The 57,671-nt window shown below is 39.0% G+C and carries 58 protein-coding genes, 1 other RNA gene and 4 pseudogenes (2 of these 63 cut by a window edge); 41 read left to right on the plus strand and 22 right to left on the minus strand.

The genetic code is table 11. From position 1 onward, the window contains the following. A protein-coding gene (gene odhB / locus H7F27_RS10505) for a 2-oxoglutarate dehydrogenase complex dihydrolipoyllysine-residue succinyltransferase (RefSeq protein WP_059293272.1) crosses the window boundary here: on the plus strand, positions 1-756 show its 3' portion. It extends 498 nt beyond the left edge of the window; 756 of the gene's 1,254 nt are visible here — the last part of the coding sequence; its start codon lies off the left edge, out of view; its stop codon occupies positions 754-756. Between the two features lie 57 nt (positions 757-813). Here odhB and H7F27_RS10510 read toward each other — a convergent pair whose 3' ends face one another. After that, positions 814-1,779 (minus strand): bile acid:sodium symporter family transporter, encoded by a 966-nt coding sequence (locus H7F27_RS10510; RefSeq protein ID WP_185848911.1) that lies wholly within the window; start codon positions 1,777-1,779, stop codon positions 814-816. 240 nt (positions 1,780-2,019) lie between these two features. On the opposite strand from H7F27_RS10510, the gene H7F27_RS10515 reads away from it, so the two are divergent. Beyond that, positions 2,020-3,357 (plus strand): sodium-dependent transporter, encoded by a 1,338-nt coding sequence (locus tag H7F27_RS10515; protein ID WP_185848912.1) that lies wholly within the window; start codon positions 2,020-2,022, stop codon positions 3,355-3,357. Between the two features lie 31 nt (positions 3,358-3,388). Here H7F27_RS10515 and H7F27_RS10520 read toward each other — a convergent pair whose 3' ends face one another. From H7F27_RS10520 to dhaS, 3 genes are all read right to left on the minus strand, one after another. After that, entirely contained in the window at positions 3,389-4,234 is an 846-nt protein-coding gene (locus H7F27_RS10520; protein ID WP_185848913.1) for a superoxide dismutase, read from the minus strand. Next, complete coding sequence (locus tag H7F27_RS10525; protein ID WP_185848914.1) at positions 4,224-6,122, minus strand: terpene cyclase/mutase family protein; 1,899 nt, start codon at positions 6,120-6,122, stop codon at positions 4,224-4,226. The genes H7F27_RS10520 and H7F27_RS10525 overlap by 11 nt, the downstream gene beginning before the upstream one ends. 99 nt (positions 6,123-6,221) lie before the next feature. Next, positions 6,222-7,709 carry an aldehyde dehydrogenase DhaS gene (gene dhaS / locus H7F27_RS10530; RefSeq protein WP_095713099.1) on the minus strand — a complete coding sequence of 496 codons (1,488 nt, stop codon included), beginning with the start codon at positions 7,707-7,709 and terminating at the stop codon, positions 6,222-6,224. A 228-nt stretch (positions 7,710-7,937) separates the two neighbouring features. On the opposite strand from dhaS, the gene H7F27_RS10535 reads away from it, so the two are divergent. From H7F27_RS10535 to H7F27_RS20845, 8 genes are all read left to right on the plus strand, one after another. Further along, positions 7,938-8,141, plus strand: coding sequence for a DUF6501 family protein (locus H7F27_RS10535; RefSeq protein WP_024121722.1), 204 nt, complete (start codon positions 7,938-7,940; stop codon positions 8,139-8,141). A gap of 388 nt (positions 8,142-8,529) precedes the next feature. Then, positions 8,530-8,874: a PH domain-containing protein gene (locus H7F27_RS10540; RefSeq protein WP_024121720.1), complete on the plus strand. Its 345-nt coding sequence runs from the start codon at positions 8,530-8,532 to the stop codon at positions 8,872-8,874. 123 nt (positions 8,875-8,997) lie between these two features. Then, positions 8,998-9,489, plus strand: a complete 492-nt coding sequence (locus H7F27_RS10545) for a TraR/DksA family transcriptional regulator (RefSeq protein WP_059293268.1) — start codon at positions 8,998-9,000, stop codon at positions 9,487-9,489. Positions 9,490-9,639: 150 nt separating this feature from the next. Continuing rightward, positions 9,640-10,266, plus strand: a complete 627-nt coding sequence (azoJ, locus tag H7F27_RS10550) for an FMN-dependent NADH-azoreductase AzoJ (protein ID WP_024121718.1) — start codon at positions 9,640-9,642, stop codon at positions 10,264-10,266. A gap of 230 nt (positions 10,267-10,496) precedes the next feature. Then, positions 10,497-10,683: non-coding RNA, 6S RNA (gene ssrS, locus H7F27_RS10555), on the plus strand. A gap of 143 nt (positions 10,684-10,826) precedes the next feature. Then, positions 10,827-12,614, plus strand: a complete 1,788-nt coding sequence (gene recQ, locus H7F27_RS10560; RefSeq protein ID WP_185848915.1) for a DNA helicase RecQ — start codon at positions 10,827-10,829, stop codon at positions 12,612-12,614. 236 nt (positions 12,615-12,850) lie between these two features. Next, positions 12,851-13,714 carry a LysM peptidoglycan-binding and 3D domain-containing protein gene (locus H7F27_RS10565; RefSeq protein ID WP_185848916.1) on the plus strand — a complete coding sequence of 288 codons (864 nt, stop codon included), beginning with the start codon at positions 12,851-12,853 and terminating at the stop codon, positions 13,712-13,714. A 662-nt stretch (positions 13,715-14,376) separates the two neighbouring features. After that, positions 14,377-14,754: a sodium:solute symporter family transporter gene (locus H7F27_RS20845; RefSeq protein ID WP_260627360.1), complete on the plus strand. Its 378-nt coding sequence runs from the start codon at positions 14,377-14,379 to the stop codon at positions 14,752-14,754. Between the two features lie 509 nt (positions 14,755-15,263). Here H7F27_RS20845 and desR read toward each other — a convergent pair. The 5 genes from desR to H7F27_RS10595 all read right to left on the minus strand — a co-directional run bounded on the left by desR (position 15,264) and on the right by H7F27_RS10595 (position 19,869). Then, positions 15,264-15,863 carry a two-component system response regulator DesR gene (gene desR / locus H7F27_RS10575; protein WP_010334571.1) on the minus strand — a complete coding sequence of 200 codons (600 nt, stop codon included), beginning with the start codon at positions 15,861-15,863 and terminating at the stop codon, positions 15,264-15,266. 18 nt (positions 15,864-15,881) lie between these two features. Continuing rightward, positions 15,882-16,994 carry a two-component sensor histidine kinase DesK gene (desK, locus tag H7F27_RS10580; protein ID WP_024121713.1) on the minus strand — a complete coding sequence of 371 codons (1,113 nt, stop codon included), beginning with the start codon at positions 16,992-16,994 and terminating at the stop codon, positions 15,882-15,884. 119 nt (positions 16,995-17,113) lie between these two features. Continuing rightward, positions 17,114-18,172 (minus strand): Delta(5) desaturase DesA, encoded by a 1,059-nt coding sequence (gene desE / locus H7F27_RS10585; RefSeq protein ID WP_095713094.1) that lies wholly within the window; start codon positions 18,170-18,172, stop codon positions 17,114-17,116. Positions 18,173-18,329: 157 nt separating this feature from the next. Further along, positions 18,330-19,307, minus strand: a complete 978-nt coding sequence (locus H7F27_RS10590) for a S66 family peptidase (RefSeq protein WP_101860564.1) — start codon at positions 19,305-19,307, stop codon at positions 18,330-18,332. Positions 19,308-19,371: 64 nt separating this feature from the next. Next, on the minus strand, positions 19,372-19,869 hold the full coding sequence (locus H7F27_RS10595) for a hypothetical protein (protein WP_185848917.1): 498 nt from the start codon (positions 19,867-19,869) through the stop codon (positions 19,372-19,374). Positions 19,870-20,039: 170 nt separating this feature from the next. Here H7F27_RS10595 and H7F27_RS10600 point away from each other — a divergent pair, with 170 nt between their 5' ends. Beyond that, positions 20,040-20,822, plus strand: a complete 783-nt coding sequence (locus H7F27_RS10600; RefSeq protein ID WP_024121709.1) for a VLRF1 family aeRF1-type release factor — start codon at positions 20,040-20,042, stop codon at positions 20,820-20,822. Between the two features lie 137 nt (positions 20,823-20,959). Beyond that, positions 20,960-21,496: a DUF420 domain-containing protein gene (locus tag H7F27_RS10605; RefSeq protein ID WP_003231280.1), complete on the plus strand. Its 537-nt coding sequence runs from the start codon at positions 20,960-20,962 to the stop codon at positions 21,494-21,496. A 92-nt stretch (positions 21,497-21,588) separates the two neighbouring features. On the opposite strand, the gene H7F27_RS10610 is transcribed toward H7F27_RS10605, so the two are convergent. Beyond that, positions 21,589-22,263, minus strand: coding sequence for a lysozyme family protein (locus H7F27_RS10610; protein WP_024121708.1), 675 nt, complete (start codon positions 22,261-22,263; stop codon positions 21,589-21,591). A 191-nt stretch (positions 22,264-22,454) separates the two neighbouring features. Here H7F27_RS10610 and czrA point away from each other — a divergent pair, with 191 nt between their 5' ends. Then, positions 22,455-22,787 (plus strand): Zn(II)-responsive metalloregulatory transcriptional repressor CzrA, encoded by a 333-nt coding sequence (gene czrA, locus H7F27_RS10615; protein WP_024121707.1) that lies wholly within the window; start codon positions 22,455-22,457, stop codon positions 22,785-22,787. 30 nt (positions 22,788-22,817) lie between these two features. Here the strand turns inward: czrA and csk22 are convergent, their stop codons facing one another. Then, complete coding sequence (gene csk22, locus H7F27_RS10620) at positions 22,818-23,360, minus strand: mother cell-specific sporulation protein Csk22 (protein ID WP_095713089.1); 543 nt, start codon at positions 23,358-23,360, stop codon at positions 22,818-22,820. A gap of 206 nt (positions 23,361-23,566) precedes the next feature. Here csk22 and H7F27_RS10625 point away from each other — a divergent pair, with 206 nt between their 5' ends. From H7F27_RS10625 to csaA, 7 genes are all read left to right on the plus strand, one after another. After that, the gene (locus tag H7F27_RS10625) at positions 23,567-24,505 is read left to right on the plus strand and encodes a helix-turn-helix transcriptional regulator (protein ID WP_185848918.1); all 939 of its coding nucleotides are present in this window, start codon (positions 23,567-23,569) and stop codon (positions 24,503-24,505) included. Between the two features lie 53 nt (positions 24,506-24,558). Then, positions 24,559-25,044 carry a GyrI-like domain-containing protein gene (locus tag H7F27_RS10630; RefSeq protein WP_024121704.1) on the plus strand — a complete coding sequence of 162 codons (486 nt, stop codon included), beginning with the start codon at positions 24,559-24,561 and terminating at the stop codon, positions 25,042-25,044. 76 nt (positions 25,045-25,120) lie between these two features. Beyond that, positions 25,121-25,825 (plus strand): MBL fold metallo-hydrolase, encoded by a 705-nt coding sequence (locus H7F27_RS10635; protein ID WP_095713086.1) that lies wholly within the window; start codon positions 25,121-25,123, stop codon positions 25,823-25,825. 2 nt (positions 25,826-25,827) lie between these two features. Next, on the plus strand, positions 25,828-26,403 hold the full coding sequence (locus H7F27_RS10640) for a TetR/AcrR family transcriptional regulator (RefSeq protein WP_095713085.1): 576 nt from the start codon (positions 25,828-25,830) through the stop codon (positions 26,401-26,403). A gap of 78 nt (positions 26,404-26,481) precedes the next feature. Next, positions 26,482-27,234 carry a GNAT family N-acetyltransferase gene (locus H7F27_RS10645; protein ID WP_101860567.1) on the plus strand — a complete coding sequence of 251 codons (753 nt, stop codon included), beginning with the start codon at positions 26,482-26,484 and terminating at the stop codon, positions 27,232-27,234. Then, complete coding sequence (locus H7F27_RS10650) at positions 27,234-27,956, plus strand: helix-turn-helix domain-containing protein (protein ID WP_101860568.1); 723 nt, start codon at positions 27,234-27,236, stop codon at positions 27,954-27,956. Before H7F27_RS10645 ends, H7F27_RS10650 begins: the two co-directional genes overlap by 1 nt. 62 nt (positions 27,957-28,018) lie before the next feature. Continuing rightward, a complete protein-coding gene (gene csaA / locus H7F27_RS10655) occupies positions 28,019-28,351 on the plus strand; it encodes a chaperone CsaA (protein WP_095713082.1) in 333 nt (110 codons plus the stop codon). A 522-nt stretch (positions 28,352-28,873) separates the two neighbouring features. Here csaA and H7F27_RS10660 read toward each other — a convergent pair. Together H7F27_RS10660 and H7F27_RS10665 are read right to left on the minus strand one after the other, a co-directional pair. Then, positions 28,874-29,095, minus strand: coding sequence for a hypothetical protein (locus tag H7F27_RS10660; protein ID WP_180948924.1), 222 nt, complete (start codon positions 29,093-29,095; stop codon positions 28,874-28,876). Next, entirely contained in the window at positions 29,092-29,448 is a 357-nt protein-coding gene (locus tag H7F27_RS10665; protein WP_024121697.1) for a winged helix-turn-helix transcriptional regulator, read from the minus strand. Before H7F27_RS10665 ends, H7F27_RS10660 begins: the two co-directional genes overlap by 4 nt. Before the next feature lie 168 nt (positions 29,449-29,616). Between H7F27_RS10665 and H7F27_RS10670 the strand changes: the two genes are divergently transcribed. From H7F27_RS10670 to H7F27_RS10695, 6 genes and pseudogenes are all read left to right on the plus strand, one after another. Continuing rightward, positions 29,617-30,363 (plus strand): SDR family NAD(P)-dependent oxidoreductase, encoded by a 747-nt coding sequence (locus H7F27_RS10670; RefSeq protein WP_095713079.1) that lies wholly within the window; start codon positions 29,617-29,619, stop codon positions 30,361-30,363. Between the two features lie 59 nt (positions 30,364-30,422). Beyond that, a complete protein-coding gene (locus H7F27_RS10675; protein ID WP_024121695.1) occupies positions 30,423-30,842 on the plus strand; it encodes a hypothetical protein in 420 nt (139 codons plus the stop codon). A 225-nt stretch (positions 30,843-31,067) separates the two neighbouring features. After that, on the plus strand, positions 31,068-31,910 hold the full coding sequence (locus H7F27_RS10680; RefSeq protein WP_260627251.1) for a site-specific integrase: 843 nt from the start codon (positions 31,068-31,070) through the stop codon (positions 31,908-31,910). A gap of 20 nt (positions 31,911-31,930) precedes the next feature. Beyond that, positions 31,931-32,191, plus strand: a complete 261-nt coding sequence (locus H7F27_RS20850) for a tyrosine-type recombinase/integrase (protein WP_251191693.1) — start codon at positions 31,931-31,933, stop codon at positions 32,189-32,191. Between the two features lie 1,252 nt (positions 32,192-33,443). Then, a pseudogene (gene ppsA / locus H7F27_RS10690) lies at positions 33,444-36,048 on the plus strand (phosphoenolpyruvate synthase). 293 nt (positions 36,049-36,341) lie between these two features. Beyond that, positions 36,342-36,688: pseudogene (locus H7F27_RS10695) on the plus strand (UV damage repair protein UvrX); the annotation flags it as partial. Positions 36,689-36,727: 39 nt separating this feature from the next. Here H7F27_RS10695 and H7F27_RS10700 read toward each other — a convergent pair. The 4 genes from H7F27_RS10700 to H7F27_RS10715 all read right to left on the minus strand — a co-directional run bounded on the left by H7F27_RS10700 (position 36,728) and on the right by H7F27_RS10715 (position 38,754). After that, complete coding sequence (locus H7F27_RS10700; protein ID WP_024121692.1) at positions 36,728-36,871, minus strand: hypothetical protein; 144 nt, start codon at positions 36,869-36,871, stop codon at positions 36,728-36,730. Beyond that, complete coding sequence (locus H7F27_RS10705; protein ID WP_024121691.1) at positions 36,861-37,991, minus strand: response regulator aspartate phosphatase; 1,131 nt, start codon at positions 37,989-37,991, stop codon at positions 36,861-36,863. The genes H7F27_RS10700 and H7F27_RS10705 overlap by 11 nt, the downstream gene beginning before the upstream one ends. 133 nt (positions 37,992-38,124) lie before the next feature. After that, positions 38,125-38,169: a hypothetical protein gene (locus H7F27_RS21130; protein ID WP_372588338.1), complete on the minus strand. Its 45-nt coding sequence runs from the start codon at positions 38,167-38,169 to the stop codon at positions 38,125-38,127. 324 nt (positions 38,170-38,493) lie between these two features. Beyond that, a complete protein-coding gene (locus tag H7F27_RS10715; protein WP_081638323.1) occupies positions 38,494-38,754 on the minus strand; it encodes a hypothetical protein in 261 nt (86 codons plus the stop codon). A 747-nt stretch (positions 38,755-39,501) separates the two neighbouring features. Here H7F27_RS10715 and H7F27_RS10725 point away from each other — a divergent pair. The 5 genes and pseudogenes from H7F27_RS10725 (at position 39,502) to H7F27_RS10745 (ending at position 42,283) form a co-directional block, all read left to right on the plus strand. Then, on the plus strand, positions 39,502-39,666 hold the full coding sequence (locus tag H7F27_RS10725) for an AAA family ATPase (protein ID WP_024121689.1): 165 nt from the start codon (positions 39,502-39,504) through the stop codon (positions 39,664-39,666). Between the two features lie 349 nt (positions 39,667-40,015). Next, positions 40,016-40,284, plus strand: a pseudogene (locus H7F27_RS10730) (hypothetical protein). 107 nt (positions 40,285-40,391) lie between these two features. Further along, the gene (locus tag H7F27_RS10735) at positions 40,392-40,799 is read left to right on the plus strand and encodes a UPF0715 family protein (protein ID WP_024121686.1); all 408 of its coding nucleotides are present in this window, start codon (positions 40,392-40,394) and stop codon (positions 40,797-40,799) included. Between the two features lie 82 nt (positions 40,800-40,881). Beyond that, a complete protein-coding gene (locus H7F27_RS10740) occupies positions 40,882-41,415 on the plus strand; it encodes a GNAT family N-acetyltransferase (protein WP_185847878.1) in 534 nt (177 codons plus the stop codon). A 355-nt stretch (positions 41,416-41,770) separates the two neighbouring features. Further along, on the plus strand, positions 41,771-42,283 hold the full coding sequence (locus H7F27_RS10745; protein WP_024121684.1) for a GNAT family N-acetyltransferase: 513 nt from the start codon (positions 41,771-41,773) through the stop codon (positions 42,281-42,283). A 92-nt stretch (positions 42,284-42,375) separates the two neighbouring features. Here H7F27_RS10745 and H7F27_RS20855 read toward each other — a convergent pair whose 3' ends face one another. Both H7F27_RS20855 and H7F27_RS10750 read right to left on the minus strand, forming a co-directional pair. Beyond that, positions 42,376-42,615 carry a hypothetical protein gene (locus H7F27_RS20855; protein ID WP_249746143.1) on the minus strand — a complete coding sequence of 80 codons (240 nt, stop codon included), beginning with the start codon at positions 42,613-42,615 and terminating at the stop codon, positions 42,376-42,378. Between the two features lie 201 nt (positions 42,616-42,816). Beyond that, the gene (locus H7F27_RS10750) at positions 42,817-43,320 is read right to left on the minus strand and encodes a DinB family protein (RefSeq protein WP_024121683.1); all 504 of its coding nucleotides are present in this window, start codon (positions 43,318-43,320) and stop codon (positions 42,817-42,819) included. 450 nt (positions 43,321-43,770) lie between these two features. Here H7F27_RS10750 and H7F27_RS10755 point away from each other — a divergent pair, with 450 nt between their 5' ends. The 3 genes from H7F27_RS10755 (at position 43,771) to H7F27_RS10760 (ending at position 45,700) form a co-directional block, all read left to right on the plus strand. Continuing rightward, entirely contained in the window at positions 43,771-44,391 is a 621-nt protein-coding gene (locus H7F27_RS10755) for a lytic polysaccharide monooxygenase auxiliary activity family 9 protein (RefSeq protein ID WP_024121682.1), read from the plus strand. Between the two features lie 554 nt (positions 44,392-44,945). Continuing rightward, entirely contained in the window at positions 44,946-45,221 is a 276-nt protein-coding gene (locus H7F27_RS21065; protein ID WP_313770539.1) for a hypothetical protein, read from the plus strand. Positions 45,222-45,304: 83 nt separating this feature from the next. Continuing rightward, a complete protein-coding gene (locus H7F27_RS10760) occupies positions 45,305-45,700 on the plus strand; it encodes a UPF0715 family protein (RefSeq protein WP_185847879.1) in 396 nt (131 codons plus the stop codon). Positions 45,701-45,712: 12 nt separating this feature from the next. On the opposite strand, the gene H7F27_RS20860 is transcribed toward H7F27_RS10760, so the two are convergent. Beyond that, complete coding sequence (locus H7F27_RS20860) at positions 45,713-45,943, minus strand: hypothetical protein (RefSeq protein ID WP_260627252.1); 231 nt, start codon at positions 45,941-45,943, stop codon at positions 45,713-45,715. A 549-nt stretch (positions 45,944-46,492) separates the two neighbouring features. Here H7F27_RS20860 and H7F27_RS10765 point away from each other — a divergent pair. The 3 genes from H7F27_RS10765 (at position 46,493) to xynB (ending at position 50,398) form a co-directional block, all read left to right on the plus strand. Further along, complete coding sequence (locus H7F27_RS10765) at positions 46,493-46,774, plus strand: hypothetical protein (protein ID WP_253295275.1); 282 nt, start codon at positions 46,493-46,495, stop codon at positions 46,772-46,774. Between the two features lie 576 nt (positions 46,775-47,350). After that, positions 47,351-48,742, plus strand: coding sequence for an MFS transporter (locus H7F27_RS10770; protein WP_103672498.1), 1,392 nt, complete (start codon positions 47,351-47,353; stop codon positions 48,740-48,742). A 54-nt stretch (positions 48,743-48,796) separates the two neighbouring features. Continuing rightward, complete coding sequence (gene xynB / locus H7F27_RS10775; RefSeq protein WP_185847880.1) at positions 48,797-50,398, plus strand: xylan 1,4-beta-xylosidase; 1,602 nt, start codon at positions 48,797-48,799, stop codon at positions 50,396-50,398. Positions 50,399-50,548: 150 nt separating this feature from the next. On the opposite strand, the gene H7F27_RS10780 is transcribed toward xynB, so the two are convergent. Beyond that, a complete protein-coding gene (locus H7F27_RS10780) occupies positions 50,549-51,703 on the minus strand; it encodes a transcriptional repressor XylR (RefSeq protein WP_101861430.1) in 1,155 nt (384 codons plus the stop codon). Between the two features lie 257 nt (positions 51,704-51,960). Between H7F27_RS10780 and xylA the strand changes: the two genes are divergently transcribed. The 4 genes and pseudogenes from xylA (at position 51,961) to H7F27_RS10800 (ending at position 56,955) form a co-directional block, all read left to right on the plus strand. Next, on the plus strand, positions 51,961-53,298 hold the full coding sequence (gene xylA / locus H7F27_RS10785; RefSeq protein WP_101861431.1) for a xylose isomerase: 1,338 nt from the start codon (positions 51,961-51,963) through the stop codon (positions 53,296-53,298). A gap of 161 nt (positions 53,299-53,459) precedes the next feature. Continuing rightward, positions 53,460-54,959: a xylulokinase gene (gene xylB, locus H7F27_RS10790; protein WP_185847881.1), complete on the plus strand. Its 1,500-nt coding sequence runs from the start codon at positions 53,460-53,462 to the stop codon at positions 54,957-54,959. Between the two features lie 139 nt (positions 54,960-55,098). Continuing rightward, a pseudogene (locus tag H7F27_RS10795) lies at positions 55,099-55,640 on the plus strand (glycoside hydrolase family 11 protein); the annotation flags it as partial. Positions 55,641-55,804: 164 nt separating this feature from the next. Further along, positions 55,805-56,955, plus strand: a protein-coding gene (locus H7F27_RS10800; protein ID WP_127695692.1) for an IS3 family transposase whose coding sequence is annotated in 2 segments (ribosomal slippage) — positions 55,805-56,078 and positions 56,078-56,955 — 1,152 coding nt in all. Because the reading frame shifts where the segments join, the coding sequence is not laid out codon by codon here. A gap of 181 nt (positions 56,956-57,136) precedes the next feature. Here H7F27_RS10800 and H7F27_RS10805 read toward each other — a convergent pair. Then, positions 57,137-57,671 carry the final stretch of a flavin monoamine oxidase family protein gene (locus H7F27_RS10805; protein WP_185847882.1) on the minus strand. 905 nt of this gene lie beyond the right edge of the window, so 535 of the gene's 1,440 nt are visible here — the last part of the coding sequence; the start codon falls outside the window, past its right edge; it ends in the stop codon at positions 57,137-57,139.

Raw genomic sequence — 57,671 nt, forward strand, 5'->3', positions numbered from 1 at the left:
GCTCCTCAGCAAAAACAGCAGCCGCAGGCTCAAAAAACACAGCAAAGCTTTGAAAAGCCTGTTGAAGTGCAAAAAATGTCACGCCGCAGACAGACAATCGCAAAACGTCTAGTCGAAGTACAGCAAACATCTGCGATGCTGACTACATTTAATGAAGTTGACATGACGGCTGTTATGAATCTTAGAAAACGCCGCAAAGACCAATTCTTTGAGCAAAATGAAGTGAAGCTCGGCTTTATGTCTTTCTTTACAAAAGCTGTTGTAGCGGCTTTGAAAAAATATCCGCTCTTGAATGCAGAAATTCAAGGCGATGAGCTGATTGTTAAAAAATTCTATGATATCGGAATCGCTGTCGCAGCTGAGGAAGGACTTGTCGTTCCAGTTGTACGTGATGCAGACCGCCTGACATTTGCAGGCATTGAAAAAGAAATCGGCGAGCTTGCGAAAAAAGCGAGAAGCAATAAATTGACCCTTGGTGAGCTGCAAGGAGGCTCATTTACAATTACAAACGGAGGGACTTTCGGTTCACTCATGTCGACACCGATTTTAAACAGCCCTCAAGTTGGTATCCTGGGTATGCATAAGATTCAGCTGCGCCCTGTCGCAATTGATGAAGAACGTTTCGAAAACCGTCCGATGATGTACATTGCATTATCTTATGATCACCGGATCGTAGATGGTAAAGAAGCAGTTGGATTCCTTGTCACAATTAAAAACTTACTAGAAGATCCTGAACAGCTTTTGTTAGAGGGATAAAACAAAAAAGGTACATCACGGATAAACGTGATGTACCTTTTTATATACAATAGAATGTTAAAGAGTCAGTTCTGTGCTGTTTGAATCTTCTTTTGGATTCTTACCTTTTTTAGACCAATATGTAGCGAGCAGGGAGCCCGAAAGGTTGTGCCATACACTGAAAATCGCGCTCGGAACGGCAGATAGCGGTGAAAAATGTGCCGTGGCAAGTGCTGCGCCAAGCCCTGAGTTTTGCATGCCGACTTCAATTGCAATTGCTTTTTGAGACGCATAATCCATTTTTAACAGCTTTGCACATAGAAATCCCAGTAAATATCCAAACCCGTTGTGCAGGATAACTACTGAAAAAATAAGCAAGCCTGATTGAAGCAGGTTTTCCCGGTTGCCGCTTACAACAGCTGACACAATGGCAACGATACCGATGACTGAAACAAGCGGCAGGGCATGAACGGCTTTTGCGACCTGTTTTTTGAAAAATATTTTGACGACTAGGCCTGCAATGATTGGAATCAATACAGCCTGCAAAATCGAAATAAATAACGAGCCAGGTGAGACAGGCAGCCATTCCTTGGCAAACAGCATAATCAAAACCGGCGTCAAAACCGGTGCCAACAAGGTGGAAATCGTTGTGACAGCAACAGACAGGGCGGTATTGCCTTTTGCTAAAAATGTCATGACATTAGAGGCAGTTCCACCCGGACAGCAGCCAACGAGAATGACGCCTACCGCGATTTCCGAGGGGAGATGCAGGCCATATGCTAAGCCGAAAGCAACAAGCGGCATAATCGTATATTGGGCAATCACTCCGATAATGACGTACAAAGGTTTTCTGATCAGCTCTTTAAAATCATCGGTTTGCAGTGTTAGCCCCATTCCAAACATAATAATGCCAAGCAAAATCGTAATATAAGAACTGATCCAAGAAAATAATGACGGGAAAGCAAATCCGAGCATGGCAAAAACAATGACCCAGATTCCGAAGGTTTGTCCCGCGAAATGACTTATCTTTCTGATGTTTTCCATAAAAACACTCCTCATACACTGATCAAGAACTCCAGCAGAAATCCTTACAGATTTTTTGGTATTCCCCTATTATAATTAATTTTCTGAATAATTCAATATTGATAGATTGACTGTGATCTGATATATTCATGGAGATAGATGATAAATATATTATGTAAACTAATCAAAATATTCTTGACTATATAGGTAGATATTCTTACAATGAACCTTTAAACTGTTTTGGAAAATAGGAGTGATAGGGTGAAGGAAGCTAATCAATGGTCTTCGAAGCTGGGCTTTATTTTAGCTGCGGCTGGATCGGCTATCGGTCTCGGTGCAATATGGAAATTCCCATATGTAGCAGGCACCAGCGGAGGAGGCGCGTTTTTATTTATTTTTATTTTATTTACAATTTTAATCGGACTGCCATTATTGCTTGGTGAATTCATCATAGGCAGAAAAACACAGCAAGATGCCGTCCAATCCTATAAATCTCTTGCTCCAGAGTCTAAGTGGCATTGGATAGGCTATTTGGGCATGGCGACGTGCTTTATTCTGTTATCATTTTACAGCGTCGTCGGCGGATGGATTTTAAATTACATTTTTAAAGGCTTTACCGGCGGTTTATCGCATACGTCAGGATTTGATACGCTGTTTGCGAATACTATTTCAAATCCTTATTTGGCTGTAGGAGGCCAGCTGCTGTTTATGCTGGTCACAATTTTGGTTGTCGCAAAAGGTGTAAGCAGCGGAATTGAAAAAGCAAGCCAAATTTTAATGCCGGCGCTTTTTATATTATTTATCATTTTAATGGTGCGTTCAGTTACACTTCATGGAGCGATAGAAGGTATTAAGTTTTTCCTGACACCTGATATCTCTGCGATTGACGCCAATACGATATTATATGCGATGGGCCAGTCCTTCTTCTTATTAAGTGTCGGTGTATCTGTAATGGTAACGTATAGTGCTTATCTAGAGAAACAAGAAAATCTGGTGCAGTCTGCTGTATCTGTTACGGTTTTGAATGTCCTTGTCGCCATTATGGCGGGCATCGCGATCTTTCCAGCTGTTTTTTCATTCGGTCTCAAACCGGATCAAGGGCCTGTTCTGTTATTTAATGTGCTGCCGACTGTGTTTAATCAAATGCCGTTCGGAATTGTCTTTTTATTAGCATTTTTAATTCTATTTTTATTTGCGGCACTGACCTCTGCGTTTTCAATGCTTGAAATTTTGGTCGCTGTGCTTTCTAAAGGCGATGTGAGTAAAAGAAAACGATTTGCCTGGATCGGCGGGATTGCTATCTTTCTGGTCGGCGTACCGTCTGCGTTATCATACGGGGTTTTAAGTGATGTTACCATTTTTCACATGTCTATTTTTGACGCAGCTGATTTTCTGGTCAGCAATATTTTAATGCCGTTAGGAGCGTTATTGATTTCTTTCTTTGTACCGTTAAAAATACCGAAAGAGGATTTGTTTAACGAGCTGAAAAGCGGCTCAAACCTCAAGCGAAAGTGGTTTGCGGTTTGGCTTCTGCTGATACGTTATCTTTCACCTGTTGCAATCATTATTGTATTTTTACATGTATTAGGTGTTTTTTAAAAAATGAAGCCCCCTGGAAAAGGGGGCTTTTTTAATAGAGTTTCCATACAACTTCTTTTGCCTGTTCAAAACGTTTTTCGGCTTCACGCCAATCGACTACGTTCCACCAATGATCAACATAGCTCCCGCGGTCATTTTTATATTGCAAATAGTAAGCATGTTCCCATACATCAAGCGGCAAAAGAGGGATAACATCCCACTGGCTGAAGTGCTGGTGCTTCTCTGCGGCTAAAATCTCAAGCCGTCCGGAACGAGGGGACCAGACAAGAATGGCCCACCCGACACCCTCCACTTTTTTTGCAGCTTGGGTAAAATGCTCCTTAAAGGCTGAATAGCTTCCAAATGAAAGATCGATCATTTGAAACAATGCTCCAGTAGGACGTCTTTTTCCGTTTGGATGCATAGAAAACCAAAAAAAACTGTGCAAATAATGGCCAGCTCCATGAAATGCCAGCTCTCTTTCCCAATGAGTGATCAAGTCATAGTTCTTTGAAGCTCTGGCATTCTTAAGCTCCAATTCTGCTTTATTCAGTCCGTCAACATAGCTTTGATGATGCTTTGTATGATGAAGCACCATAATATCACGTGAAATATAAGGTTCTAAAGCGGAGTACTTGTACGGAAGCTTTGGGAGAACATGTTTTCCTATAGGAACGAAGGCGCGTCTTTCACCTGTTTCTTCTGATTGTGTAATATCACGATAGAGTGTGGCGGCCTGCTGATACCACTCTTCTTCTGTCGTCTGGTCATCCTCCAGCGCTTCAATCATCTTTTCGATTTGATCCTCAAATTGATCAAGCTGTCCTCGTTTTTGAATCTGATCTTTTAAGGCTTCACACCAATTGAACATCTCGGTTTGATAAGATTCACGTTTCATTTGCTGTCTCCTTTTCAATAGAATTCAAATACTTGCTGACAGCCAGCAAAGGGAACACATAAGGATAACTATGGTACCGAATATAAAATTGCTTTGGCAGCCCGATTCCCACTGGATAAGTCAAGCTTCTACCGTCATGAGAACTGCTGTCCATGAGGTAGTTCATTCCTTTTACAATTGCTGGATGACTGGGTTTTTCATATTGCAATAAAGCATCTAAAGCCCAGGCAGTTTGTATAATGGTTCCTTCTTTAAGCGGCACATAGGTTTTGACCTCAGCGCTTTTGCAGGATTCACCCCAGCTGCCGTCATCATTTTGTACGGTTTTGAGCCACCGGATTGCCTTTTGTATCGAAGGATGTGTTCGAACAACTCCGCAGGCGTGCATACCGGTCAAGGCAGCCCATGTGCCATAAATGTAGCAAACACCCCATCGTCCGTACCAAGATCCATTACGTTCCTGGTTTTCAAAAAGCCAGTTCACAGCACGCTGAATGTGGTGATGTTTTACTGAAAAGTCGGCTTTTTCACCTAAAAAGTGCAGCACACGCCCGGTGAGGTCGGCGGTTGAGGGATCAACAGCCGCATCCTCGGCGGATTCAAGCGGGAGGTGGCGGATAAGAGGGTGGTTCACATTTTTTTCAAAGGCGGAAAACCCTCCATCATTGTTCTGCATCGATAAAAGCCAAGCCACACCTCGCTCCCAAGAAGAAGGAGAGAAGTTGCGGGGAATTGCTTTTAAGACGGCTGCGGTGTCGTCACAATCAGGGTTATTCGTGTTGATATTTGAAAATCCCCAGCCGCCTGGAGATACATTTGGATTTTTGACAGACCAATCTGCTATCTTGGTATGCTGCCGCTTTTGTAAAAAAGAAGCGGCTTTTGTAATTGTACCGTCTGTTTCGGCTACGCCGTTTTGCTGAAGCGCATAGGTGATTAATGCAGTATCCCAAACAGTGGATGTGGAATTTTCTAAATAAGGAATGCCGCCGCATTTAGTCACCAATGCTTTGATGCCATTTATTGCCCTTCGGATGACCGGTGAATGGCGTGACACACCAAGTGACAGAAGGCTGTATACCATAAATATTGTGGCGCTTGCATAACTGTACAGTGTGCCGTCTTCTTCAATCCGGTCAAGCATATACGTTTTAGCTGTGTGTAAGCCCAGCTCCTGAAGAGCAAAGGGTGCACGAAAAATGCGCTTCCAATGAGTCAGAACAGAAGAGAGGTCTCTCTCCTCGAAAGCATCGGAACGGAGCCAAGTCAAAGGATTTTTTGTCATGTGCGGGTCGAGGTGGCGGAGAGATTGAATTTTGCGGTTTTTTAGTGTGAATCGTTGATTGAGTGTTACGGCCATCGGGGCAAAGTGTATACGGGCATATGTGCTGAACTGATAAAAATGAACCGGGAATGTTGGGGGAATTGCTAAAAGCGACAATGGCAAATATAAAGCGGGCCAAGGGTAAAGGCCATTTGCTGCAAGCATCCATTTTGTCATAAAATGAATATTTCTCAAGCCGCCATGTGATGCAATGAATTGTTCAGCTTTTTTCATGTGCGGATCAGTTCGATGGTAGCATCCTGAAGCCAGCATTCCGACATATCCTTGGACGGTAGCTGTTATATTGCCGTCTGTCTCGTCAGGAAAATTGTTAAACGTTCCGTCTGGCTGCTGATTTTCGCGAATGCCGGCTGCAAGCGCCGAAATGAGTTCTTTTTCATTTTCACCTTCATCAAGTGAGGTGAGGAGCAGAATAAAAAAAGAATTCGTCATGATTGGCCCTTCAAAGCAAAATGTCCAAGAACCGTCATCATTTTGCCTATCTTTCAGCTCTGAAATGGTGTTTTGCTGATAGCGCCTCACCTTCTCCTGAAGTGTGCTCATCCCGCTCAACTCCTTCAGAAGATATATATTCACCTGCTTTTGCCGCCATTACTGAAAGAAAAAAACTGCTGGCTGGCAGCAGTTTTTTTGAAAAACCTTTTAGTCCTCAAGATTAATCCATACACTCTTGACTTCTGTGTAGTTATCTAGAGCATAGGAGCCCATTTCTCTTCCGAGTCCGGATTGTTTATAACCGCCGAATGGGGAAGCTGCGTCAAACACATTATAACAGTTTACCCAGATAGTCCCGGCTTGAAGACGATCTGCGATATAATGGGCTTGTTTTACATTCTCGGTCCATAGTCCGGCAGCAAGTCCGTATTCAGAATGGTTAGCTCGTTCAATGACTTCATCCACTGTTTCATATGGTATGGCCGTCAGGACTGGTCCGAAAATTTCTTCTTTAGCGATGGTCATATCGTCTTCCACATTCGCAAACACAGTCGGCGCGACAAAGTATCCTTCTTCATAAGGGCAGCTTCCGCCAGTGACAGCTTTAGCTCCTTCATCTTTCCCTTTTTGAATATAAGAAAGAACGCGTTCATGCTGCTCCTTGCTCACGAGCGGGCCGATTTGGGTATCTTTATGAAGTCCGGCTCCTTGACGGAGTGATTCAGCATAAGACACCATCTCATTGACAACTTCATCATACTGGTCTTTATGAATAAAGACGCGTGAGCCCGCACAGCAGACTTGGCCTTGGTTAAACATGACACCGTTTAAAGCGCCTGGAATGGCTTTTTTCAAATTCGCATCCGGGAGTAGGATATTAGGTGATTTTCCGCCCAGTTCCAGGGTGACCCGCTTAATGCTTTTTGCCGCTGTGCCCATGATTTTCTTTCCGATTTCTGTTGAACCGGTAAAGGCAATTTTATCAACCGCTTCATGGTTGGTAAGTGCTTCTCCCGCATCCTCACCGAATCCCGGAATGATATTGATGACACCGTCGGGGAAACCTGCTTTATCAATTAACTCAGCCAAATAAAGAGCTGAAAGCGGGGTTTGCTCAGCAGGCTTAAGCACAATGGTACAGCCGGTTGCAAGAGCCGCCCCCATTTTCCACATCGCCATAAGGAGCGGGAAATTCCATGGGATGATTTGCCCGACGACGCCGACAGGCTCATGGCGTGTGTAATTAAAATAGGAGCCGGAAACAGGGATTGTCTGCCCTGTTATTTTTGTACACCAGCCTGCGTAATAGCGCATATGCTCAATAGCCAGCGGAATATCTCCATTTGTTGTTTCGTTTATTGGTTTTCCGTTATCAAGGGTTTCAAGCTGGGCAAGCTCAGTTTTATGCTCTTCCATTAAATCTGCCAGCTTATACATCAGTCTGCTTCTCGATGCTGGAGACATTGTTCTCCACTCGCCTTGATCAAAGGCTTTGCGGGCAGCTTTAACGGCTTTGTCCACATCCTCTGCCTGGGCTTCATACAGCGTCATTAAGGTTTCGCCTGTCGCCGGGTTGGGCGTGTCAAAGGTTGCCCCTGAGGCACTCGGAACAAACTTTCCATCAATATAAAGCTTCTTTGTTCCCTGTAAAAATGTCTCCAGCCTTTTACTCACTTGCATCGTTAAAGAACTCATTCGTAACAAACCTCCAGTCATTTTTATGGTCTGTTCTGAGATTCTTGGTGATAGAATGGTTATTGCTTCATTGAAGAGCAGGAATTAGCTGTGATCGTTACTGTGGAAGTAAGCGTATACAAACATTCTATACTAGAAAACAAGGCAAAATCAATGAATAACCGATATTGCAATTTACAAAAGAAAAAAGCTACAATAGGCTTATAGACAAGTAAAGGAGATTTCATCATGATACATAAAAATTGGCTTGAAAAAGAAACCATTAAAAAAGTAAAGTGTGTTCAGACAAACGCAAAAAAATACATTGTAAATCGCGTATTAACTCCAGGGAAAGAATATGAAGTGAAGAATGAAACAGAGGAATTTCTGTTTGTCGTCGATAATACAAATAAAATCGGCGGTTACTATAAAGAATATTTTGAAGAGGTATAATAACCGATTGAATTTCCTGATGGAAGAAGAAACAGAAGATGTCACAATTGAAGATACGGATGGTTATGCAAAGGACCGCAGCTAAGCTGCGGTTCTTCTTTGATTCAAAAAGGAAAAATAAAACAGATACACAACAGAAACGTTAAAAAACTCATTTTTCAAAAAAAATATTTGCGAAAAATGAAACTTTTTTCTCTTTTGGTGCGTACTACATGATGACAACAATTCAAAAGACAAGAAACAAATCAAAAATTTGAAAAATGTAATCTGTTCGTAATGGTTTAAATGTCTTCTATGTCGTATTCTTATATAGGGATAAAGGACTTATTTTATTTAATGTAATCTCGTCATAAGAAAAATAGATAAATGCAGAAAGAGGGGTTCTTCATTGGGTATTTTTTCTGTTAGCAGATCAACTGACGCAAAGAAGCTTGAAGCTTTGCTCGTTGAAGGGGAAAGAATAGAATCGATTTATAAGCTCCGGGTTGACCAAATTTGCTTTACAAACAAACGTATCATTTTCTTTGATAATAAGGTGTTTTCTAAAAAGAAGGTTCGTGTATTTCTTCCATATAAAACGATTGAAAGCTTTGCCATTCAAGAAGCGGGAATGTTTGATCCCGATACTGGACTTTTATTAATGACAAGAAGCAAAACCTTTGAATTAGAATTTGCGAAAGATACCGATTTAAGCGAAGTGCAAGCGGTGCTGACAAAGTATTTATGCAGCTGAATAAAACTGACTGAGGCCAGCCGTCCCAAAGAATGGTTTGGCTTTTTTTTGTGCCATAAAAACGCTTTTTTGGTTTGTCAGTATTCAAAACTGGGAACAGAGAAAAAAAAGGAGAGGATACACATGGCACTGACTAAAGAACAAACTCAGCATCTCTACCATAAATTGCTTGATATGCAAAAAGAATTGTCTGGCGAAAAAAAGAAAACACAATCAATGACTGAAGAAGTAGGAGAGCTGTCTAATGGGGTCGATAACCATATGGCTGACCACGGAACACTTGTAACAGACCGCATGACAGACCAAACGGTAAAAGAAATAGACCGGGAGCTTTTGGAGGAGGTTAATCACGCTTTGCAAAAGATAAAAGACGGAACGTACGGCATTTGTGAAAAAACAGGTCAAGACATTCCATACGAAAGATTGGAAGCTGTTCCGTACGCAAGAATGACAGTGGAAGCCCAAGCTGATATAGAGGATGACTTGGAAACGGATGCTCCGTCATTCGAAAGGGAGTTTCATGAACAGGTCAAAGATCTATCTAATAAAGAAACAATTGATCAAAAAAGCTCTCAAACGTATGAGATTTTAGATCGTGAGCAGGATTCAAACTGAAAATGGCAAGCAAGTACACCGATATGAAGTGTACTTGCTTTTTTTTATGAAAAAATCTCATATTCGAAATAAAGTGATTGACTTTGCATAAAAAAGAAAGTAACATACTATTTGTAAGTTAATATAAAAAGTTTACCGGGAGGAATACAAATGTCTACAGTTTTATTTGTAAAATCAAGTGACCGTACAGCTGAAGAAGGTGTTTCAGTTAAACTATACGAAGCATTTCTAGCTGCATATAAAGAAAACAACCCTAATGATGAAGTGATTGAATTAGATCTTCATAAAGAAAACCTTCCTTACCTTGGAAGAGATATGATTAACGGAACATTTAAAGCAGGTCAAGGTATGGAAATGACTGAGGAAGAGAAAAAACAAGCTGCAACAGCTGACAAATATCTGAACCAATTTGTAAAAGCTGATAAAGTGGTGTTCGCATTCCCGCTTTGGAACTTTACAGTGCCAGCAGTGCTTCATACTTATGTGGATTACCTGTCTCGCGCAGGCGTTACATTCAAATACACACAAGAAGGACCAGTTGGTTTAATGGGCGGCAAAAAAGTTGCACTTCTTAACGCGCGCGGCGGCGTTTATTCAGAAGGGCCAATGGCTTCACTAGAAATGTCATTAAACTTCATGAAAACAGTTCTTGGTTTCTGGGGTGTTCAAGACTTGCACACAGTTGTCATCGAGGGACATAACGCAGCGCCTGATAAAGCACAAGAAATTGTTGAAAAAGGTTTACAAGAAGCGAAAGAGCTTGCTGTTAAATTTTAATGAATGAAGACTCCTATCCGTGAGATAGGAGTTTTTTTGCGTGTACATATTATATAGAAGAAAGTGATGACTTCTTGCCGTTAAAAAGCGCCGTTTTTTATTGTAATATATTTTTTGTTTGTCGAATCATTAGATATATTAGCGAAAAAACAGTTTTACGGACGGAAAAAAGTTTTTCTGAACAATTGATCTACCCCTTGATAAAATATGTCCGATGGTGTACTATATAAAAGAAGCTACTTTGTACGTATTGTTAATTAAGTTTTAACCTTTAAGCTGTAATAGGGAGTTTTATATCGAAGCCGGAATGTCATGCCTCCATTGTAGAGGACGACAGGAACGTTTCTGCAAACACCCACTTTGAGGAGTGGTGGTTTAAAACTTTCTTACTTGCATACGGCAAGATGTAGCGAAAGCCATTTCCTTTATGGAAATGGCTTTTTATTTTATCTGAAAAAGGATTTTTATATCGAAAATTCAATTTCCATCCGAGAAGAAATGCAGGGTTATTTTTTGTGATATGATGGGAGAAATTGAAGGAAAAGCGAGGGTTACACGTTATGTTACATAAAGCCCAATCTCTTTTGTCGCATTATTTCGGCTATGAAAAGCTGCGCAGAGGGCAGGAGGAAGCCATCCGTTCGGTGACAGAAGCGAGACAAAACACGGCCTGCATCATGCCGACGGGCGGGGGGAAATCAATTTGCTATCAAATTCCGGCACTGATGTTTGAAGGAACAACGATTGTCATTTCGCCGTTAATATCATTAATGAAGGATCAGGTTGATGCTCTTGAAGAAGCGGGAATCAGAGCTGCTTACATCAACAGCACGCAAACCAATCAAGAGATATATGAAAGGCTGAACGGGCTGAAAGAAGGAGCTTATAAGCTTTTTTACATTACACCAGAGCGGTTAACGTCAACAGAATTTATTCGTATTTTGCAAAGCATTGACGTTCCTTTAGTAGCAATAGATGAAGCGCACTGTATTTCTCAATGGGGCCATGATTTCAGGCCAAGCTACAGAAACATTGAAATTCTGTTTCGTGAGTTAAATGACAAACCCGTCATTATCGCATTAACGGCAACAGCAACACCTGAGGTGCATGATGATATATGCAGCCAGCTGCATATTCAAAAAGAAAACACGGTGTATACCGGTTTCTCCCGTGATAATCTGACTTTAAAAGTTGCAAAAGGGGAAAACAAAGATCGTTTTATTGAAGAGTATGTAAAAAGAAACAAACATGAAGCAGGCATTATCTATACCGCGACAAGAAAAGAAGCAGATCGGATATATGAGCGATTAAAACGAAATCAGGTCAGCGCAGGGCGGTATCACGGGGGCTTACAGGACGAAGTCAGAAAAGAACAGCAGGAAAGGTTTCTGAACGATGAGATGCAGGTCATGGTTGCCACATCTGCTTTCGGCATGGGCATCGATAAATCAAATATCAGGTTTGTTCTTCATGCACAAATCCCGAAAGATATGGAAAGCTACTATCAGGAGGCGGGACGAGCTGGCCGGGATGGCCTCGACAGTGAATGTGTGCTTTTATTTTCTCCGCAGGATATTATGGTGCAGCGCTTTTTAATCGAGCAATCGGAAAATGAAGAGAAGCAAAAGCAGGACTTGAAAAAACTGCGGCAAATGGTTGACTACTGCCATACGGAAGATTGTCTGCAGCGATTTATTCTGATGTATTTCGGAGAAAAGGAGGCTGAAGCCTGCGGACAGTGCGGAAACTGCACAGATACAAGAACAGCCCATGACGTGACGAGAGAAGCGCAGATGGTCTTATCGTGTATCATTCGCATGAATGAACGTTTTGGGAAGACGATGGTTGCCCAGGTGCTCGCTGGATCAAAAAATAAAAAAGTGCTCGAAAACGGCTTTAGCAGCCTTTCAACATACGGAATATTAAAGCACCAATCAGTTGGTGAAATCAGCGACTTCATTGAATTTCTGATCGCTGACGACTTTATTAGGATGTCAGATGGAACATTTCCGACTCTTTTTGTAAGCGGCAAAGGGAGAAATGTTCTGAGAGGCGAATTATCGGTAGCGAGAAAAGAAGCATTAAAAGCAGAAGCCATTACAGAAAATGACGAGCTGTTTGAACGGCTGCGCACCTTACGCAAGCAAATTGCGGCGGAGCAGGGTGTTCCACCTTTTGTCGTTTTTTCTGATCAGACGCTGAAAGATATGTCAGGAAAACAGCCTGTAAATGATGAGGAACTTTTGTCTATAAAAGGAGTCGGAGAACAAAAAAGAGCAAAATATGGCCGGCTTTTTTTAGAAGAAATACAAGCTTATGTACTGGTGACAGACTCAAAAAAAGCATAAATCAACCTTTTTTTCTTTGAAAAACACATTTTCTTTTCTTTTTTTTGACCCGAACTTAAAAGACTTGAAAAGCCTATTATATCAAGGGTTCAGTAAGACTTTCCAACGGAGAGAAATCCTTCATGTAAAGGAACTGTAATCTAAATCATATCTTTTTGTTATTGATTTGACATTTACATGTGTTACGATATCACCTGTTAGCCGCCAATAAAAAGCTAACAAGGGAGGATTTACTTATGAAGAAGACGATTATGTCCTTTGTAGCAGTTGCAGCACTTTCAACAACTGCATTCGGAGCTCACGCTTCTGCAAAAGAAATCACGGTGCAAAAGGGTGATACGCTCTGGGGGATCTCTCAGAAAAACGGAGTGAACCTAAAGGACCTAAAAGAATGGAACAAGTTAACTTCTGATACAATCATTGCGGGAGAAAAACTGACCATTTCTTCAGAAGAAACAACCACTTCTGGGCAATATACAATTAAAGCGGGAGATACGCTTTCTAAGATTGCTCAAAAATTCGGTACGACAGTTAACAACCTGAAAGTTTGGAATAACTTAAGCTCTGACATGATCTATGCTGGATCTGCACTTTCAGTAAAAGGTCAGGCAACAGCAACAAACACAGTGACTGAGAATGCGCAAACAAGCGCACCTCAAACTGAAACAAAACAAGAGGCTGTGCAAAAAGAGCAACCAAAACAAGAAGCTGTTCAACAGCAACCAAAACAAGAAACAAAGGCTGCAGCAGATACTTCTGTTAAAACAGAAGAAAAGGCTGTTGAATCTAATACAAATCAACAAGAAGCGGCAAAAGAACTAACTGTTACTGCTACTGCTTACTCTGCTAACGACGGCGGCATTTCCGGCGTTACAGCAACAGGCATCGACTTAAACAAGAACCCGAATGCTAAAGTTATTGCGGTTGATCCAAACGTGATTCCGCTTGGTTCTAAAGTCTATGTTGAAGGTTATGGAGAAGCAACAGCAGCAGACACTGGCGGCGCAATAAAAGGAAATAAAATTGACGTATTTGTACCAAACAAAAGTGATGCACATAATTGGGGCGTCAGAACAGTAAGTGTAAAAGTGTTAAATTAATAGAATAGATGAAGATAAAGGACATGTAGCTCTAAGCTCGTGTCCTTTTTTTGTTTTTTAGAGACGTAAAACATAATACGCTGATAAAAGAAAAATTGTGCTCCTTCTGATTTCGATGAATAGAAGGTAAACGCTCCTGTCATCTACTGTCTTTGCAGAAGGTGTGCTGGCTTTTACTTTGATTAATGGACAAAGCTACGCGGGCTCTATGACAGCATGTCTTGGGAAGCAAGTGCGCCGCCCGCGTTACTTAAAAACAGGAGTCATGGCGATACCTGATTTTTTGGAGCAGCGATCATAGGTTATGCTGTTTCATTCCAGCAACAGTGCTGTATTCAAGGCTCTTGTCTTCCGCATTACGGAGACGTTTGGCATCAGCACGTTCATGGCGGTTTAGCTGATTTCCTTCATTATTGCGTAACGACTGCTACATTTTTTTGGCGGGCTGATAGCAGCTGCTTTTAGCAGATGTGATATACGGAATTGGTTTAATTTTAGGCGATTTTTTTATTGTGGTTCTCGGCGGTCGAAGATGGCAGCTTTGGGAGCGGAATTGCAAGACTGACTGCTTTACATAATTGAAAAACCCAATCAATCGATATTCGTAATTCCCGGCCGACGATTTGAACAGGTTTATTAGTGAATCACCTGTATTATGAACCATGCAATTTGTTCAGCGTGCGTTAGGCGCTAAACATTCAGATGAAGGCCAGAAGGGGGCTTTTAAACTGATCGGAGTGTATTATATAGTAGTTCCGGGAGTGACTGCCTTTTCATTTGTATGGCTTCGGAATAGAAATGCTGACAGTGTATACCCTCGATTGATCATCGACTTATCGCCAGCGTCACTTACTGGTGTTTTTGCCGCTATTTTATTCAGGGCGATTTTAAGCTCTTTCAGTGGGGCTTTAAACAGTACAGTTACCTTGTTTACATTAAATATATACAAGCCAATGTTCAAGCTAGATGATGGTAAAGGTGAAATTGTCAAATCAGGGCGCATTTTTGTTGCAGTCCTCGGGATTGTATCTATGTCATAGCACCAGACGCCTTGGTTTATCAAAGAAAACACCAGACTATGAAGAAGTGAAGAGGCAAGAAACTAATTAGAGGAGTAGATCATGTGTTTACTCCTCTTTTCTTCTGTCTATGAAAGATTCGTGTGATATGCCTTCCAGTATACAATCTTCAAGAGGTAGGTGATCAGGTTCTTTAATGTCCCCGTGGCTTCTTTACGAAAAAAGTACCGGCATTTGCTGCGGTTTATCAAAAGTCTATTTACTCATATTCATTTTCTGTATATCCTGGCCGTTCTCTTTCTCTTTCTTTTTCAGTTGCAGTTGTGCTTCTTGTAGGAAAGCTGCGTCCGCGCAAAATGAATACAAGCCTGATTATGACCCGCAGGTTGATATTACACCATGGAAGCACGTCAAGCTGGCGTCATGTGATGTGTTATTTTCATTCTTGGAGCGGCAACATATCTCCTGTTTCAGCGTGGGGAGTAGCAGATGAACAAAAGAGGATCTTGGACATATGCCAAGATCCTCTTTTACTTAAACCAGCCTTTTTCCTTTGAGCGCGTAATGGCTTCTATACGGTTTTTCACTTCAAGCTTTTCCAGAATCATAGAGATATAATTTCGCACCGTCCCGCTTTTAATGCTGAGTTCTTGGGCGATTTCTTTTGTGTTTTTTCCGTCAGCCACAAGTTCGAGCACTTCTTTTTCTCTATCTGTGAGAGGGTTGGCCTCGCTATACATATCCTCCATCAGCTCAGGTGCGTAGATACGCTTTCCGTTCATGACGCTTCGGATGGCGCTCGCGAGCTCTTCACTCGGACTGTCCTTCAACAAATAGCCTTTAACACCGGCTTTAATGGCTCTCTGAAAGTAGCCGGGGCGGGCAAAAGTGGTTAAGATAATAATTTTGCAGCCTGTATCCTTTAACTCCTCAGCAGCTTCAAGGCCTGTCTTTCCGGGCATTTCAATGTCCATAATGCATACATCGGGCTGATGTTTTTTTGCAAATTCGACAGCATCCTGTCCGGTTGTTCCTTTGCCGACAACTTTCATATCGTCTTCTAAGTTCAATAGTGATCCTAAAGCGCCCAGCAGCATCTGCTGATCTTCCGCAATAAATATACTAATCATGTAAGCCATCCTTTTTGTTTATTTTGAGTTATTAGGAATCGTCATGGTAAGCTTGGTTCCGTTTTTGGTGTCGATGTGAAGGCTCCCGTTTGCAAATTCAAGACGCTCTCTCATACCGAGTAAGCCATGTCCTTTTGAAAAGCACGTGTCTCTTCCTTGAAATGTTCCATCGTCAGACACTGTAATAACAACTTCCTTCCAGAGCTCCTGAATATCAACTCGGCATGTTTTAGCCTGACTGTGTTTCACAACATTTGTGACAGCTTCCTTTAAGCACATGCTCAAAATATTTTCATTAAGCAATGAGATATTTTCGGGCAATTTCTCAACTTCGTAGATAAATGTAATGTCAGCAGCTTCGAGAATTTGTTTGATATTTATGATTTCATCCTTGAGCCGGATGCCTTTCATAGAGGATACGATTTTTCTTACTTCATTTAAAGAAGTTCTCGCTGTTTGCTGAACGCTTTTCAGCTCACGCGCTGCTTGTTCGGGATCTTTGTATATTAATTTTCTCGCCAAATCGCTTTTTAAACCGATAAGAGAAAGCTTTTGACCAAGCGTATCGTGGAGATCGCGGGCAATCCGCTGCCTTTCTTCTAATTTTACCAAATCGGCAATCCGTTCATTTGCAAATTCAAGTTTTTCTTCCAGCCGTTCGCGCTCCTTGCGGCTTCTGACACTGAACGGCAATAAAATTGCACTGATGAGGGTAATGACTACAAAAGGAATTTGTGTCAGAAAGAATTCTTTTTTTAACACAAGACTGAAATTCGCTGCGACAGCTGCGCTTATTAAATGTACGTAATATAAAATGTGGAAAGGGACGCGTTCTTTTATGTTTCCAATAAAATACGCAATAAAAAAAGCAAAATAAATATAACTGAACAGCGTAATGGAGGCGGTTGAAATGCCGATTAGCAGAAACGCCCACAAATAAATGGCCCAGCCTTTTGAGACAAAAGCAAATCGATAAACCGAAAAAAATAAAAGCGTCAAAATAATTCCGACGATAATAACAAATGTAGAAGATGATTTAAATATAAAGTAGAAGGGCAGGATGAAAAATATCGTCCATATATAAGGCGTGATCCCGCTTAGTTTTTGAAATGTAAAATGCTTTTTGATCATGATATAACCTCATTTTCAGCTTTTCATCTTAAATGTAACTTTACCATTGTAAAAGCCAGATTGCACCACCGAACAATAAAAAGGAAGTCTTCTTGTTGTATAAGAAGACCTCCTAATTGTCAGGCGTTCTCCCGCAGCTTCTGTTTTTCTGTTGAATCAGGCGGAAGGCGGAAAGATATTTGTTTGATATCCCGAAATGACACAAATTGTTTTTTGTCTTCATCCCAAAGACGGAATGCGAGTGATTGCAGGCTTGTTTTTAAGGTGATTGTCGGTACGTTTTTTAATGGTTCGTGATGTTCATGAGCAACTTCAAGCTTATAGTTCGGCACCTTTGGGCTCAAATGGTGAACGTGGTGGTAACCGATATTGCCTGTCAGCCATTGAAGCAGTTTCGGGAGTTTATAAAATGAACTGCCTTCCACAGCGGCCTGAACGTAGCTCCAGTTTTCATCTGCTTCAAAATAAGAGTCTTCAAATGTATGCTGTACATAAAACAGCCACACGCCGATTGAACCTGAGATCAGAAAGATAGGGCCTTGCACGAGCAAAAACGATTGCCAGCCAAAGATGAGACAGCAAACAGCAGCCAATGACACAATTGCCAGGTTTGTAAGGTACGTGTTCATACGCTCCTTACGTCTTGCACCTTTTTTGTTAAAACGGTTGGTGATCAGAAAAACATAAATTGGTCCGAGAATAAACATGATAAACGGATTTCTATAAAGTCTGTATGCAAGTTTTGTGCGTCTAGGTGCGGCTTTATATTCGTTTACCGTTAACAGCCAAATGTCGCCTGTTCCGCGTTTATCCAGATTGCTGCTGGTCGCGTGATGAATCGAATGGCTGTGCTGCCATTGAAGGTAAGGGAATAAAGTCAGAACACCTGTCAGAAAACCGAGAATATGGTTATAGCGCTTTTGTTTGAAAAATGATTGATGGCAGCAGTCATGAAAGATAATGAAAATTCTTGTCAAAAACCCTGAGGCAACCACTGTTAATGCTAAAGTAAGAAGATAGGAGACATTGAGGCTGAAATAAGCAAGAAACCAAAGTCCGAAGAAAGGGATAAACGTGTTTAAAAGCTGAATCAGACTGTTTTTTGTTTCGGGCTGAGCAAAAGCAGCGACTTGCTTTGTCAGCAGTTTTTGTTTGTGTTTAAGGGTTGGTTCAGTCATAGTAAAGGATCCTCTCATTGTGTGTCTCGCTTAAGTATACGAAAGAGAAGGATGTCTTTGTAGTAGCACACATCATACATCATATATGACATTTGTCATGTGGACTGAGATGACGTGCAGATGTGAAAACAGCTTGTAAAATGATTTTACAAGCTGTTTAATGTTTGTCGATCCATATTCGTGATGTACCCGAAACAGCTTCAAGCCTGCATGTTCCCCCAATAGGGAACGTGGCAATTGGAGAGGTGTGCCCGGCATTTATGTTTGCGATGACGGGGAGGCCGGATAATTCTTTTTTTGTACCAACTATCGCTTTTACATGATCTATTGATACGTTTGATGCTTTTTGGAACCTGCCGATCAATATCCCCTTTACATTTGAAAAAGAAGGGAGGTGGATGAGCGATTGTAAATCGCGGTCAAACATGTTTGCGTCTGACATATAATCATCCTCAATCAGTAAAATTGTATTTTCTGTTTCCGGAAAATACTCCGTTCCCTGCAGCAAATTAAGTGTACACAGGTTGCCGCCAATCAATGTGCCTTCAGCATAGCCATCCTGGATCACAATAGGACCGGAATGGGGATAAAAGTGCCTGTTTTCTTGATCTGAAAACCATTGGTCATCACTCCACTCTTGTGATGGCAGGATTTCAAAGGCTTCATCCGAAGCGCAGCAAGCCAGAAAATAATCTTTTATATAGTCCAATCCTTTTTTCATTGCAAACGTAGAAAAGTGGGGGCCTGAATATGTAACGAGACCGGTTTTTTGATAAATGGCATTGGCGAGAGCCGTAATATCGGAATAGCCGCAAAGAATTTTTGGATTCTGTTTGATTTTCTCGTAATCAAGATAACGCAGCAGCTGATTGCTGTTGAATCCGCCGAGTGTTGTTAAAATAGCTTTGACTTCGGGATCAAAAAAGGCGCTGTGCAGATCACTTACTCTTGATTCGATAGAGGATGACTGGAATTCGTTTAACTCCTCTGCGTGTTCAGCAATGGTCACCCGAAAACCCAATCGTTCTAATGTCGTTTTTGCGTGCAACTTTGCTTCATTTGTTAATACGGACATGCTGGTGGCGGGAGACACGATTCGAATTTCGTCTCCCGGTTTCAGTTTGGGTGCAAACACTTCAGGTCCTCCTAAACAGTTTTACACCATTACAGCATATCTCGGCATATTCTTCCAGACTTTTTTAGAAATCCGTCCATTTAATGCTTCCTGATTGTGTATCGTAGTCAATGGATACTTCAAATTGATGCTTTTCATAAAAATGAATGAGTCTGTCCACATGATTCCAATCCCGTTTGGCTATGTCGCCGGTAACTTGCGGGATATTGCAGTCTCTGGCAATATCTTTTAAATATTTCATACAAATAGAACCGAAGCCGTAATTCGGAGGCCCTTTAATATCCCCAATATGAATGGCATCGTCCTGATAGGATGCTACAAGTGAAAAGCAGCTTTTCCCTCTATAAGCTGTTTCACAATCTGTGAGCATAATTTTGCATGTTTGGCCATCATCAATCGAGGAAACAATCATCCAATCTTCATCTTTCGATTGATCAATACCAAGCACTCTGGCATCTTTCGATAGATCCTTTATATTTTCCTGCATGCGATAAATTTGAAATTCTAAATGATTCAGCTCTTCTTCAAGCTCTTGGCGGTTTTTTTCCTTAGTGGTAATCAAAATCAAACCCCTTTCAAAAAATAGTTAGAAACACAGTAACCAATTGTAGTAGATAGAAGAGGCGTTTGTAAATGATAAATCCATAATTGCTAGAATTTAGTGCAAGGAAGGTTTGATTGGTTTTAAGAGAGGAAAAAGAAAAGTAACCCGTTGCAAAAGGAGGAATATGAATGCCGATTGATTCATTGATTAAGAAATTGCGTTATGTCCAATTGGAATCCCCGGACAAAATTCTCTCATTATATCTCAACACAGATATGAGGGATCCAGAGCAGCAAGGGGGAGAATGGAAAATTGCCCTTAAGTCGGGGTTCGGCAGATTAAAAGAATATCTGGCAGCAAGTGACCCGGAGGAAGAAAAGTGTCTGAATGCAATCACGGACAAAATCTATCAGCACCTTAACGGAATAGGAAAAAACATGCCGCGCAGCCTCGTGTTTTTTGTTTCGAATAGCGGTATATGGGAAGCGATCAAGCTTCAAATTCCTGTTGAAACAAAATTTTACTGGGAAGAGACAGCTGTACTTGATCAGCTGGAGAATTTGCGCAAAACGTATCCAAGCACGGCTTTTATTTTAACGCAGCAAAATGAAGTGAAAATTATAGAAACCGTTTTAGGCAAAATTGAAGCGGTGGAACATTATGAATATGACGTAATCAATGAATCATGGGAGAGCAGCCAGTCTTCTAAAACCACATCGGCTTCATTAGAAGAGGAACAGCTGAAGAATCATGTAACGGAGAATCAAACGAGACTGTACAAGCGGCTGGCGGCCAACCTCGACCAAAAGGCCGCGGCAAAAAAATGGGAGCGGATGATCATTGCCGGTGATAAAGAAACGGCTGACATCCTCGATCAGCATATGAACAAACCCGTTCATTCGAAAATCCAAAAGAATTTGCTGAATGAAAATGAACATAAGGTTGTTGACCATTTAATGCAAGAGGCATAAACCAAAAGGCTGGTGCTATTAAAGCGCCGGCCTTCTGAAGTGTGTCTAATTTCTGACGAAGCCATCGAAAACGTTGACATCTCCGTTGAATTTGCATACGATTTGGATAGCCAGTACAAATTAGGAGAGGTCACCAAATGAATCAAACAGAAAATAAACCGAAAAATTATACTGGAATTGTCCTAACACTGACAGTTCTGATTAACGGTTTAATCGCAGTGCTGTTTTTTATGCCCAAATTAGATCAGTTCAGCCATGCGAATATTCACATTTTGCCAATGCTGAATGCGATATTCAACAGCTTTACGTTTATCTTCTTGTTGGCGGCACTGATTATGATTAAACAAAAAAACATTAAGGCGCATAAACGCTTTATCTTAGCTGCTTTTACGACAACATTATTGTTTTTGATTTGCTATGTCACATACCATTCGATTGCGGAGAATACGCTGTATGGCGGAGAAGGTATTATGCGTCCGATTTACTTCTTTATTTTAATTACGCATATCTGCCTTTCTGCAATCATCGTGCCGCTTGCGCTGTTTACGCTGATCAGAGGCTTCAGCATGCAGGTTGAGCGCCATAAAAAAATTGCCAGATGGACAATGCCGCTTTGGCTGTATGTCAGCCTTACAGGCGTTATTGTATACTTGATGATATCACCGTATTATTAAAAGCCATACTTTGTATGGCTTTTTTGAGGTTTGTAAACATAACAAAAGCCCAAATATCGTTTTGGGCTTTGTCAGTAAATTGACAGGCTCCTTTAATGAGCCGTTGATTCCATGGTTTCAAGTGTTGCAACTTGTAAAGATTTTTCAACAGTTTTCGTTTTTTCTTTTACTTTTTCCGCGTACGTGTAATCACCGTAGCAATACGGATAACGGAAATTGTTTTCATTTCCTCCGCAAGTATAAAGCCCGGGATTTTTTTCGACTTGCTGCTCGGAGTATTGTTTTGCCAATTCCTCAGTATGCGTTCCTCCATGTTCAGCTACAAAATCAATATAACCTGCCCCCATGTTGTAGCTTTGAATAATCGTATCCAAATCCACACCTTTTTCTTTACCGGTTTTGTACATGAGGGTAAATTGCTTGATGCCTTGTTTAATACTGAGTTGAGGGTCTGTTATCTCATTACGCTTTAACCCTAGAGATTCAGAGGACTGCATCGGATCATTGCCTTTTCCTTTTGACTCCTGATACATCATGCCGAGTATCAGCGATGTGTAATTGGAGAGTCCCCGATTTTCAAGCTCGTCCTCAACCAGCGGTTTATAATCAGTTAAACGTTCGAGGACAATTGTTTTCGTGTCAATCGGAAGTTTTTTGATTAAATCGCGGTTGAACAAAAGCAGGACCAATAAAAAAGAGGCCATGACAAAGACAGAAATCATCATAAAACCCGCAGCAGCGAAACAGCCTTTTCTCTTTTTCTTCACTGTGTTTCACCCTCAATGTTTGCAGCAGTATGACTTTTTCATTATGACATAGAACGTATACCAGACCAAGTGAAAACCTGATTTGAAACATAAATTTAAACTATGAGATTAAATTGGAACAAGAAGAGACAGGTTTGCATGAAAGGTCATTTGTTATAAGATAAAACTATGAAATAAGAAAGGTGAGACACATGACTGAATTTCGAGAAACGGACCGTGCGAATGAAACGGTGACCGATTTGGACGAAGAAACTTTATTTCTAGTCGCACAAACCTTCAAAGCGCTTTCTGATCCTACGAGAATCAGAATTCTCCATTTGCTTTCTCAGGGTGAACATGCTGTGAACGGAATCGCGGAGAAACTGAATTTACTGCAATCAACAGTATCCCATCAGCTCAGGTTTTTAAAAAATCTCCGGCTTGTGAAATCGCGCAGAGAAGGAACATCAATCTACTATTCTCCCGAGGATGAGCATGTTTTAGATGTGCTTCAGCAAATGATCCATCATACAAGACACGATTAAAAAAGACATCCTTGCTGCCGCATGTCGCGGTTAAGCAAGGATGTCTTTTTCTTTACTGTGCCCATTTTGTTCCAGTCCGTTTCTGCTGATTTTGATTACAATAGAGGAAAAACCGATATAATAGACGGCGATCAGAAAACAGACGCCAATCGTGAAAGGATCAGTACCGATAGATTGGCTGTAAGATCCCAGGCTGTGTAAATCAGGCGCGGCAAGGTACAGCTCTGTTACACGATAAAGAAATCTCGATAGAAATAGGGTTAGCAGAATAAGCTCTACCCAAATATGAGTCCGAAAATAAATTTTTCCTCTGCGTTTTTCAAAGGAGAGATTTTTCCTGGCGAAAAAAACCAGCAGACATCCGCCGAGAATGCCGATAATGAAATATCCGTATAAAAAAGGATGAATGAGACTGAAGATGGTGAGACCGAATGCAAACATTGAAAAAAGAATCATACGAGTAAAAAGCCAGCGAGGCTTCAGCGGCTGATATCCGATGGATCGCTTGATTTTTTTATACAGAAAAAAGACGATAATCACGACAGGATAAACGCTTTGAAGTGTAAGATGCATGATGTGATATCCCCTCCGTTGAGAAGTGTATGCTTATCCGTTTTGAAATAGTAGTCTAAATAAACAATGCCCATAAAAAAAGAAGGGGAGGCCCCTGTTTTCATAACATATGCACGATGCCTTTAGGCTGCATAATAGATATGCCCAAGCCTCATAAAATGGTATGATAATATTGGAAAATAAAAGCAGGAGACAAGGTGCGAAAAATGAAACTGGAACGTATGTTAGCGATGGTGATGTTATTAATCAGCAAAAAACAAGTGCAGGCTGCTGAGCTAGCTGATTTGTTTGAAGTATCAGTCAGAACGGTTTACCGAGATATTGATACGATCAGCAGAGCGGGTATTCCGATTGTAACCTCACAAGGCGCCGGGGGCGGGATCAGTGTGATGGAAACGTATCGGCTTGAAAGAGAGTGGCTGAAAGAAGAGGAGCTATTTGCTATTGCTTCCGCTTTGCAGAGCGTCTCATCGATGTATGAACCCGCTTCTCACAGCGCGGCTTATCAAAAAATAAAACATCTCATACCTGACCAGGCCGCAGAGGCATTTAAGCGAGAAACGGAAAAATGGTTTATTGACATGACGGCATGGGGACAAACAGAGGACCAAAAGGCGCTTCGAGAAAACATCAGTGATGCAATCGATCGGTCGTCAACCATATCATTTACATATACAAATGCAAACGGGGAAACACTTCTCCGTGAAACAGAGCCTTACACATTGGTGTGCAAGACAGGCCGCTGGTATTTATACGCCTACTGTCTGGTTAGAAACGATTTCCGCTTTTTTAAATTAAGCCGGATGAAAGATCTGACTGTTTTACATCAATCATTTAAGAGAAAAGACATTCAGCTGGAGACTCTGCCTTGGGATGCGAATTGGTATCGAAAGGATCGTTTAACTGAACTGGTCATTCTTGTCCAGCCCGGTGCGCATCAGCGTATAATTGAATGGTTTGGAAATGATGTCCTTCAATTGGATGAAAATAAAGCCTGCCGAGCGGTGATATCTCTGCCTGAGGATCAATGGCTGATCGGTTTCTTGCTGCAATTTGGCAAGGATATTGAGGTCCTGGAACCCCTTCATATCCGGGAAAAGGTAAAAGATACGATTTTTCATATGCAAAAAATATATGAAACCTGACACAATGCTGTCAGGTTTCTTCTTTTATAATCTAGGTAAAAAGGAGGTATCATATGAGCTATTCACATATGACACATTTAGAACAAAAGCGCTTTTCAGGGCTGTCACAGAGAACAAGCAATGCATTGGAAATGACGGAAAAAAGACAAATCCCGCTCTTATGGAATCGATTTTGGCAGCAGGATACGAGCATGTTACTCCCGCCTAATAAAAAGGATCAGAGCATTATCGCTTTATACTCTCATTACGAACAGCAGGAGAATGGGTTTTACACATTTTCTGTCGGCGCTTTTACCGAGCATAGCGACATGCTTCCGGAACCTTATGAGGATATATATTTACCGGCTTCCGCTTATGCTGTTTTCACTTCAAGAATCGGTCCTATTGAAGACATTGTACTCGACACATGGAAGGAAATCTGGTCTTGGGATAAGCGCCATTTGCGTACGTTTTCAGGAGACTTTGAGCAGTATGATCAAAGTGCGCTTTCACCGCAGCGGGCGCAGGTTAAAATATTTGTCGCCATAAACTTGGTATAACACTCTTGAAAAACTAATGGTATTAGTTAATAATAAAACTAACACCATTAGTTTTTTATTCAGGAGGAGTTATCATATGAGAATGATTCAGAATCAAACTGTGCGGCAGCTGACGTTTTATCCGACATTATTTCCGGTCAATTGTTATCTTGTAGAGGAAGAAAATGAAGTAACCTTAGTTGATACTGGTCTTCCGAACAGCTATAAAGGGATTATCCAAGCAGTGAATCAGCTGGGAAAACCGTTACAACACATTTTACTGACTCATGCGCACGGTGATCATGTCGGTTCGCTGGATGCACTGTCCCAAGCCTTTCCTCATGCAAAGGTTGTCATATCCGAGCGTGATTCATTTTTGTTAAAAGGTGATGTTTCTTTGCGGAAAGAGGAACCGCAGACGCCTATAAAAGGAGGAATTCCAAAAAATATCAAAACAAAGCCTGACGTTTTGCTGGCGGGGGGCGAAACAATTGGTTCTCTCCTTGCGATTTCAACCCCAGGTCATACCCCGGGAAGCATGTCGTTTCTGGACACAAGAAACGGAATTGTAATAGCTGGGGATGCATTTCAACTACGCGGGGGAATAGCTGTCTCCGGCCAGATGAGATGGACATTTCCTTTTCCTGCCTTCGCCACTTGGAATAAGGAGGCTGCTGTAAGAAGCGCGGAATGGCTTGTTGACAAGGCGCCGAGCTGTCTCGCGGTCGGACATGGGAATTTCCTTGCTTCACCAGAACAATTGATGAAATTAGCAATTCAAAAAGCAAAGAAGGGGGTCTGACCATGTCACCGAGAGCAGGATTACATCAAAAGATGATTATAGAGGCGGCGGCAGAGATTGCTGATCAGGAAGGAATAAACGGCGTGACACTAGCCGCACTCTCTAAAAAAATGAATGTACGGCCCCCGTCTCTGTATAATCACATAAGCGGGCTGCAGGGAATCAGAACAGAGCTTGCCGTTAGCGGTTTGACAAGGCTTTTTGATCAGATGGCTGATTCCGTCAAAGAACAGAAGGGGGAGTCCGCCTTGCTATCTTTAGGCGATGCATATGTTGGGTTTGCAGTTGAAAATCCGGGTTATTATGAAGCGACTTTGCTTAAAATTCAAGATGAAAGAGCTGAAAGCCTGTCAAACCAGATTGTCCGGCTTGTCACGAAACTGCTAATTGACAGCGGTTATGCAAACGAACAGACTGTAATCCATGCAACAAGAGGGCTACGAAGCTTACTGCACGGATTCGCAACTTTAATCGGAAAAGAAGCGTTTGAATTAAAGGAAGATATTTCAGACAGCTTAGCATTTTCAATTCGATTATTTCTATCGGGTCTGTCAACAAACAATAAAAGTATTATGTAAACTAAATAATATATGTCTTATATTTCTGAATATTGTATAATATATCATGCAGTATATATAAGGGAGAGGCAAGAGGCGATGCATGATTTTTACAAAATTGAGCAATTAGCGGCAGCATCATGGCCGTCTTATATTCAAAAAAGAATGGGGAAATGGCTTCTTAGAGCGAATTTTGGCGTAACCAAACGGGCGAACAGCGTATGGACATCGGCGGACATGCCAGAAGGAGATTACCAAAAAGAGATCGAGCATTTCTATAAAAGTTTAGGCCTGCCCGTTTGTGTTCAAATCAGTGACGCATCTCCGGAAGGACTGGATGATGCTCTGGCAGACAGCGGATATGAAAAGATTGATGAATGTTTTCAAATGACAGCAACATGCTGCGATATTTTAGATCGTACTTTTGACAACAGCCGATTTACATATAAGTGGGAGCAGGAGTCATCGTCTTCATGGATTGATGATTTTATCCGATTGGAAGAATTTTCAGCCGAACGGCATTGCGGCTATGCAAGCATTTTCAAACGAATGCAGCCGTGTAAAACCTTTTTCACTATGTATGACCAAGGCAGCCTGACAGCAGTGGGCACGGCTTCCGTTATCGATGGCTATGGCGGACTCAGCAACGTTGTAGTAGCAAAGGAACATAGAGGGAAAGGGGCAGGGACCCAAGTCATCAGGGCTCTGACTGAATGGTCAATGAACAATGGAGCCAAGTATATGTACTTGCAAGTGATGAAAGAAAACTCAGCCGCCGTTTCTTTGTATGAAAAAATCGGGTTCTTGCCTATATCGGAACACCATTACCGGATCAAAAAGGAGGATGGCTGATGAATTCGCTTCAAGAGATTATCTGTGAAAAACGGACATATACACGCCTTTATTCCTCACATAAGCACGCATACAGCCAATTTCTTTTTCCCCTTGAAGGGAATATCGATCTTGAAACAGAGGATCGGCAGGTCAAATTAAAGCCGGATCAATTTTTATATATTCCGCCAGAGTGCGAGCATCGGTTCCGCTCTATTGGCAGAAATGAATGTCTTGTGCTGGATGTGCCGCTTCAGGCGATGAAAATTGAGGAGCATCATGCAGCCGCAGGGATTGAAGCTGCAATCGATCCTTTTTGGTCTTCGATCAGGCACTTATTAATAGAGGAAGCAAACACACGCTCAGCGCACACGCTCCATTTGCTTGTTCAATACATAAAAGAAAAACTGCAAACCCATACTCATGCGTCAATCGCATACATCCATAGTCATTTGTCTGAGCCGCTGACAATACAAAAGCTGGCGAAAATTGAACATTATCACCCAGCTTACTATTCAAGCTGGTTTAAGAAACAGACCGGTAAGTCCCCTAAAGCCTATATAGCTGACCTCCGTCTTGAGGAAGCGAAACGGATGCTGATTGAGAAAAATGTTGCGCTGACTGTCGTGAGTCAAGCGCTCGGCTTTCAAAACCTTTCTTCTTTTACAAGATGGTTTGCAAAAAGTACAGGTGTATCACCCCGAATATACCGGAACACCTTTCATTCGGATAAAAAAATATGAGCTTTTGGTTAAACATTTAGCAGGTGTCTCTTTTAAAATAGTAAGAAAAAGGAGATATAATGATGGCTGTAATTGAAGATTTTGAAAAACTGGATATCAGAACTGGCACCATTATTAAAGCGGAAGAGTTCCCTGAAGCAAGAGTCCCGGCGATTAAATTGTTCATTGATTTTGGAGAAGATATCGGCATTAAACAATCAAGCGCGCAAATCACAAAGCGCTATTGCCCAGAAGAACTGACCAGCACACAAATTATCGCTGTCGTGAACTTCCCGCCGCGCCGAATCGCAGGTTTTAAATCCGAAGTCTTAGTCCTCGGCGGCATTCCCGGCCAAGGCGATGTCGTCCTGCTTCAGCCTGAACAGCCATTACCAAACGGAACAAAAATCGGATAACACAAAAAAGACGTTTGCCTAAGAGGCAAACGTCTTTGCGTATTGAGGCGATGCACCACACGCCACATTCGTGTGTGCCGCAAAGGGCATGTACATCGGCTTACACAATTCAGCTCATCGCTATATGAATATAGCATGGCGGGTGAGGAAATGCAAGGAGTACTTTGTTATTGTAATTGAAAACGTAATAAAACTTGTCTTATTTTGTATGATGTTGTCGAAAGTAAGCGAAAACACAAAATTCAATCGTAATATTGTTAAATTGTATGACGATATTAAGCTGGTGTTTTATTGTCCAAACTCAGAAAATTGACTTAACTGTGACCCGTACTGTGACCTGATTATGACCTGAAACACCGTTTTGTGGATGTGAATAAATGCTGTTAAATCAATAAAAACATACTAAATAATAAGGTGAATACAGGGGAGTAATGTGACCTGGATTTTTAATTCAGGTCTTTTTTATGCACAAAAAAATGCCTATTATCTCTAGATAGGCATTAAATATTATTATCAATATCTTCATTTATTTTTTTGGCTAAGTTTCTGAACCTTCTTTTTAACATTTGAAACAGCTCTTTTTTGAATTTCATCAAAGTTCTCCTGAATATAGTCCATGATACTTCTTATTAGAACTTCACTTTCATAATTGAATATCTCATTTATTTCTGACTGTTCTTCATCTGTCAGGTGATGGTACTGAAGTTGTTTAGCATTTACTTCAGCAGCTACATCAATCCTCACTTTAGTTGTTCTGGTTGTACAATTTCATATTCACCTTCTGCATACTCTTGCTCCGCATAATGGCCTCCCCATTGACAGAGCTCCTGCAAGATAGGTTTAAGAGATTCTCCAAGTTCAGTGGATGAATATTCAACCTTCGGGGGTACTTGATTATACATCTTTCTGCTCACAAGTCCACTGGCTTCAAGCTCTCTAAGTGTTTGAATCAGCATTTTCTGAGTTATATTTGGGATAATGCGCTTTAATTCACTCGTTCTCTTTGGTCCATTCATTAAAAAGTATAATACAAGGCCTTTCCATTTTCCGCCAATAACTTCCTTTGTCACTTCAAACCCACAGCTAAATTTTTTCATGTCTAAAGCTCTCCATTCAACATTTATTACTTTTTAGTTACTATATCACAAAAAAGTGGGTACTTCCGATAATGTGCTTACTGAAGGATACTATATCTTGTAAGTTGTTCTTCAAGTACTTAAAGGTACTAGACATAAAATAAAATTAATTCTAAAGGAGTGTTAAGTATGGGTAAATTTGAAGGTGAAATAGCGCTTGTAACGGGTGGAACAAGTGGGATTGGTCTAGCTACAGCACAAAAATTTGTAAACGAAGGTGCATATGTTTATATCATGGGACGTAGACAAAACGAACTTGATAAAGCTGTTAACCAAATTGGCAAGAACGTAACCGGTGTTCAAGGTGATATTTCTAAGCTTGAAGACTTAGACAAACTATATGACATTATAAAGCAGGAAAAAGGTAAGTTGGACATTCTTTTTGCTAATGCAGGCACCGGAAACTTCCTTCCATTAGGTGAAATTACTGAAGAGCAGGTTGATAGAACGTTCGACATTAACGTTAAAGGAACCATCTTTACTGTTCAAAAAGCGTTATCACTATTCCCGGACAAAGTAGGTTCTATTATTGTAACGGGCTCTACTGCTGGATCAATTGGCAACCCAGCGTTTAGTGTATATGGAGCATCTAAAGCAGCATTAAGAGCACTAGTTCGCAACTGGATTCTTGACCTAAAAGGTACTGAAATCCGTGTAAATGTGGTTAGTCCAGGAGTTATTCTTACACCTGCATACGATGAGCTTTTTGGTGATGCACTTGAAGGAGCAATGGAAAATACCAGAAATACTGTTCCAACTGGAAAAGTTGGGACACCTGAAGAAGTAGCAAACGCTGTATCTTTCCTTGCTTCAGACGAAAGCAGTTACTTGACGGGTGTTGAATTGTTCGTAGATGGCGGGCTAGCACAGGTATAATTTCACTGCGCAGAGAAGGGGTACTTTGGATACTTCTATAATTCCCAGGAGGGCTATAAATGACTAATCAATTAGAAGAAAAGGTTGAACTTCTTGAACAAGAAATTGAAGAGCTTAAATGGCAAATCTTAAAGCTTAGTAATGCAAAACTGAATGATCCAAGATACCCTTATTCCAATTGGTTAATTCAACATAATATTTATAGTGAGAAAAGAAGAGAATTGGAATATATCTTATCAGTCTTAAATGATCGTGTTCTAAATAGTCCTCAGCCACCAGAACAGTATCGAAAAGAGGTTGAAGGCATTTCAAGTCAAGAGTTACATAATGAGAAAGTCCCTGACTTTGCAGAAGTGCGTGATATCTTATCTAAAGTTCTTGGAATTAAAGAAAAGAAAGTGATAGCGCTTCTTAATGCTCTAAAAGATGAAGGTAAATTTAAGGATTTAAGCGAGAAACTTTTAGATGAAGTTTATTAAAAACTAGACTCCCTTTAGCTGGGGGTCTTTTTTATGCAGTGTGTTAAAATATGGATGGGTATTCTTGTTATCACAAGGGAAGAGAGGGGCGTTAAAGGTTCGGAACATTCTTCCGAACCTAGTGTGCTGCTGTCCACTCTATATATTGTGTGACTTCTTATAAGCATGTCATTATAATTGTCTTTAGTACGTTTTCCCTTGTGTTCACTTAAAAAGGTGAGCAGAATGACAAAAGTTAAAAAAGATGAAAAATCAGGAACATACTATTTTGTTTATTCAGGTGGAACGCATCCAATAACAAAAAAGAGAATTCAGCGTAAAAGAAAAGGGATTAAGACTTATAAAGAAGCTCAAGAGGTACTTAGACAGGTAATTCTTGAGGTTGAAGAAGAAAAGAACTACTTACCTGAGATACCTGAATCATTTGGAAAGTATGCTGAATCCTGGTTAGAATCAAAAAGAGTGAAGCTTAGACCAAGTACATTTAACAACTATAGAGAGATACTTCAATACAATGTTCTTTCTTATTTATCGGTATACAAATTCGATGAGATCACAGAGGATGTATTGCAGCAACACATAAATACACTCCACTTTGAACGAAAAGTATCTGCTGACACAGTAAGAAGAGCAGTACAGGTAACCAGGAGTATATTCAAAAAGGCATCACGAAGAAGAAAAATTGATATGGCCATCTTTGATGAATTGAACTTACCAAGAGAAAAGAGCATAGTGGAGACTTGGACTCCTGAAGAAATAAAACGTTTCCTGGATACTTCAAAACTTAAACGCCCATCAAGACATTACATTGCTTATGAAATATCCATTAAGACTGGTTTGAGAATGGGTGAGGTACTGGGGTTAGAGTGGAAGAGTATTAATTGGGAAAAACGGTACATCACAATACGCCAAACACTATGCAGAGTAGATGATAAAGGTAACTATGGGTTAGAGCCAGAAGTTAAAACAGTTAATTCATACAGAAATGTTAATATACCTGAGTCATTATGTGAAAAAGGTTGGTTGAAAGGGACAAGAAAGAAGCAGGAGCAAAATACAATGATCTAGACTTAGTGGTATGTACGAAAATGGGGGATTGGTTGCCGCCTTGTAATTGGAGAAGGGGATTTCACTCAATACGCAAACAGCTAGGATTACCAAAGATTAAACCTCATGCATTAAGACACACACATGCTACGTATCTAATCAGTATTGGTGTGAGTCCAAAAATAGTACAAGAGAGGTTAGGACATTCAGATATTAAGCAAACATTAGGAACATACAGTCACGCTCTTCCATCAATGCAATTAGAAGCAGTGGATAAGATGGATTTATTGTTAAAATCGTGACCTCACCTGTGATCTGAAGGAAATAAAAAAGCGATGAGCTACGCTGTGTAAGGCTTTGTAGTACCTCTTTTAACACGCCACATTCGTGTGTGCCGCAAAGGGCATGTACATCGGCTTACACAATTCAGCTCATCGCTATATGAATATAGCATGACGGATGAGGAAATGCAAGGAGTACTTTGTTATTGTATGTTTGAATTTGCTGTGAAAATATGAAATGAAGAGAAATAGGGGAGATTACTATACAATGATTAGTTTGAATTGGATGATTTGAAACCAGTAAAAGTCATGTTATGCCTGAGTGTGACCCCAACTGTGACCCGAAGTATACATTTAAGAGTTGTCATAAACGTAGTTAAATCAACGAAAACGTACTAAATATCAAAGCGAATAGAAGGAACCAGTATGACCTAGACTTTTTGATCTGGGTCTTTCTATTGCACAAAAAAATGCCTAGGATCTCTCAATAGGCATTAAATGTTAGTATCGATATCTTCATTTATTTTTTGACTTAGTTTCTGAATCTTCTTTTTAACATAAAAGGCCAGGGTGCTACCAACACCCCGGCTCTGTACAAAAAGCTGCCCATCAAAGGGCTTGCTCGATATGGTTTCTTGGTAGACCTATCCCTTTAGGTTCTGAGGCTCAAGGGAGGTCTATTTTTTATTTATATACGTCAACAGGGCGATTATAACCGACTCGAATGAAAGACATTAGCATTAATGCCTGGAATATTGACATAGCATCACCCCCTTTCGTTAGGGGATGATCAAGACTCCCTTGAGTGAGCAAACTTTACAGGAAATATTTATACATAAATGTCCTTGTCGTTAAACATTCATAATATATTGACAACGTGAAAGGAGCTTGCAAAATGCAGGTTCTATTTTGTATTCGGTTATTAAAACCTTTGATATATTGTCTATAAAAATTCAATTTGAATATGGAAACAATACAAGAATAAAAGTTGGATGTTGCTTTGTTTATTGGTCATTTTTTCTTGTGAATACTTTTCATGTTCTTTCTATAGAATAAAGTTCCGACTTTTTTGTGACTAATGATAGCGGGAAATTAAAAAAGAACCTGTTGAAATAGCCCAGGTTCTTTTTATATTGCACAAAAATAGACACGGTGATATAATCAGACTACGTGTGCTTTCTGTGTAAAAAATTATAGATATCAATCTTATATTTTTATTATATCATGCTGGAAAGCTCTTTGTCAATTATTATTTTTGAAGGGGAGATGTAGAATGAGTTCTTTGGTCCTTGGTTTTCACGAAATTGAAAAAACACAGCATTTGCTTGTTGGAGGAAAAGGGTTAAATTTAGGGGAATTATCAAAAATTCAAGGTCTACAAGTACCAGAAGGATTTTGTGTCACAACAGTAGGATATCAAAAAGCCGTCGAACAAAACGAAATGTTACAAGTGTTGTTGGATCAATTGGCCATGCTAAAAGTTGAGGATCGAGATCAAATTGGTAAAATCAGCAGAAAGATTCGACAAATCATTATGGAAGTAGAAATTCCTTCCGATGTTGTGAAAGCAGTTGCTCACTATCTCTCCCAGTTTGGTGAGGAACATGCCTATGCTGTGCGTTCGAGTGCAACTGCTGAAGATTTACCACATGCTTCTTTTGCCGGTCAGCAAGATACCTATTTAAATATTATCGGCAAAGAAGCGATCTTGCTGCATATCAGCAAATGCTGGGCTTCCCTATTTACGGATCGCGCGGTAATCTACCGCATGCAAAATGGATTCGACCATACCCAAGTTTATTTATCCGTTATCATTCAAAGGATGGTTTTCCCACAGACTTCGGGGATTTTATTTACCGCTGATCCAATCACTTCCAACAGAAAGGTGTTATCCATCGATGCCGGTTTTGGACTTGGTGAAGCACTGGTCTCTGGCTTGGTATCTGCCGATTGTTATAAAGTACAGGATGAGCAAATCGTCGATAAGATGATAGCAACCAAAAAATTGGCTATCTATGGACGAAAAGAAGGAGGAACAGAAACACAGCAAATCGATCCTAATCAGCAAAAGACTCAAACACTGACTGATGAACAAATTTTACAACTGGCACGCACCGGGAGACAGATCGAAGCTCATTTTGGTTGCCCTCAAGATATCGAATGGTGTTTGGTTGACGATACTTTTTATATTGTCCAGAGTCGTCCAATCACAACTTTATACCCCTATCCCTGAAGCGAGTGATCAAGAAAATCACGTCTATATCTCTGTTGGTCATCAACAAATGATGACGGATCCCATAAAACCACTGGGATTGTCTTTTTTTCTGTTGACGACTTCTGCACCCATGCATAAAGCTGGTGGAAGGTTATTTGTTGATGTCACACATAATCTGGCATCACCTGACAGCAGAGAATTTTTATTAAATGGCATGGGACAACACGATCCGCTCTTAAAAGACGCACTTATGACAACAATTGACCGACGGGATTTCATTAAGTCGATACCAAATGATAAAACAGCAACGATTCCCAACCGAAGTAACAATACAGATATGCTGGTACAATTCGAGAACGATCCAACAATCGTTTCTGATTTGATTAAGCGTAGTCAAACATCGATAGAAGAGTTAAAACAAAACATCCAAACGAAATCGGGATCGGATTTGTTTGATTTTATTCTCGAAGATATCCAGCAATTAAAGAAGATCTTATTTGACCCACAAAGTTCGGCTGTGTTTATGGCTGCTATAAATGCTACATCATGGATTAACGAAAAAATGAACGAGTGGTTAGGCGAAAAAAACGCAGCAGATACGCTTTCTCAATCTGTACCTCATAATATTACTTCAGAAATGGGTCTTGCGCTATTGGACGTCGCAGACGTGATACGTCCTTATCCAGAAGTAATTGCTTATTTACAGCATGTAAAAAATGATCACTTTTTGGATGAACTGGTTGAGTTTAAAAATGGACAGAAAATCCAAGACGCTATTTATGCTTATCTCAACAAATACGGAATGCGATGTGCCGGAGAAATTGATATTACAAGAACTCGATGGAGCGAAAAACCAACTACACTTGTCCCAATGATTCTTAATAATATCAAAAACTTTGAGCCTAATGCCAGCCATCGGAAATTTGAACAAGGGCGACAGGAGGCTTTGAAGAAAGAACAAGAGTTATTAGATCGATTGAAGCAATTACCGGATGGTGAACAAAAAGCCAAAGAAACCAAACGAATGATCGACATAATCCGGAATTTCATCGGTTATCGGGAATATCCAAAATACGGCATGGTTAATCGCTACTTCGTTTATAAGCAAGCTTTACTGAAAGAAGCCGAACAACTCGCAAAAGTGGGCGTTATTCATGAAAAAGAAGATATATACTATCTCACTTTTGAAGAACTTCACGAAGTCGTACGCACAAATAAACTGGATTACCAAATCATAAGCAAACGAAAAGACGAGTATAAATTATATGAAAAACTATCTCCACCACGTGTTATCACGTCTGATGGTGAAATCATGACAGGCGAGTACAAACGAGAAAATCTCCCAGCCGGAGCGATTGTAGGTCTACCTGTTTCCTCCGGAGTTATAGAGGGGCGAGCACGTGTCATCTTAAACATGGAAGATGCTGATCTAGAAGCTGGAGATATATTAGTCACTTCCTTTACTGATCCTAGCTGGACACCATTGTTTGTATCCATAAAAGGCCTAGTCACCGAAGTTGGTGGACTGATGACCCATGGAGCAGTTATAGCGCGTGAATATGGCTTACCTGCAGTTGTTGGAGTTGAAAATGCTACCAGACTAATCAAAGACGGGGAACGAATTCGTGTGAATGGAACAGAAGGGTACATTGACATATTGTAATGGCTCATCAATTAAGATCTTGTCATAATGGACGGCCTTAAATGGATAAAAGAACGGTTATACTGTTCATTCTTTTATCTCTTGAGCAGAGATAAGGACACTTAGTGAATGTTGAATATTTGATGGCTTGCTACACACATTGAGGCCTTAGCTATTCTTCGACAAGATTAGAGAATCGATGAAATATACAAAAATGGGAAAATGATACTCTAACAATAAGCAAAGTCGGATCCCCATAGAGTGGGGATCCAGCTTTTTTATGTAATAATTGCTTAGCGTGGGAAATCCGCATTGCAGGAAAAGAAGATCCTGAAGACATGGTCAAAGCAATTCAAAGCAGCATGTGGAGAGAATTTGGCCTAATGTGCACAGTAGGCATTGGAGATAACATGTTACTCAGTATGCTTGCGCTTGACCTGGAGAGTAAGAAAACGAAGAGTGAGATTACACGTTGGAGATATGAAGATGTGCCAAATAAGGCTTTAGAATGTTCATTCGTTGTTGTCTAAAATGTGGGGATAGGAGGGAGGGTAGAAAGGAACCTGAACCGAATGGGGATATCGACTGTAGGCCAGTTAGCCAAGTTTCCCTTAGAGCTGCTTGAACAAAGTTCAGAATAAAGGGTAACAAGTTGTTGTACATAAGAGTTAAAACCCTTCTCAATGAGAAGGGCTAAACATTAAACAAAAAACTTGGTTGGTTGAATAGAAGTAATATTCCTTTTAGCTTCATGGAATTCTTGGTCATTCGAGGATGAAAAGCCACTAAACACTGCTAATCCAACGACAACTGACAAGGTGGCTAATGCAAGTTTAAATTTCATATAAACACTCTCCTCTTTGTATTTGGATTCGGGCATCCACCATGACGTCAAAAAAGGTGGTTGAGTTTTCAAATTGCCCTATCTCTTTACAATAATTAGCCGTGTCGAGTGCTAATTCCTCTAAATCTGGATACATAACATTATCTTTAAGTACAGAAAAAGTTTGAAAAACTGTGCGTTTATCTATAGAGTCGATATATAAAGCCTTTAAGTAATTAAACTCAGCAACTAAGACATCATCGTTTATGGCTTGCGCTTTCTCGATTCCTTTTTTATAAAGAATAAAGGCTTTTTCAATATCTTTCATTTTAAAGTAAATTTGTGTAAGCGTAAATAACGTGTGAGGGAGAAGATCACTTTTATCGGTTTCGTACAATGAGACTGCTTGCTCAATATATTCAGCAGCTTTGTCATACTCTTTCATTTTATAATAACAGTTCCCCAAATTATATAAAGATGCCCCAATTAGTTTGTGCTTGTTTATGGCTTTTGAGTCTTTTAAGGCTCTCTGAAGATGGGGAACTGCTTTTTCATGACTTTCCAGATCATCAAAGTTGCCTGCTACAACAAATGCACATTGTATTCGGCGAACAGTATAAGTTTTTTGGTCTTTATAAATGTTAAGGGCTGTTTCAGCATAGTGCATTGATACATGGGTTTGTTTCATGTGATAATACACTTCAGCCATTTTGAAATAAAACTCAGCTCGTTCAATTTCGTCTGTTACTAAAGCAAGCTTTTTCTCAGCAATTTTATATGACCTTATTGCTCTTATATATTCCTTCTTATCAAATTCGTACATTCCTCTAAAGAAATTGCAGTAGTATTCTAGTACACCTTTCAGTTTTGTTTGGCTGCTTTCGATCTTTTCTAATAAGTCTGAAATTTTAGGGCGTTCTTCATTCAATGACTTAGGTTCAAGGTAATCCAGCATTAGCTGATGACGAAAACACATTAGAGAATAATACAGCAATAAGTCTTGATCTTCCTTCATATGTTTTATTTCTTCTTCAACCTCTGCTTTTAATATCTCAGCATCTGGAACGGCGAACATCCGTATGTATTTATACCACTCATTGATTTTAACTCCAACCGTGGATGACGGAATTAATTGCTCCATTGAAATCCCTCCCTCTATGTATCCAATAGACTAAATATGTAATATTTTATCATATTTAAGTGTTTAAGGAAGATTAACGTTTTCTTAAAAAGCGAAAAAAATACCCTCCTCGATTAAGAGAAGGGTAGGGGTTTTATCTCGGTGAATCATAATCCATTGCTTGTTCACTATCAGAAATACCTTGAGAGTTGTCGGGTCAACAATGATTCCCATTGCAGTTAAAAAAGTTAGAAGTGCATTAAATTTCTCTGTCAAATTGTCACCCAATACCGTCAAGTCGTATATCTTACACGATCCTAGTACTTATATTACATCTAAGGGTTAATCAGTCGAGATCATTGAGGAATCAAAATATAGCCAAGTGATTGTTATTACTCAGCGCAACAGAAAAGAAGGAACCAGCAAAAGTAGATATTACGGTTGATTTCATACATAAAAGATCACATAGGAAGAAACACCTTGCTTAAAACAAGAAAAAGGAGCTAAAAAGCCCCTTATAAGTTTAAATAACTTTTGTATAAATAGCCTTATAAAACCCTATTGAGTAATCAAAATAATAATTTGTAAGAGTATAAGTATAACCATTGTATTCAAGAGAAGGCTTGAAGTTTGGTATGGGACTAAGCTGATATATGGTATCGTACTCATATTCATCATTTTTCACAACAACTTCAGATGAAACATTCGTTGCCAAGGCAGGAACAGCGGATATTAGCATGCCGAATGTTAAAGCAGAACTCAATAAAATTTTTCGAGGGTTCAATTATATCAACTCCATTTACATATTATGCATTTATTATGCAATATATGGAGTTTATTTGGAAGTGAATGAAGGATCATAAAAGCCTATTTATTTTCAAAATCGTGGTTTTAAACAAATTAGGGGGAAACGAATGAATCAAGATATTCAGCTTTTGAAAGACCTCCAAACTGAATTGAAAACGCAGGATCATGGCTCTCAAGCTGCACCGCGGTTTGTTTATAGGAGATTATAAATGAATTAGGACTTCAGATGATGATGATGCGGAACGCTGTTCTGTTTACATCCCTGAAGATGGCGAATCTTATGACCTGGAAAGTTATCTAAAGGACATCAAGGAGAATGATGAATTGTCTTCAGAAGCGGTGGAAGATATAGAGTGTGAGGCTTCCGCATTAGATTGGATATATGAATATGTAGACAGTGGCGCTGATCTGATCCAGAAACAGAGGTTTATTACATTTATCAAAATACAATGTTTCTAACTAAAGCGGAGGCAAAACAGCACATAAAACAAAATCATTACCACTATACGAAAAAGGTTCATACGGGCTATGACAGCTTGGAGAGCACCAAAAGTTGAAAGGTTGCTTAAAATTCTCGAAACGTTTGATTGGAGTTCAATCACGATATCTAAATAAAAGATAGTTTTTATATAGTTGAGCTGTTGAAACGACCGCAATAATAACTAATATTTGCCAATGGGTCGTCCTTGCAAGAGACTTATTAAATCGTTCATCTAATGTTATATTGCTTGATGAATTTGATAAAGCTCCTGCAGTATTTCATAGCGCATTTTATCAAATGTTTGATGAAGGCATTTTAGTTGATAAACACTATGTAGCAGATATTTCAAAAGCAATCATTATCTGCACTTCTAACTATAAATCTAGAGAAGAAATTAAAAAGTCATGAGGAGAAGCCTTATATTCCAAGTTTGATCACTTTATTGAATTCGAACTAATATTAAAAGAGGCACAACTAGAATTAATTGAAAAAAGTTATATAAAAATGATACAATTTTTCTCAAAGAAGGAGAAATAAGTAATGGAAGATGATGTTTTTAAATCTATAATTGACCTAGCGGGCAGTTTAACAATGTAAGAGAAATTGAGCGGGAAACCCAGAAGTTGATGTGTAGTGTTTTAATTTAAGGAGCTATAAAAAGCTATTGTTTTTAAATAGAAAGAAAAAGGTTAAGACATTCCTGGGAAAAAGTCTAAATAAAACTACGATTTTAAGAGAAGGGAGACTTGCTATCAATATGAATGTTAAAAATGCTGCAGCTATTTTTTCAATCGCTATTCCAATTATCTGAGCTATCTATTAATTTTTTTATGGGAGTTATTTCAATTCCATGGCAAAGTATGCCGATGTTTTTTCATTATTGCTTTCTTCTATAGGAATGATTTTGGCGTTGGTTTCAATAAAGTCAAATAAACGGTGTGCATATTTGGATTAGTCTTAAATGCAATTATGTTTCTATTTCCTTTTTTCTGGTTTATAGGCGGGATTTTGTTATTTGAAGTTTAAAATTTATAATGACGTGAAAATCGATGAAGATCTAGCAATTTGGATAACTGAATAACAATTCTTTTTTTAAGAAAAGATTTGAGCTATATTTTTTGGAGGTTAAAGCTTTGAGTTTTAATAAAAAAAATGTCGCTAAATATAGTCTTACACTAGCGCTCTCATGCATTACATACGGGATTATTATTGGGTTTTATGGTTTTGCTTATTCTAATTTCGAACCTTGGATGCTGATAACAATTTTCATCATACCATTTTATGCATTCATCCCATATACAGTATTTGCTATTCCATTGCAAATATTACTTCGAAAAAAAGTAAAGAAATTCAGTGTGAAGTACTTATTAATTTATATCGTAGTAGCGCTAATCGCATTATTCTTGTTCTCCTTAGCCAGTGATCCAACTTATGTGCTTACTGAGGTTCAACATGTGAACTTTTATTATTTGAGTTTTGTAGCAGCGGCGGTGTACTGGTTCTGGGATTCAGTATTTATAAAGAATCAAGAAAAGATTTAATATTACAACGTTCTAAACAACAAGTAATAAGGCTGTTGAAGAAAAAGCTTATGGCAATTAACTAAAAGAACAGGGGATATGAATGGAAATTTTAATTAGGCAAGAGCTCACTGAAGAATATCATACGTCTGAAGAAATGATTAAAAGAGCTTTTTCAAATGTAGAATATAGCGACAAGAAAGAACACATACTTGTAAATAAAATTAGAAAATCAGATGCATTCATTCCTGAACTTTCATTGGTCGCATTACATCAAGATAAAGATATCGTAGGTCATATCCTTTTATCTAAAATCAAAATCATAGATGGCGATAACGCAGTCGATTCTTTGGCACTTGCTCCAGTTTCTGTTGCGCCTGAGAACCAGAAAAAAGGAATCGGGAGTCAATTAATTCGTGCTGCGTTAAAAAAAGCAATAGAGCTTGGTTATCGTTCAGTAATTGTTTTAGGACATAAAGATTATTATCCGAAGTTTGGTTTTAAGCCAGCTAGCTTATGGAATATAAAAGCCCCCTTTGAGGTGCCTGATGAAGTATTTATGGCTCTGGAATTAGCAGATCATTCTCTTGAAGATGTGCAAGGTGTCGTTCATTATTCAGAAGCTTTTATGGGGTGAAAGCTAGATGATTGATTAGAAATTGATAAAAAAGAGGTTATCCCTAAAATTGTCATTTTGTGGATAGCCTCTTTTTTTGTGTAAAGAGCTTTAAAAATGAAAAAGAAAGCTGCAAAGTGATATGAATGAAAATAATAAAGACGCGAGTATCGAATCATTAAACCGGAAAGTCAAGCGATTAGAGCAAGGATTTACGTGACCAATTAAAGGCGTACACAGAAGTCTACAAGGAGCCTACCCTTTGTTGTTTGTAAGGGGCCCAGATTGTTGTATAAGGATAGTATTTAAAGAGGTTATTATTGTCTTAATATCGAATAAAGATTAAGTGAAATTATTTTTGATGGGAGTTATTTTAATGCATATAACAACAAAAAGGTTATTGATACGTGAATTTGAATTCAAAGATTGGAAAGCTGTATATGAGTATACGTCAGATATTAATGTTATGAAGTATATACCAGAAGGGGTTTTTACTGAAGAAGATGCAAAAGCATTTGTAAATAAAAACAAAGGTGATAACGCAGAAAAATTTCCTGTAATACTAAAAGATGAAAATTTTCTTATCGGCCATATTGTTTTTTATAAGTATTTTGGTGAACATACATATGAGATTGGGTGGGTGTTTAATCCGAATTATCAAAATAGAGGATATGCTTCTGAAGCAGCACAAGCTATCTTGGAATATGGATTTAAAGAAATGAACATACATAGGATTATAGCTACGTGTCAACCTGAGAATATTCCATCATACCGAGTTATGGAGAAGATTGGAATGAGAAGAGAAGGCTTTTTTAAAAAATGTATTCCTAAAGGCAATGAATGGTGGGATGAATATTATTACGCTATTTTAGAGGAAGAGTGGAATTGAACTATATTGAAGGCAGAAACATTGGCGATACAAACAAAATACCAAATGGCAGGAGACATTCTTAAATGCAGGGCATTTTATTTGAGACAATTCTAGGAGGATATATTTACTAATGTGTAAACCAACGCAACGGTGAACATGAAATATGAAATATAAGAAATTGCTTTTGACGAACTTGCTTTATGTTTTTGGAAAGTATATATAATTGCAAAACCCAAAAAGAAAACAGTCACAAACCAAGAAGTGTATTCAGGAAAGATTGCGACCAGCAACACGATGATCGTTGAAAAAATAAATGAAGAGTAATGAGTAACTTTTTGATCATTATTCAAAGAAATCACCTGATAAATTTTTACCCATTTTAATGTGTATCAAAACATTATTCAAAAAGGAGATTAGAAAAATGCAGATATTATTTCTGATGTTAATCAACATTAATTAAATGAACAAAAGGAAGAGCATGTTTTGAAAAAAAAAATCATCGAAACATGCTTTTATATTTTGTAATAGGTTAACTTCGTTATAAAGGCTGCTTACATTTGCGGAGGTTCCAAACCGAATTTTGTCCATTCCTCTTTAGCTGGACCATAAATACCTGGAACAGTTAATCCTGCTTGTCTCATAAGAACAGTCATTTGTCCTCGATGGTGATTTTGATGTTGAATCAAAAACATCAAAAGTGAACCATTTGGCAATTGTTGACCAATAAAGTTGATACGTTCTTGAAGTGTATGATCAGTCCATTGGGTTTTTAATGCCTGTACAAACGCATTACTGGCTTGATGATAGCTGTCTGCTATAAACTGAGCCGAAGTAGGAACAGGATAATCTTCAGCAGGGGCATGAAACGTTAAGTCTGTGTTTGAGGTAATAATGCGAATGGCAGCAACAGTATGCCAAGCAATACGGCCTAAAGTCCAATTTTGTGAAGTTATTTCTTGTTTAAGTGATTCATCAGTTAGACTATTTAGTAGTTTCTGTGTAGCGTCGGCTTCGAACTCCCAAGATTTTAAAAAATGGTCTAAGGTTTGAAACACAAAAATCCTCCTTATGATGTTTTGTTTTCTTTTTATAGTTTAATTATACCTGCCCGTTTAGTTAAAAAGAACAAAACTTTAGACAAGAATTTTCTGAGGAAAAGAAGGCATCGCAACATTCTTATAGACGTCACGACTTTATTTCAAAGTCACATGAATTTCAGCTACCACTGAAGATTGAATAAATCCTTTTGTTAGTTATTAGGGGATTCAGAATATACCGCTGGGTTGAATGATACTGCAGATGATATGTGTTAAAGCAGAGATTGAAAAAGAGTTCGCCATCTGTGATTACATTAAAAAGCTATATGAAGAACAAAAGAGCTGGGGAGTATGAAGTTCTTTAAGTGTAACGCCATCAAAAATAAAGAAGGAGTTTACCTGACATATAATGAATTATTATAGTAGGAAAGAGAAAAAATTTACAGCAAAGGGAGGAATGAGTTGGTAATGAAGGGTTTTATCAAAGGCGCTGTTCTAACTGCTGTTCTAAGTGTGGGTGCTACTTTATTTGCAGGTGATGTATCTGCACACGGGTATATAAAAGAACCTGCTAGTAGAGCGTACATGGGATCATTAGAAAAACAAATAATTGGTTGGACTGCAGCTACACAAAAGTATGGTTCTGTAGTTGATAATCCTCAATCGGTAGAAGGACCTAAAGGGTTTCCAGCCGGAGGTCCGCCAGATGGAAAAATTGCATCGGCAAATGGAGGCTTTGGTCAAATTGACTTTGGGTTAGACAGGCAGACTGCAGATCATTGGGTAAAACAAAACATGCATGGAGGTCTAAACACCTTTACTTGGCACTATACTGCTCCTCACGCAACATCAAAGTGGCACTATTATATAACCAAGAAAGATTGGAATCCAAACAAACCATTAACAAGAGATGAGTTTGAATTAATTGGAACAGTAGATCACGATGGTTCAAAGGCAGATACTAATCTTTCTCATAAGATTTATGTACCAACTGATCGCAGTGGTTATCATGTCATTTTAGGGGTGTGGGACGTTGCGGATACCTCTAATGCCTTTTATAACGTAATTGATGTAAACCTAATACAATGATGTTGAACCTCCATCGAACAAATCTTAATCCCAATGAACAAGAATATGAGGCTTAATCAGAAAATTGCCATCAAATCTGGAACAGTGTATACCGCTAAGGTTTTAACAGCTGCCAATAGTTGGACTATATCAGATAAGCTATCACCAGCTAGTGAAACGTTTGCTGTAACAACGAAGGAAACTGTTACGGAACCGGGAGAACACAGAGTGTTTGAGTGTGGAAGTACGAAAATCAGCTATCTATTGCAGATCGGTTAGATGTTCGTGCATCTGCCGATCTTTTTTAAATTTTAATTGAAGTCTACTCAATACATAGAATAGAATGGCATTAAGCTTCTTCACTTCCTTGATAATAACGAATAGAAAACCATTAAGATAAACCCTATTTTCGGGATATGAGAAAAGAATTAAGCGCAGTGTGATCTGAGGCAAGGTTTGAAGCATCTCTCAAAATTAAATAAAGCGTTGTTGAAGCATAGCACGGAGACAATGACGTCTTAATATATTTTTTAATAAAAATACGATTTTAAAGAGAACGGAGATTTACTTTTAATATGAATTTTAAAAAAGCTGCAGTCATCTTTTCATTTGCTTTTCCAATTAGTTCAGCTATATTAATAATTAATTTTTTGACTGGGATTATTTCAATGCCGTGGCAAGGAATGCCGGTATTGTTCCCTTTATTACTCTCACCTATAGGGATAATGCTTGCGTTAGTTTCAATAAAGACAAATAAACGGTGGGCTATATGGGGAATCATTTTAAATTCAATTTTGTTACTATTCCCTTTCTTCTTTTTTATAGGTGGAACTTTGTTATTCGGAGTCTAATTTTTAAAAAGACGTGAAAATCGATGAAGATTTTGAACAATTGGATAACTGGTTAAAAAGGATACATGGTAGGGGGTGCTGATTTGAGCCTCAATCAAAAGACGTTAAACAGTTATGTTTATACTCTGGTATTCTCGAGTTTGTCATATGGTCTAGTCTTTGGCTTGTATATGTTTGTTTATTCGGGATTTATGGCGATCGCCTTAATCACAATAGGCATCATTGCATTCTACTCTTTTATCACTTACTTAATCTTTGCTTTTCCCTTACAATTATTACTAAGAAGAAATCCCAGAAAGTTCAGTTTGATCCATTTTTTAATTTATACTGCAGTAGCTTTTTTGGCTGTGTTCGTGTTCTGGTTTGTTGATTATCCGCCTAGTGCTCTTACAGTGTTCAGGAGCTTAAATTATTACATAATGAGCATTGCCGCTGCGTTAATTTATTGGTTCTGGGATTCCATATGCCTGCGGAATTAGTTTATTTACTATTTAAATTATGCATTTCACAACGTTCACAACAAGTATAAAAGCCGCTGATCCGAACAACAAATACGCAGACCTTGTTTGTTTCTCTGAAAGTGTCTCCACTCCCATTAAAACAAAGAGAAATGCAACTAATACTTGGAGAGAAACCAAGAGGAATTCACTTTGATGATATAAAGAATATACGCATAGGATTAAAGCTGCACATGAGATCAAAATTTTTGAAGCTTTAAGCAAAGAACCACTCCTTGAAAGTTTTTTTAAACCATAACACGGTATGAGCTTTTATTGGAGAGGAAAAGGGGTCATGATAAAAGAAGTGTTTTATTTAAAATTGGGGGAGTTGACTTGAACATTTTTATTTAATTTCCATATTTATAGCTATTTTTGGCGGCTCTTATGCAGGTTACAAAAGGAATAAAAAGAAAGAGCTTAAACAAGAAAAGTAAAGTATATAAGTTTCTGGAAACGGACTGTGAGAAATCTGAAAGAGTATTAAGTTAAATGCTCTTTTCTATTCCACATCTCCGGCATTCATGTAAGAATACACCGCCTTTGCAGAGTTCTTGAATAAAGCTAATCGCCATTGTCGCAGGGTAAGGAGTGTTTATTTGTATTGGAATAGAGCGGAAAGAGAATGGTGAGTCAAAAAGCATGGCAGCTGAGAGGGTTTGTAGAGCGGGCTGCTATACTTGTAGACCTGTATCAAAAAAAGCGGTTTAATATTGGAAACGGATTTAAAAAGGGTGAAAAGCTATCAAAACATTAGTTGTATTATCCAGTTTTATGGGGATTGTGTTATCAATTATTGGACAAATATTTGGAACCCTAACCGATTTCTTTATTCCAGGCATTGCTCGGTTTATAGGGGTTTTAGCGGGTATTCTAGTATTACTTAGTTTGAAGTCAAGAAATACAGAAATGCAGGCTTTTATAGTAGGTTCAAGCACTGCGTTAGGAATAATGGGAGCAGGAATTTTATATTTTCCAGCTGCGATGATCAATGTCTTAATTGGTTTCAAGCTAAACAAAAAGTTAAAAGAAGAGAACACTAAGGAGCAGTTCTGAATAGACTGCTTTTTGTTTTATTCAAGTGAAGTTTATATGAATTTAAAATTTTACAGGGTTCTTAGAAGGAATGAAATCTTTTTGAAGAGAATAATCAGGATATTTGAGAAACTGACTGTTAAAAAAAGCAATAATCAATATTTGCTGCAGGAATTTAAATTTTCTGAAAAAACATTGAAAAAGTTGATAGGATTTTATAATATTAAGTCAAGTTAGTTTGTCCAATCAACAAACTAATGAAGGTGACTTTATTAGTTCCGTAAGATAAGGTTATTTCTAAATATAAGGGGGGAATAAAAGGCTCGATTCAATTGGAGCTAAACAATATATAAAACAAAAGAGTGTATCTTTAATCCTTTCCCAAGTATACGAGTGCAACGAAAAAAGATGAATTTACTGCTTGCTGATCAGATCATTTTGTACGATGAAGAATAATCTGTGAAGTTAAACCACTCATATTTTTTGTGATTTTTTGAAAGCGCTTTTATAAACAATTACCAGCTGAGGTGAGTTTGGAAAATTTTTATACCATTTCATACTGTTCCTTATTTAATGATCGAAAAGGGAGGAAAAATCATGGTCAGTGAAAATTTAAAGAAGATTAGCATGACTGAAAAAGTTGGCTATGCTTCTGGAGATTTTGCATGTAATTTAATTTATGCAACGGTGTCTACTTATCTTTTGTTCTTCTATACAGATGTATTTGGTTTATCGGCAGCAGCAGCCGGTACCATGTTCTTAGTGGTTAGAATCATCGACGCTCTCGCTGATCCTTTTATTGGAACGGTAGTAGACAGAACAAATAGCAGGTTTGGACGCTTTAGACCGTATCTTTTATTCGGAGCTTTCCCATTTGTAGTACTTGCATTACTCTGTTTTACAACTCCAGATTTTTCAGACATGGGGAAATTAATATATGCCTATATGACCTATGTTGGTTTGTCGCTTACATACACAACCATAAACGTTCCATATGGCGCGTTAACTTCTGCAATGACTAGAAATAATCAAGAAGTTGTTAGTATAACATCTGTTCGTATGTTATTTGCGAATCTTGGGGGACTTGTCGTTGCATTTTTTGTTCCCTTATTGGCTGCCTATTTAAGCGATACTTCCGGCAACGAATCTCTTGGCTGGCAGCTAACCATGGGTATTTTGGGAATGATAGGCGGGTGCCTTTTAATCTTTTGTTTTAAAAGCACAAAAGAGCGTGTCACTCTTCAAAAGTCTGAGGAGAAAATTAAATTATCGGATATATTTGAGCAATTTCATGTGAATCGCCCACTTGTTGTATTAAGCATTTTCTTTATTATTATTTTTGGAGTGAATTCAATAAGTAATTCAGTTGGCATCTATTATGTGACATATAACTTGGGAAGAGAGGATTTAGTGAAGTGGTACGGTTTGATTGGAAGTTTGCCTGCTTTGGTCATTTTACCGTTTATTCCAAGGCTTCATCAATTATTGGGGAAGAAAAAACTACTAAACTATGCATTATTACTGAATATTATCGGCCTCTTAGCTTTACTATTTGTTCCGCCAAGCAATGTATATCTAATACTCTTCTTTCGATTAATTGCTGCTGCCGGAAGTCTCACTGCCGGGGGATATATGTGGGCGCTCATTCCTGAAACAATAGAATATGGAGAGTATAGGACTGGGAAAAGAATGGGTGGGCTCATATATGCTATTATCGGATTTTTCTTTAAATTCGGTATGGCACTGGGAGGGATTGTTCCTGGGTTGGTTTTAGATAAGTTTGGATACGTGGCAAATCAAACACAAACCCCGGAGGCATTAACGGGAATTTTAATTACAGCAACAATCATTCCCGTGTTCTTGCTGGTTCTAGCCATGATTGATATTAATTTCTATAACTTAGATGAAGAGAAATACAAAAAAATGGTACGAGAATTAGAGAATAGAGATAAAATTTATTTGGATAATATTGAGGAATTCAAGGCATGAAAATGGCACCAAATAAGAGAAGCCTATTAAGAAAATAGCTGAGGAGGAGTTCAAATGAAGATTATCAATCCAGTACTTAAAGGATTCAATCCCGATCCAAGTATTTGTAGGGCAGGAGAGGATTATTATATCGCTGTATCTACATTCGAGTGGTTTCCAGGTGTCCAGATACATCATTCAAAAGATTTAGTGAATTGGCACTTAGTCGCACATCCATTACAAAGAGTTTCACAATTAGATATGAAAGGAAACCCTAATTCAGGCGGGGTTTGGGCACCATGTTTAAGTTATAGTGACGGAAAGTTTTGGCTGATCTATACGGATGTTAAGGTAGTAGATGGCGCTTGGAAAGATTGTCATAATTATTTAGTTACTTGTGAAACGATTAATGGTGATTGGGGGGATCCGATCAAATTAAATAGCTCAGGATTTGATGCTTCTTTGTTCCATGATACGGATGGAAAAAAATATTTATTAAATATGTTATGGGATCAGCGTATTGATCGGCATTCATTTGGAGGAATTGTCATACAGGAATATTCTGATGAGGAGAAAAAATTAATTGGTAAACCGAAAGTTATTTTTAAAGGGACCGACAGAAAACTAACAGAAGCTCCGCACCTTTATCATATCGGGAACTATTATTATTTATTGACTGCAGAAGGAGGAACACGGTTTGAACACGCTGCTACAATTGCCCGTTCTACAAATATTGAGGGTCCATATGAAGTTCATCCCGATAATCCAATCTTAACATCATGGCATGATCCTGGAAATCCATTGCAAAAATGCGGTCATGCATCCATTGTTCAAACACATACAGATGAGTGGTATTTAGCTCATTTAACGGGCCGTCCTATTCATCCTGACGATGATTCAATTTTTCAGCAGAGAGGATATTGCCCTTTAGGCAGAGAAACAGCTATTCAAAAACTGGATTGGAAAGATGATTGGCCTTATGTAGTAGGTGGAAAAGAAGGAAGCTTGGAGGTAGAAGCGCCTTCTATACCTAATACAATGTTTCAAGCAACGTACCCGGAAGTTGATGAATTTGAGGACTCAACATTAAATATAAATTTTCAAACTTTAAGGATCCCGTTTACGAATGAATTAGGTTCATTAACTCAAGTGCCAAATCATTTACGATTATACGGCCATGAATCATTAACCTCGACATTTACTCAGGCATTTGTAGCCAGGCGTTGGCAAAGCCTCCATTTTGAAGCGGAAACGGCTGTTGAGTTTTATCCGGAGAACTTTCAACAAGCCGCTGGATTGGTGAACTATTACAATACAGAGAACTGGACGGCTCTTCAAGTCACGCATGATGAAGACCTTGGCCGTATTCTTGAATTAACAATATGTGATAACTTTTCTTTTTCACAACCATTAAAAAATAAAATTGTTATTCCAGATGAAGTAAAGTATGTATATTTAAAAGTAAATATTGAAAAGGAAAATTATTATTATTTTTATTCTTTTAACAAAGAAGATTGGCATAAAATTGACATTGCATTGGAATCGAAAAAATTATCAGATGATTACATCCGTGGAGGAGGATTTTTCACGGGAGCCTTTGTAGGGATGCAATGCCAAGATACCAGTGGTAATCATATTCCGGCCGACTTTAGATATTTTCGCTATAAAGAAAAATAATTTGTTTCATGAAAAAAGGAGACTTCTATTTTAGAACTCCTTTTTTCTTATCCTTCAAAAATACTCCTATTCAACATCAATATAACAAACAAAAAGCTCATCTTTAAAGATGAGCGCAGGACATAGAGATCTGTACATTTTAATCATAAATTACATTGTAACCATATCCAGAAAATGATCAATAACAATAGAGGACATTCCTAATGCCGGTGCATTTTTTCCTAAGAAAGACGGTAATAATTCATAGCTATTGCCTAATTGGGAATAAACCCTGGACGACACTTCACTTCTAATTGAATTTAAAACCATAGGATGCGATTCAATTATGCTGTTTCTTAAAATGATGGCTTGAGGATTGAATGTATTTAGAATATTGGTAAGGCCTATTCCTAAATAGAATCCAAAATTCTGTAATGCATTTAAAGTTCCGATATCATTCCGGTGGGCAAGGTCTATAATATCTTGATAGGACACTTTTTTCTCTTTAGTCTGAAGAGATTTTAATAAAGCCTTCTCTGAAGCATACAATTCCCAGCAGCCTCGGTTTCCGCAACTGCATTTAGGGCCATTAAAGTCTATTGTCATATGTCCCATTTCTCCAGAGAATCCGCTTACCCCTCTATATAAATCATTGTTGATAATAACACCGATCCCTATCCCTGTACTGACACTTGCATAAATAATGTTATCGTGATTTTTTGCAGCACCGAATACTTTTTCTCCATATGCTCCAGCATTCGCCTCATTTTCTATAAAAACGGGCACATTGAACTTCTCTTGTATGAAAGATTTTAAGTCAATATCTCTCCAGTTGGAGTTCGGAGTGAAAACAATTTTTTGATTTTTATCAACTAGTCCAGGCACGCATATGCCTATACCAGTAAGCCCGTATGGAGATTGTGGCATATGCGTAATCAAGTGATGAATCATATCAATTAAAATGTCTTTGGTTTTTTCTGGAGAATTTGATTCCAAATGATGGTGTTGATCAAGAACGATCGTTCCTTCAAGATCTGTTAAAATGCCATTAATATAATCCACACCAACATCTATTCCTACGGAGTATCCTGCCTTTTTATTAAAAACAAGCATGACAGGTCTTCTTCCGCCACTTGATTGTCCCTGACCTATTTCAAAAACAAGATTTTCTTTCATTAACGTGTTTACCTGTGATGAAACAGTTGATTTATTTAATCCAGTCTTTTCAGATAATTTTGCTCTTGAAATAGGTGAATTTTTAAGAATTTCTTTTAATAATAACTTTTGATTTACTTTTTTGACAAAGGTTTGATCAGCGATAACCACTTAATCCACTCCATTTGTATAATCTTTACATTAAGTTGAAATGTATTGTTTTCAGTATGAGACATAGTACATAGCTAATCTTACCTTTACTATATCTAATGTGTTCATAAAAAACAAAAAAAATATTGAAAATACTGATGAGGTTATATAAGATTAAAATAAGTTAGTTTGTTCGAACAACAAACTAATAGACAACTTACTTACAATATGAAATAAAATGCACATGTATTTGAAATGATTTTTAAGGGGGAAATAACATGGCTCAATCTCATTCTAGTTCAGTCAACTATTTTGAAAGCGTAAACAAAGTGGTTTACGAAGGGAAAGATTCCACTAATCCTTTAGCATTTAAATATTATAATTCTCAAGAAGTAATCGGCGGAAAAACGATGAAAGAGCACTTGCGGTTTTCTATTGCCTATTGGCATACATTTACCGCTGATGGAACAGACGTTTTTGGGGCAGCTACGATGCAAAGGCCATGGGATCACTATAAAGGAATGGATCTGGCGAAGGCGAGAGTAGAAGCAGCATTTGAGATGTTTGAAAAACTAGATGCACCATTCTTTGCTTTTCATGACCGAGATGTTGCACCAGAAGGAAGTACGTTAAAAGAGACAAATCACAATTTAGATATCATCGTGGGCATGATTAAAGAGTATATGAGAAATAGCAACGTTAAGCTATTATGGAATACTGCAAACATGTTCACGAATCCCCGTTTCGTCCATGGTGCGGCGACTTCCTGCAATGCAGATGTGTTTGCGTATGCTGCAGCACAAGTAAAAAAAGGGTTAGAAACAGCAAAAGAGCTTGGCGCCGAGAACTATGTATTTTGGGGCGGCCGTGAAGGATATGAAACATTGTTAAATACCGATTTAAAATTGGAGCTTGATAATTTGGCGAGATTCATGCATATGGCAGTGGATTATGCAAAGGAAATCGGATATACAGGGCAGTTTTTGATTGAGCCAAAACCAAAAGAGCCGACCACTCATCAATATGATACAGATGCAGCAACAACCATTGCCTTCTTAAAGCAATATGGCTTAGACAATCATTTTAAATTAAATCTCGAAGCCAATCATGCCACATTAGCAGGGCATACATTTGAACATGAATTACGGATGGCAAGAGTACATGGTCTTCTTGGCTCTGTTGACGCGAATCAGGGTGATCCTCTTTTAGGCTGGGATACAGATGAATTTCCGACGGATTTATATTCTACGACATTAGCAATGTACGAAATCCTGCAAAATGGCGGCCTTGGAAGCGGCGGATTAAACTTCGATGCGAAGGTCAGAAGGTCTTCTTTTGAGCCTGATGATTTAATATATTCCCATGTTGCGGGGATGGATGCATTTGCAAGAGGATTGAGAGTAGCCCATAAATTAATCGAAGATCGTGTGTTTGATGATGTGATTCAACATCGTTATCGCAGCTTTACTGAAGGAATAGGTCTTGAAATTACAGAAGGAAGAGCTAATTTCCATACTCTTGAGCAATATGCGTTAAATAATACAGCAATCAAAAACGAATCAGGAAGACAGGAGCGATTAAAAGCTATATTGAACCAATACATTTTAGAAGTATAACAGATAAAGAGAACCGCTATAAAAAGGTATAGCATGATAGCTAATACCTGAGACTGCCCGTCATGATTCCTTACCTTTTGCTTATTGTTATGACGGGTAATTTCTATAATTGGGATTTATTTAGAGTGAATGGTTTTTTTATAAGGGTAAGAGGTGAAAAAATGAAGTATGTCATTGGAATAGATCTTGGAACGAGTGCTGTTAAAACAATTTTAGTCAATCAAAACGGCAAGGTTTGTGCAGAAACGTCCAAAAGTTATCCGCTCATTCAAGAGAAGGCGGGATATAGTGAGCAAAATCCTGAAGACTGGGTGCAGCAAACAATTGATGCATTGGCTGAATTGGTTTCCATATCCAACGTTCAAGCCAAGGATATTGACGGGATAAGTTATTCAGGACAAATGCATGGGTTAGTACTGCTTGACCAGGATCGGCAGGTGTTACGTCATGCAATTCTTTGGAATGACACCAGAACCACGCCTCAATGTATTAAGATGACCGAGAAATTCGGTGATAATCTGCTTAACATCACAAAAAACCGTGCTTTAGAAGGGTTTACATTACCTAAAATGTTATGGGTGAAGGAACATGAGCCTGAACTTTTTAAAAAAACGGCTGTTTTTTTGCTTCCGAAAGACTATGTGAGATTTCGTATGACCGGTGCCATTCACACCGAATACTCCGATGCAGCAGGAACGTTACTTTTACATATTACTCGCAAGGAGTGGAGCGATGATATTTGCAATCGATTTGGCATTTCTGCAGATATTTGTCCTCCGCTTGTTGAATCTCATGATTGTGTAGGATCGCTGCTTCCGAACGTTGCGGCTGAGACAGGGCTCTTGGAAAAAACAAAAGTGTACGCTGGGGGAGCAGACAATGCTTGTGGTGCGATTGGAGCCGGCATTCTTTCTTCCGGAAAAACATTATGCAGTATTGGAACGTCAGGGGTCATACTTTCATACGAAGAAGGCGAAGAAAGAGACTTTAAAGGGAAAGTGCACTTTTTTAATCATGGAAAAAAGGATTCTTTTTATACGATGGGAGTCACGCTCGCTGCAGGGTACAGCTTGGACTGGTTCAAAAGAACGTTTGCCCCAAACGAATCGTTTGAGCAATTATTGCAGGGGGTGGAATCTATTCCAATAGGAGCAAATGGACTGCTATACACTCCTTATTTGGTAGGTGAAAGAACGCCACATGCTGATTCTTCTATTCGGGGAAGCTTAATTGGAATGGATGGAGCACATAAAAGAGAGCATTTTTTGAGGGCGGTTATGGAAGGCATTACATTCTCTTTACATGAATCAATTGAGCTATTTCGAGAAGCGGGAAAATCAGTGCATACCGTTGTTTCTATTGGTGGAGGAGCTAAAAATGAAACGTGGCTTCAAATGCAAGCTGATATTTTCAATGCGAGGGTGATAAAGTTGGCAAATGAACAAGGCCCAGCCATGGGTGCTGCTATGCTAGCTGCCTTTGGAAGTAGGTGGTTTGAATCTCTTGAAGAGTGTGCAGAGCAGTTCATTCGTGAGGCTGCTACATTTTATCCAAAGGAACAAAATGTTCAAAAATATAAAACACTATTCGATGTGTATAAGAAAATTTACACTCACACAAAGGGTCTAAATACAGCCTTGAAGAGCTTTCGAAAAAACTAATTATATGTGTGGTTCGTAAAGAGTGTATTTTTTTGTCAGGGGATCAACGAAAGAACAATTAACGACTAATCACCAACAAAGGCATTTGATGACAAAACTACAGCTCAAATCGGCTCCCTAGCTATGAATATGAATGCGGAAGGATTATGGGAACACCAGTATGACGCTCAATAGCGGCGACGCGTTTAGTGCCCAGTGGGAATGCTTTATTCCGAAAAGGCAAGAAATTTGATACAACCGAGACTCACTCATAACTTGGAAACATGTCAATTCATTACAACGCAACCTTCAATCTGGGAGGGAATTCCTATCTGTGTGTTTATGGATGGACGAAAGATCCGCTCGTAGAATATTACATCGTTGATAATTGGGGCACCTATAGACCGACCGGAATGCCAAAGGGTACTTTTACTGTTGACGGGGGGACATATGACATTTATAAGACTACTAGAATGAACCACCTTCCATTATAGGTATCGCAACCTTTAAACCGTATTGGAGTGTCCGGCAGACAAAACGAACAAGCGGAACCGTATCTGTCAGCGAACACTTCAAGAAGTGGGAAAGCTTAGGAATGCCAATGGATAAGATGTATGAAACCGCGCTTACGGTTAGGGATATTAAAATAATGGCAGTGATAATGTAACTGCAAATGTACTGACTATTGGCGGTAAGCAGTAAATCATCCTTTTAAGTTTTGATTCAAATCGGAAGTATTGTCTACTCACAAATAACCCCTCACATTAATGGGGACTGACCCCATAAGATGAGACAAATAAAAAACACCTTCAAGTTTGAAAACGGATAGTTGTTATCCGAAATAAGACTTGGAGGTGTTTTTTTGTATGGGAACAAGAATGAGTTATCCGATTGAAGTCAAACAGAAGGCTGTAGAAATGAGATTGGCAGGCGTGCCTATGAAAGAGATCATGCAGGAATTGAATATCAGGAATAAGACGCAGGTTCAGACATGGGTTAGATGGCATAAAGCTGGGGATACACATCGATTCGAACAGCCTGTTGGTAAGCAATACACTTACGGAAAAGGTCCGGAGTATTCTTCCGAATTAGAGAAACTGCAGGCAGAGAACCGTTATCTGAGACAACAAAATGAAGTTTTAAAAAAGTACAACGAATTGGAAAGGAAGTTGATAGCCAAACGTCAGTCGAACTTGTAGAAGTATTGCACGGCACAATGACCGTACAGAATATCTGTGTTCATTTAGGTATCTCACGAGCGTCTTATTATCGTTGGAAGAAGAACCTGATGAAAGATCATCCCAAGCGCCATTTGGAAAAACAAATCGGCACGTTGTGCCGAGAGCACAAGTATCGATATGGATATCGAAAAATTACAGCTATATTAAAAAAGGAAATGCGTATTAACCATAAAACGGTTCAGCGTATCATGCAGAAAAATCAGTGGCAGTGCCGGGTTAAGGTGAAAAAGCGCAAGAAGAATGGGCAGCCATATGCCGTGGTTGATAATATATTAGATCGAAACTTTCAGTCCGATCATCCTCTTGAAAAACTAGTAACGGATATCACGTATTTGCCTTATGGACAGAAACAATTGTACCTTTCCAGTATATTGGATGTATACAATGGAGAAGTGATTGCTTTCACGATTGGAGATAAGCAGGACACAGACTTTGTCTTAAACACACTTGATCAACTGCCAACACTGCCTCAGAACTGCGTGTTACATAGTGACCAAGGATCTGTGTATACATCTTATGAGTATCAGAAAGCTGTTAAAACAAAAGGCATTACCATGAGCATGTCCCGCAAAGGGACGCCCGCTGATAATGCCTCCATCGAATCGTTTCATTCCTCACTAAAGTCTGAAACGTTCTATCTTAACAGCATTAATCGAACCACGACCGCCATCGTAGAACGCACTGTCAAAGAATACATTTATTATTATAACAACATTCGTATTCAAACGAAACTAAACAGCCAATCACCGATAAGCTATCGGCAATTGGCTGTTTAAAAGGTGTTTTGATCCCTGTCTCAAAAACGGGGGTCAGTCCCAATGTGAAGGGGTGTTTTTGATAAGCTACACGATCTAATTGCTGTTTCTATAGTATTCAACAAAATCAATGTCCGTCATTAAAAAGCAATATCAAATCTATCTAAAGGAGTCGCTAAAACGAATATAAAAAACGTAGGATTTAAGTTGTACGATTCACTTCATACGCCGTTCGTATTCCGGATTCAATTGCTCCTTGCATCCATCCGTGAGTAAGTGAGGCGTGTTCTCCAGCGAAATGTATTTTCCCTTCAGGGGCAGGGATGTATGGATACAGCTGTAATTCCTGTCCTGGTTCGAAAGCTGTGAAACCCCCGGCTGAATATGGATTTTGGGTCCAGCTAAAAGAAGCGCCGGTCACAAACTCTGACCATACAACATCACCATAGATTTCCGATAAATTCATTAACGTATAGCGGAGGCGCTCTCCCTCTGAAAGACTGTCCCATATCAGTGCCTCATCCGCCCATGTGTAACTCGCTACAACGACAGCATGTCCATTCGATCCAATGTCAATGCTGGGATAATACGAAAATCTAATCGGAAGATCAGTTATCGATTTGCCGCCGCGCTGCCCAGCTTTTTCCCAAAAACGGCTCTTAAACTCTATTCCGATTTTTGTTGCGGCAATATAGTTGAGTTCACGAATAGCCCGCCGTTTATAATAGGAAAATGAA

It is taken from the genome of Bacillus sp. PAMC26543, assembly GCF_014250375.1.
GTDB classification, from domain to species: Bacteria; Bacillota; Bacilli; order Bacillales; family Bacillaceae; genus Bacillus; species Bacillus halotolerans.

Excerpts from the sequence above, each read along its gene's own strand:
- H7F27_RS10680 (WP_260627251.1), top strand. The coding sequence starts at position 31,068 with ATGACAAAAGTTAAAAAAGATGAAAAATCAGGAACATACTATTTTGTT.
- H7F27_RS20850 (WP_251191693.1), top strand. The coding sequence starts at position 31,931 with ATGGGGGATTGGTTGCCGCCTTGTAATTGGAGAAGGGGATTTCACTCA.
- H7F27_RS10510 (WP_185848911.1), bottom strand. The coding sequence starts at position 1,779 with ATGGAAAACATCAGAAAGATAAGTCATTTCGCGGGACAAACCTTCGGA.
- recQ (WP_185848915.1), top strand. The coding sequence starts at position 10,827 with ATGTTACATAAAGCCCAATCTCTTTTGTCGCATTATTTCGGCTATGAA.
- H7F27_RS10755 (WP_024121682.1), top strand. The coding sequence starts at position 43,771 with ATGAAGGGTTTTATCAAAGGCGCTGTTCTAACTGCTGTTCTAAGTGTG.
- H7F27_RS10740 (WP_185847878.1), top strand. The coding sequence starts at position 40,882 with ATGGAAATTTTAATTAGGCAAGAGCTCACTGAAGAATATCATACGTCT.
- H7F27_RS10645 (WP_101860567.1), top strand. The coding sequence starts at position 26,482 with ATGCATGATTTTTACAAAATTGAGCAATTAGCGGCAGCATCATGGCCG.
- H7F27_RS10635 (WP_095713086.1), top strand. The coding sequence starts at position 25,121 with ATGAGAATGATTCAGAATCAAACTGTGCGGCAGCTGACGTTTTATCCG.
- dhaS (WP_095713099.1), bottom strand. The coding sequence starts at position 7,709 with ATGAGTTCTTTAACGATGCAAGTGAGTAAAAGGCTGGAGACATTTTTA.
- H7F27_RS10765 (WP_253295275.1), top strand. The coding sequence starts at position 46,493 with ATGGGGATTGTGTTATCAATTATTGGACAAATATTTGGAACCCTAACC.
- H7F27_RS10605 (WP_003231280.1), top strand. The coding sequence starts at position 20,960 with ATGAATCAAACAGAAAATAAACCGAAAAATTATACTGGAATTGTCCTA.
- H7F27_RS10675 (WP_024121695.1), top strand. The coding sequence starts at position 30,423 with ATGACTAATCAATTAGAAGAAAAGGTTGAACTTCTTGAACAAGAAATT.
- H7F27_RS10625 (WP_185848918.1), top strand. The coding sequence starts at position 23,567 with ATGAAACTGGAACGTATGTTAGCGATGGTGATGTTATTAATCAGCAAA.
- desK (WP_024121713.1), bottom strand. The coding sequence starts at position 16,994 with ATGATCAAAAAGCATTTTACATTTCAAAAACTAAGCGGGATCACGCCT.
- H7F27_RS10600 (WP_024121709.1), top strand. The coding sequence starts at position 20,040 with ATGCCGATTGATTCATTGATTAAGAAATTGCGTTATGTCCAATTGGAA.
- H7F27_RS10770 (WP_103672498.1), top strand. The coding sequence starts at position 47,351 with ATGGTCAGTGAAAATTTAAAGAAGATTAGCATGACTGAAAAAGTTGGC.
- H7F27_RS10525 (WP_185848914.1), bottom strand. The coding sequence starts at position 6,122 with ATGAGCACACTTCAGGAGAAGGTGAGGCGCTATCAGCAAAACACCATT.
- H7F27_RS21065 (WP_313770539.1), top strand. The coding sequence starts at position 44,946 with ATGAATTTTAAAAAAGCTGCAGTCATCTTTTCATTTGCTTTTCCAATT.
- H7F27_RS10705 (WP_024121691.1), bottom strand. The coding sequence starts at position 37,991 with ATGGAGCAATTAATTCCGTCATCCACGGTTGGAGTTAAAATCAATGAG.
- H7F27_RS10745 (WP_024121684.1), top strand. The coding sequence starts at position 41,771 with ATGCATATAACAACAAAAAGGTTATTGATACGTGAATTTGAATTCAAA.
- H7F27_RS20845 (WP_260627360.1), top strand. The coding sequence starts at position 14,377 with ATGCAATTTGTTCAGCGTGCGTTAGGCGCTAAACATTCAGATGAAGGC.
- azoJ (WP_024121718.1), top strand. The coding sequence starts at position 9,640 with ATGTCTACAGTTTTATTTGTAAAATCAAGTGACCGTACAGCTGAAGAA.
- czrA (WP_024121707.1), top strand. The coding sequence starts at position 22,455 with ATGACTGAATTTCGAGAAACGGACCGTGCGAATGAAACGGTGACCGAT.
- xylB (WP_185847881.1), top strand. The coding sequence starts at position 53,460 with ATGAAGTATGTCATTGGAATAGATCTTGGAACGAGTGCTGTTAAAACA.
- H7F27_RS10520 (WP_185848913.1), bottom strand. The coding sequence starts at position 4,234 with ATGAAACGTGAATCTTATCAAACCGAGATGTTCAATTGGTGTGAAGCC.
- H7F27_RS10700 (WP_024121692.1), bottom strand. The coding sequence starts at position 36,871 with ATGAAATTTAAACTTGCATTAGCCACCTTGTCAGTTGTCGTTGGATTA.
- desE (WP_095713094.1), bottom strand. The coding sequence starts at position 18,172 with ATGACTGAACCAACCCTTAAACACAAACAAAAACTGCTGACAAAGCAA.
- H7F27_RS10650 (WP_101860568.1), top strand. The coding sequence starts at position 27,234 with ATGAATTCGCTTCAAGAGATTATCTGTGAAAAACGGACATATACACGC.
- H7F27_RS10640 (WP_095713085.1), top strand. The coding sequence starts at position 25,828 with ATGTCACCGAGAGCAGGATTACATCAAAAGATGATTATAGAGGCGGCG.
- H7F27_RS10670 (WP_095713079.1), top strand. The coding sequence starts at position 29,617 with ATGGGTAAATTTGAAGGTGAAATAGCGCTTGTAACGGGTGGAACAAGT.
- H7F27_RS10535 (WP_024121722.1), top strand. The coding sequence starts at position 7,938 with ATGATACATAAAAATTGGCTTGAAAAAGAAACCATTAAAAAAGTAAAG.
- xynB (WP_185847880.1), top strand. The coding sequence starts at position 48,797 with ATGAAGATTATCAATCCAGTACTTAAAGGATTCAATCCCGATCCAAGT.
- H7F27_RS10565 (WP_185848916.1), top strand. The coding sequence starts at position 12,851 with ATGAAGAAGACGATTATGTCCTTTGTAGCAGTTGCAGCACTTTCAACA.
- H7F27_RS10665 (WP_024121697.1), bottom strand. The coding sequence starts at position 29,448 with ATGAAAAAATTTAGCTGTGGGTTTGAAGTGACAAAGGAAGTTATTGGC.
- csaA (WP_095713082.1), top strand. The coding sequence starts at position 28,019 with ATGGCTGTAATTGAAGATTTTGAAAAACTGGATATCAGAACTGGCACC.
- xylA (WP_101861431.1), top strand. The coding sequence starts at position 51,961 with ATGGCTCAATCTCATTCTAGTTCAGTCAACTATTTTGAAAGCGTAAAC.
- csk22 (WP_095713089.1), bottom strand. The coding sequence starts at position 23,360 with ATGCATCTTACACTTCAAAGCGTTTATCCTGTCGTGATTATCGTCTTT.
- desR (WP_010334571.1), bottom strand. The coding sequence starts at position 15,863 with ATGATTAGTATATTTATTGCGGAAGATCAGCAGATGCTGCTGGGCGCT.
- H7F27_RS10545 (WP_059293268.1), top strand. The coding sequence starts at position 8,998 with ATGGCACTGACTAAAGAACAAACTCAGCATCTCTACCATAAATTGCTT.
- H7F27_RS10630 (WP_024121704.1), top strand. The coding sequence starts at position 24,559 with ATGAGCTATTCACATATGACACATTTAGAACAAAAGCGCTTTTCAGGG.